General features: G+C 39.0%; 48 protein-coding genes, 1 tRNA gene, 2 pseudogenes and 1 other annotated feature (2 of these 52 running past the window's edge). Of the genes and pseudogenes, 16 read left to right on the top strand and 35 right to left on the bottom strand.

Features of this window, described 5'->3' with window-relative positions; translation table 11 throughout:
- The 5 genes from ACI3ES_RS02275 to ACI3ES_RS02255 form a co-directional block, all read right to left on the bottom strand.
- Positions 1 to 475 carry the beginning of an ABC transporter substrate-binding protein/permease gene (locus tag ACI3ES_RS02275; protein WP_114666387.1) on the bottom strand. It extends 977 nt beyond the left edge of the window, so only the first 475 of its 1452 coding nucleotides appear in the window; its start codon is at positions 473 to 475; its stop codon lies off the left edge, out of view.
- A 54-nt stretch (positions 476 to 529) separates the two neighbouring features.
- Positions 530 to 1276: an amino acid ABC transporter ATP-binding protein gene (locus tag ACI3ES_RS02270; RefSeq protein ID WP_114666386.1), complete on the bottom strand. Its 747-nt coding sequence runs from the start codon at positions 1274 to 1276 to the stop codon at positions 530 to 532.
- Positions 1273 to 2715, bottom strand: coding sequence for an ABC transporter substrate-binding protein/permease (locus ACI3ES_RS02265; RefSeq protein ID WP_114666385.1), 1443 nt, complete (start codon positions 2713 to 2715; stop codon positions 1273 to 1275). Before ACI3ES_RS02265 ends, ACI3ES_RS02270 begins: the two co-directional genes overlap by 4 nt.
- Before the next feature lie 73 nt (positions 2716 to 2788).
- Entirely contained in the window at positions 2789 to 3775 is a 987-nt protein-coding gene (locus tag ACI3ES_RS02260; protein ID WP_114666690.1) for a GMP reductase, read from the bottom strand.
- A 183-nt stretch (positions 3776 to 3958) separates the two neighbouring features.
- Entirely contained in the window at positions 3959 to 5014 is a 1056-nt protein-coding gene (locus tag ACI3ES_RS02255; protein WP_114666384.1) for a BMP family protein, read from the bottom strand.
- Between the two features lie 173 nt (positions 5015 to 5187).
- Between ACI3ES_RS02255 and ACI3ES_RS02250 the strand changes: the two genes are divergently transcribed.
- A complete protein-coding gene (locus tag ACI3ES_RS02250; protein WP_114666383.1) occupies positions 5188 to 6192 on the top strand; it encodes a sugar transferase in 1005 nt (334 codons plus the stop codon).
- A 10-nt stretch (positions 6193 to 6202) separates the two neighbouring features.
- Here ACI3ES_RS02250 and ACI3ES_RS02245 read toward each other — a convergent pair whose 3' ends face one another.
- The 4 genes from ACI3ES_RS02245 to ACI3ES_RS02230 all read right to left on the bottom strand — a co-directional run bounded on the left by ACI3ES_RS02245 (position 6203) and on the right by ACI3ES_RS02230 (position 12991).
- Complete coding sequence (locus ACI3ES_RS02245; RefSeq protein WP_010278635.1) at positions 6203 to 7540, bottom strand: PTS sugar transporter subunit IIC; 1338 nt, start codon at positions 7538 to 7540, stop codon at positions 6203 to 6205.
- A 234-nt stretch (positions 7541 to 7774) separates the two neighbouring features.
- Entirely contained in the window at positions 7775 to 8218 is a 444-nt protein-coding gene (locus ACI3ES_RS02240; protein ID WP_142511287.1) for a chemotaxis protein, read from the bottom strand.
- Between the two features lie 7 nt (positions 8219 to 8225).
- Entirely contained in the window at positions 8226 to 10889 is a 2664-nt protein-coding gene (locus ACI3ES_RS02235; protein ID WP_114666381.1) for a cation-translocating P-type ATPase, read from the bottom strand.
- 254 nt (positions 10890 to 11143) lie between these two features.
- The gene (locus ACI3ES_RS02230) at positions 11144 to 12991 is read right to left on the bottom strand and encodes a DUF2207 family protein (protein ID WP_407632014.1); all 1848 of its coding nucleotides are present in this window, start codon (positions 12989 to 12991) and stop codon (positions 11144 to 11146) included.
- 146 nt (positions 12992 to 13137) lie between these two features.
- Between ACI3ES_RS02230 and ACI3ES_RS02225 the strand changes: the two genes are divergently transcribed.
- The 6 genes from ACI3ES_RS02225 (at position 13138) to ACI3ES_RS02200 (ending at position 19115) form a co-directional block, all read left to right on the top strand.
- Positions 13138 to 13794 carry a YoaK family protein gene (locus ACI3ES_RS02225; RefSeq protein ID WP_004915779.1) on the top strand — a complete coding sequence of 219 codons (657 nt, stop codon included), beginning with the start codon at positions 13138 to 13140 and terminating at the stop codon, positions 13792 to 13794.
- A gap of 432 nt (positions 13795 to 14226) precedes the next feature.
- Positions 14227 to 15072: a MetQ/NlpA family ABC transporter substrate-binding protein gene (locus ACI3ES_RS02220; RefSeq protein WP_114666379.1), complete on the top strand. Its 846-nt coding sequence runs from the start codon at positions 14227 to 14229 to the stop codon at positions 15070 to 15072.
- A gap of 45 nt (positions 15073 to 15117) precedes the next feature.
- A complete protein-coding gene (locus ACI3ES_RS02215; protein WP_142511288.1) occupies positions 15118 to 15957 on the top strand; it encodes a MetQ/NlpA family ABC transporter substrate-binding protein in 840 nt (279 codons plus the stop codon).
- 49 nt (positions 15958 to 16006) lie between these two features.
- Positions 16007 to 17338, top strand: a complete 1332-nt coding sequence (locus tag ACI3ES_RS02210) for a M20/M25/M40 family metallo-hydrolase (protein WP_317212047.1) — start codon at positions 16007 to 16009, stop codon at positions 17336 to 17338.
- Positions 17335 to 18423 carry a methionine ABC transporter ATP-binding protein gene (locus ACI3ES_RS02205; RefSeq protein WP_142511289.1) on the top strand — a complete coding sequence of 363 codons (1089 nt, stop codon included), beginning with the start codon at positions 17335 to 17337 and terminating at the stop codon, positions 18421 to 18423. The genes ACI3ES_RS02210 and ACI3ES_RS02205 overlap by 4 nt, the downstream gene beginning before the upstream one ends.
- Positions 18420 to 19115, top strand: coding sequence for a methionine ABC transporter permease (locus ACI3ES_RS02200; protein ID WP_010278514.1), 696 nt, complete (start codon positions 18420 to 18422; stop codon positions 19113 to 19115). Before ACI3ES_RS02205 ends, ACI3ES_RS02200 begins: the two co-directional genes overlap by 4 nt.
- Before the next feature lie 34 nt (positions 19116 to 19149).
- Here the strand turns inward: ACI3ES_RS02200 and ACI3ES_RS02195 are convergent, their stop codons facing one another.
- The 3 genes from ACI3ES_RS02195 to ACI3ES_RS02185 all read right to left on the bottom strand — a co-directional run bounded on the left by ACI3ES_RS02195 (position 19150) and on the right by ACI3ES_RS02185 (position 21640).
- On the bottom strand, positions 19150 to 19848 hold the full coding sequence (locus ACI3ES_RS02195) for a GntR family transcriptional regulator (protein ID WP_114666375.1): 699 nt from the start codon (positions 19846 to 19848) through the stop codon (positions 19150 to 19152).
- Positions 19848 to 20990: an N-acetylglucosamine-6-phosphate deacetylase gene (gene nagA / locus ACI3ES_RS02190; protein WP_114666374.1), complete on the bottom strand. Its 1143-nt coding sequence runs from the start codon at positions 20988 to 20990 to the stop codon at positions 19848 to 19850. Before nagA ends, ACI3ES_RS02195 begins: the two co-directional genes overlap by 1 nt.
- 149 nt (positions 20991 to 21139) lie before the next feature.
- A complete protein-coding gene (locus ACI3ES_RS02185) occupies positions 21140 to 21640 on the bottom strand; it encodes a phosphatidylglycerophosphatase A (protein ID WP_407632013.1) in 501 nt (166 codons plus the stop codon).
- A gap of 313 nt (positions 21641 to 21953) precedes the next feature.
- Between ACI3ES_RS02185 and ACI3ES_RS02180 the strand changes: the two genes are divergently transcribed.
- From ACI3ES_RS02180 to ACI3ES_RS02165, 4 genes are all read left to right on the top strand, one after another.
- Positions 21954 to 22025: transfer RNA gene (locus ACI3ES_RS02180), tRNA-Gln, on the top strand.
- 160 nt (positions 22026 to 22185) lie between these two features.
- Complete coding sequence (locus tag ACI3ES_RS02175) at positions 22186 to 22932, top strand: NrtR DNA-binding winged helix domain-containing protein (RefSeq protein ID WP_114666373.1); 747 nt, start codon at positions 22186 to 22188, stop codon at positions 22930 to 22932.
- A 74-nt stretch (positions 22933 to 23006) separates the two neighbouring features.
- Complete coding sequence (locus ACI3ES_RS02170) at positions 23007 to 24167, top strand: MFS transporter (RefSeq protein ID WP_114666372.1); 1161 nt, start codon at positions 23007 to 23009, stop codon at positions 24165 to 24167.
- A gap of 15 nt (positions 24168 to 24182) precedes the next feature.
- Complete coding sequence (locus tag ACI3ES_RS02165; RefSeq protein WP_114666371.1) at positions 24183 to 24731, top strand: folate family ECF transporter S component; 549 nt, start codon at positions 24183 to 24185, stop codon at positions 24729 to 24731.
- A 146-nt stretch (positions 24732 to 24877) separates the two neighbouring features.
- Here the strand turns inward: ACI3ES_RS02165 and alr are convergent, their stop codons facing one another.
- Genes alr through ACI3ES_RS02150 form a run of 3 tightly spaced genes read right to left on the bottom strand, consistent with a single transcriptional unit; the run spans position 24878 to position 29487 of the window.
- On the bottom strand, positions 24878 to 25999 hold the full coding sequence (alr, locus tag ACI3ES_RS02160) for an alanine racemase (RefSeq protein WP_142511291.1): 1122 nt from the start codon (positions 25997 to 25999) through the stop codon (positions 24878 to 24880).
- Positions 26000 to 26014: 15 nt separating this feature from the next.
- Complete coding sequence (locus tag ACI3ES_RS02155; protein WP_114666369.1) at positions 26015 to 27352, bottom strand: NAD(P)/FAD-dependent oxidoreductase; 1338 nt, start codon at positions 27350 to 27352, stop codon at positions 26015 to 26017.
- Positions 27353 to 27393: 41 nt separating this feature from the next.
- Positions 27394 to 29487, bottom strand: coding sequence for a DNA topoisomerase (locus ACI3ES_RS02150; RefSeq protein ID WP_114666368.1), 2094 nt, complete (start codon positions 29485 to 29487; stop codon positions 27394 to 27396).
- Positions 29488 to 29686: 199 nt separating this feature from the next.
- Here ACI3ES_RS02150 and ACI3ES_RS02145 point away from each other — a divergent pair, with 199 nt between their 5' ends.
- Complete coding sequence (locus ACI3ES_RS02145; protein ID WP_114666367.1) at positions 29687 to 29995, top strand: PTS sugar transporter subunit IIB; 309 nt, start codon at positions 29687 to 29689, stop codon at positions 29993 to 29995.
- A gap of 38 nt (positions 29996 to 30033) precedes the next feature.
- Here ACI3ES_RS02145 and ACI3ES_RS02140 read toward each other — a convergent pair whose 3' ends face one another.
- The 7 genes from ACI3ES_RS02140 to ACI3ES_RS02110 all read right to left on the bottom strand — a co-directional run bounded on the left by ACI3ES_RS02140 (position 30034) and on the right by ACI3ES_RS02110 (position 43292).
- On the bottom strand, positions 30034 to 31422 hold the full coding sequence (locus ACI3ES_RS02140; protein WP_114666366.1) for a DUF2130 domain-containing protein: 1389 nt from the start codon (positions 31420 to 31422) through the stop codon (positions 30034 to 30036).
- A gap of 155 nt (positions 31423 to 31577) precedes the next feature.
- Positions 31578 to 32840, bottom strand: coding sequence for a hypothetical protein (locus tag ACI3ES_RS02135; RefSeq protein ID WP_114666365.1), 1263 nt, complete (start codon positions 32838 to 32840; stop codon positions 31578 to 31580).
- 214 nt (positions 32841 to 33054) lie between these two features.
- Positions 33055 to 33330, bottom strand: coding sequence for a hypothetical protein (locus ACI3ES_RS02130; RefSeq protein WP_114666364.1), 276 nt, complete (start codon positions 33328 to 33330; stop codon positions 33055 to 33057).
- A gap of 218 nt (positions 33331 to 33548) precedes the next feature.
- Positions 33549 to 35987 carry a hypothetical protein gene (locus tag ACI3ES_RS02125; protein ID WP_114666363.1) on the bottom strand — a complete coding sequence of 813 codons (2439 nt, stop codon included), beginning with the start codon at positions 35985 to 35987 and terminating at the stop codon, positions 33549 to 33551.
- Between the two features lie 307 nt (positions 35988 to 36294).
- Entirely contained in the window at positions 36295 to 41706 is a 5412-nt protein-coding gene (locus tag ACI3ES_RS02120; protein ID WP_407632012.1) for a S8 family serine peptidase, read from the bottom strand.
- Between the two features lie 282 nt (positions 41707 to 41988).
- Positions 41989 to 42708, bottom strand: coding sequence for a YebC/PmpR family DNA-binding transcriptional regulator (locus tag ACI3ES_RS02115; RefSeq protein ID WP_114666361.1), 720 nt, complete (start codon positions 42706 to 42708; stop codon positions 41989 to 41991).
- A gap of 50 nt (positions 42709 to 42758) precedes the next feature.
- Positions 42759 to 43292, bottom strand: coding sequence for an rRNA large subunit pseudouridine synthase E (locus ACI3ES_RS02110; RefSeq protein WP_114666360.1), 534 nt, complete (start codon positions 43290 to 43292; stop codon positions 42759 to 42761).
- A gap of 194 nt (positions 43293 to 43486) precedes the next feature.
- Between ACI3ES_RS02110 and hemH the strand changes: the two genes are divergently transcribed.
- The 4 genes and pseudogenes from hemH to ACI3ES_RS02090 form a co-directional block, all read left to right on the top strand.
- Positions 43487 to 44431 (top strand): ferrochelatase, encoded by a 945-nt coding sequence (gene hemH, locus ACI3ES_RS02105; protein WP_114666359.1) that lies wholly within the window; start codon positions 43487 to 43489, stop codon positions 44429 to 44431.
- Positions 44424 to 45740 (top strand): Nramp family divalent metal transporter, encoded by a 1317-nt coding sequence (locus tag ACI3ES_RS02100; RefSeq protein ID WP_114666358.1) that lies wholly within the window; start codon positions 44424 to 44426, stop codon positions 45738 to 45740. Before hemH ends, ACI3ES_RS02100 begins: the two co-directional genes overlap by 8 nt.
- A 126-nt stretch (positions 45741 to 45866) precedes the next feature.
- Positions 45867 to 46199 (top strand): LysM domain-containing protein, encoded by a 333-nt coding sequence (locus ACI3ES_RS02095; RefSeq protein WP_242029646.1) that lies wholly within the window; start codon positions 45867 to 45869, stop codon positions 46197 to 46199.
- Positions 46200 to 46262: 63 nt separating this feature from the next.
- Positions 46263 to 46511, top strand: a pseudogene (locus tag ACI3ES_RS02090) (CHAP domain-containing protein); the annotation flags it as partial.
- 167 nt (positions 46512 to 46678) lie between these two features.
- Here ACI3ES_RS02090 and ACI3ES_RS02085 read toward each other — a convergent pair.
- The 13 genes and pseudogenes from ACI3ES_RS02085 to ACI3ES_RS02025 form a co-directional block, all read right to left on the bottom strand.
- Positions 46679 to 46891 (bottom strand): MetQ/NlpA family ABC transporter substrate-binding protein, encoded by a 213-nt coding sequence (locus tag ACI3ES_RS02085; protein ID WP_258551931.1) that lies wholly within the window; start codon positions 46889 to 46891, stop codon positions 46679 to 46681.
- 25 nt (positions 46892 to 46916) lie between these two features.
- Positions 46917 to 47246 carry an AzlD domain-containing protein gene (locus ACI3ES_RS02080; RefSeq protein WP_114666357.1) on the bottom strand — a complete coding sequence of 110 codons (330 nt, stop codon included), beginning with the start codon at positions 47244 to 47246 and terminating at the stop codon, positions 46917 to 46919.
- Positions 47243 to 47941 carry an AzlC family ABC transporter permease gene (locus ACI3ES_RS02075; RefSeq protein WP_142511297.1) on the bottom strand — a complete coding sequence of 233 codons (699 nt, stop codon included), beginning with the start codon at positions 47939 to 47941 and terminating at the stop codon, positions 47243 to 47245. Before ACI3ES_RS02075 ends, ACI3ES_RS02080 begins: the two co-directional genes overlap by 4 nt.
- Before the next feature lie 11 nt (positions 47942 to 47952).
- The gene (locus tag ACI3ES_RS02070) at positions 47953 to 49422 is read right to left on the bottom strand and encodes a glutamate--cysteine ligase (RefSeq protein ID WP_181809819.1); all 1470 of its coding nucleotides are present in this window, start codon (positions 49420 to 49422) and stop codon (positions 47953 to 47955) included.
- A 48-nt stretch (positions 49423 to 49470) separates the two neighbouring features.
- Entirely contained in the window at positions 49471 to 50313 is an 843-nt protein-coding gene (locus ACI3ES_RS02065) for a cysteine ABC transporter substrate-binding protein (RefSeq protein ID WP_142511298.1), read from the bottom strand.
- A gap of 49 nt (positions 50314 to 50362) precedes the next feature.
- Positions 50363 to 51106 (bottom strand): amino acid ABC transporter ATP-binding protein, encoded by a 744-nt coding sequence (locus ACI3ES_RS02060; RefSeq protein WP_142511299.1) that lies wholly within the window; start codon positions 51104 to 51106, stop codon positions 50363 to 50365.
- Positions 51096 to 51776, bottom strand: a complete 681-nt coding sequence (locus ACI3ES_RS02055; RefSeq protein ID WP_317212069.1) for an amino acid ABC transporter permease — start codon at positions 51774 to 51776, stop codon at positions 51096 to 51098. The genes ACI3ES_RS02060 and ACI3ES_RS02055 overlap by 11 nt, the downstream gene beginning before the upstream one ends.
- The gene (locus tag ACI3ES_RS02050; RefSeq protein WP_142511301.1) at positions 51757 to 52413 is read right to left on the bottom strand and encodes an amino acid ABC transporter permease; all 657 of its coding nucleotides are present in this window, start codon (positions 52411 to 52413) and stop codon (positions 51757 to 51759) included. The genes ACI3ES_RS02055 and ACI3ES_RS02050 overlap by 20 nt, the downstream gene beginning before the upstream one ends.
- 132 nt (positions 52414 to 52545) lie before the next feature.
- Positions 52546 to 53235, bottom strand: a complete 690-nt coding sequence (locus ACI3ES_RS02045; protein ID WP_142511302.1) for a 5'-methylthioadenosine/adenosylhomocysteine nucleosidase — start codon at positions 53233 to 53235, stop codon at positions 52546 to 52548.
- Positions 53236 to 53322: 87 nt separating this feature from the next.
- Positions 53323 to 54186, bottom strand: coding sequence for a MetQ/NlpA family ABC transporter substrate-binding protein (locus tag ACI3ES_RS02040; protein ID WP_142511303.1), 864 nt, complete (start codon positions 54184 to 54186; stop codon positions 53323 to 53325).
- Positions 54187 to 54243: 57 nt separating this feature from the next.
- Complete coding sequence (locus ACI3ES_RS02035; protein WP_114667205.1) at positions 54244 to 55020, bottom strand: acetoin reductase; 777 nt, start codon at positions 55018 to 55020, stop codon at positions 54244 to 54246.
- A 225-nt stretch (positions 55021 to 55245) separates the two neighbouring features.
- Positions 55246 to 56537 (bottom strand): annotated as a pseudogene (locus tag ACI3ES_RS02030) (O-acetylhomoserine aminocarboxypropyltransferase/cysteine synthase family protein).
- 239 nt (positions 56538 to 56776) lie between these two features.
- Positions 56777 to 57039, bottom strand: a binding site (T-box leader).
- Between the two features lie 259 nt (positions 57040 to 57298).
- Positions 57299 to 57671, bottom strand: the 3' portion of a protein-coding gene (locus tag ACI3ES_RS02025) for a MetQ/NlpA family ABC transporter substrate-binding protein (protein ID WP_407632011.1). It continues 476 nt past the right edge of the window; 373 of the gene's 849 nt are visible here — the last part of the coding sequence; its start codon lies off the right edge, out of view — the gene reads right to left on this strand; the stop codon is at positions 57299 to 57301.

The raw sequence follows: 57671 nt of genomic DNA, 5'->3' as shown, positions 1-57671 counted from the left end.
CTTGCAAAGATTTACCATATTCTGAAGCGGCCGTACCCGTCTTTAAAGCAACAGTTTTGCCTTTTAAGTCTTTTAATGATTTAATTTTGGTGTCTTTTTTGACAATCCAAGCCACACCCGTTTTATAGTAAGGTGTTGAGTGATCATAAACGGCCTTACGCTCCTCCGTAATTACCATACCCGCAATAATACCGTCAGCTTGTCCATTTGAAACAAGTTGTGCTGCTGAATTAAAGCTCATTGGTTTTAACGTATAAGTGAAATTTTCTCGTTTCGAAATTTCTTTCAAAATATCTTGATCGATACCCACATACTGATTATTTTTATCCTGAAAATCAAACGGCGGATAGGTTGCATCAGTTGAAATGATATAATTCGGTTTATCCGCATGAACTAAATTATCACCCATTGCAAAAACAAACGTGGTAATCGACAACATCGCCAAAAAACTGATTAGTATACCTTTTTTAAACATTTTTTCTCCCCAAAAAAGGTGGCGCTATGGCCACCTGTCATTCATACGCCACGGTTAAACATGCGTGACTTTACTCAAAAATTCTTGTAGACGTTCATTCTTTGGTGCATCAAATACTTGATCTGGTGTTCCTGATTCTTGAATTTTACCTGATTCAAAGAAAACAACACGATCAGCTACTTGCTTGGCAAAGCCCATTTCATGTGTCACGATAATCATTGTCATACCAGACTCGGCCAAATTTTTCATAACATCAAGTACATCGCCAACCATTTCAGGATCCAGCGCAGAAGTTGGTTCATCAAACAACATAATATCAGGCGTCATTGCTAATGCGCGTGCAATCGCGATACGTTGCTTTTGACCACCAGATAAGGAACTAACTGGCATATCCGCTTTATCAGATAAACCAACAGTTTCAAGAAGTTCACGTGCTTTTTTCTCTGCTGCAACTTTGTCTAGTTTTTTGAGTTCAACAGGTGCTAACATGATATTTTCTAGCACGGTGTAATTATTGAACAAGTTGAAGTTTTGAAACACCATACCAATGTTTTCGCGAACCTTGTTGATATCCGTATTTTTATCTGAAATATCATAGCCATCAACAATGATTGTCCCGTTATCAGGTGTTTCTAATTGATTTAACATCCGCAAAAAGGTTGATTTACCTGATCCTGATGGTCCAATCATAACAACCACTTCGTTTTCGGCAATATCCAATGAAATATCGCGCAAAACATGGTTTTCACCATAGGATTTATTAACTTTATCAACATGCACTTTTACTTGTGCTTCACTCATGAACGCGTCCTCTTTTCTACCCAATTACTAAACCAAGTCAGTAACGTGATTACAACCAAATATATCACAGCAATAATAGCCCATACACGAAAGCCCTGTGAGTTACGAGAGACAATTAAGGTCCCTGTTTGTGTTAATTCCAAAATACCAATTGCCGACAAAATTGATGTATCTTTTAAAGTGATGATGAATTGATTAATAAAGCTCGGCACCATAATTTTGAGTCCTTGGGGCATAATCACTTTATACATTGACTTACCATAAGTAAATCCAAGACTTCGTGCCGCTTCCATTTGACCTTTGTCAACTGCTTTAAAACCACCACGTACAAACGCACCAGTATATGCACCCTCATTCAAAATCAGTGTGATGACACCAGCCGTAAATGCTGGGATTTTAGTACCAATAACGCCAGGCAGTCCAATATAAATGAAAAATGCTAATACCATTAACGGCATACCACGGAAGACGTAAATGATTGTGGTTGAGATACCCCTAATCACACTATTTTGGCTAACACCCATGATACCAAGTAAAATGCCCCAAATTGAAGCTAAAATAATACCAAACAATGTTAATAGGATTGTTTGCCACAATCCCTTCATAAAGGCATTTTCATTGGACTTTAAAATACCAAATACCGAGCTATTGTCTGATTTACTACCAGTAAATTCTGAAGCCGGAGCGCCTAAATATTTGTTTACGATCTTTTGATAAGTGCCATCTTTTTTTATTGCAGCGAATCCCTTATTAAAAGAAGCTAACAATTGCGCGTTATCACCTTTTTTAACCGCAAAACCGTACCAACCAGCCTCGTATGGATTAGTTGGGTTCATCACTTTTAACTTGGTACCATTTTTGATAGTATACTGCAAAACTGGTAAGTCGCCAAAAGTAGCTTGTGAGTTGCCATTAATCACATCATTATAAAGTGTATCAGAATCACTAAAATAAGTTACCTTAAAGCCATATTTTTTCTGGATTGATAAAGCATAATCAGCGCCAGCAGTTCCTGTTTTAATCGCAACAGTTTTGCCCTTCAAATCTTGCAATGACTTGATAGCTGAGCCTTTTTTAACCGCCCAAGCAATTCCAGACTTATAGTACGGTGTCCCAAAATCAAAAACTTGTTTACGCTCATCAGTAATTGACATACCTGCAATCACTGCGTCCGCTTGTCCAGATGTTACTGATTGCGTAGCAGCATTGAAGCTCATTGGCTTAAGCGTATAGGTAAAACCTTCGCGTTTGGCAATTGTTTTCAAAATTTCTTGATCAATACCAGTGTATTGATTATTTTTATCTTGAAAATCAAACGGAGGGTACGTCGCATCGGTTGTGATAATGTAGTTAGGCTGTGCGGCGTCAACCTTCGTGATACCCATCATCATTGTGACAGTTGCTAAAAAAGCAACACAAAATATCCATATCTTTTTCATAATACTCCAGTATAGCAAAAAAGCTGACGATCACACAATATCATGTCAGTTTTCTTAACATATTTTTCTATTTTTAATAAGTATCACCATTACTAATCGAATTTTTAACAATGACATAATCAACACGTTTAAGGTCTGCTAGCTCACGACCACCAGAATAAGAAATTGATGATTGCAAATCTTCTTTTATTTCACGTAGTGTGGTATCAATACTACCACGATAAGGTACTAACAATTTTTTACCCTCAACATGCTTGTATTCACCCTTTTGAAACTGTGAAGCAGAACCAAAGTACATCTTAAACTTGTCACCATTGATTTCGACAATCTCACCAGGTGTTTCATCATGGCCCGCAAATAATGAGCCAATCATGCACATTGTCGCACCAAACCGAATTGATTTAGCTATGTCACCATTATGACGAATACCGCCATCAGTGATTATTGGCTTTTTTGCTGCCTTAGCACATAAGCGCAATGCCGCTAATTGCCAACCGCCAGTCCCAAATCCAGTTTTTAATTTCGTAATACAAGCCTTCCCAGGACCCACACCCACTTTAGTAGCATCGGCGCCGGCATTTTCAAGATCCCTAACAGCCTCGGCAGTTGCCAAGTTACCAGCGATAACAAAACTATCTGGTAAAGTTTTTTTAATGTATCTTACCATGTCGATAACTGGTACAGCATGCCCATGCGCAACATCAACAGTGATAAATTCCGGCACTAGTCCTGCTGATTTAAGATCATCAATAAATTGATATTCTTCCGGCTTAATGCCCACAGAAATAGACGCAATCAGCTGCTCAGATTGCATGCTTCTAACAAAATCTAATCGTTTACTTGGTTCAAAACGATGCATCACATAAAAGTAACCATTGGCCGCTAAATGTTTTGCTAACGGTTCATCAATAACCGTCTGCATGTTGGCTGGTACAACTGGTAACTTAAAGGTATATCGTCCCAATTTGACTGACGTATCCGCCTGGGAACGTGATTCAAGTATTCCCAAATTGGGGATTAGTTGAACGTCTTCATAATCAAAAACTGTATTAAAATCCATCATAGTCATCCTTTTCCTAAACTCCAATGACTATTATACAGACTTTTTAAGGGGAATCATGACTAATTTGTAAACAAAAGACGAAATTAAATTCAAAATATATATAATTGTTCGTTTTTATATTGTTTCAAGTATTGTTATACAAAAAAAATCGCATCACTGCGATTAATTTTTAAAACGAGATTATGGATGAACAGGTACTTTGATATCACCAGCGACAATCTTCTTTTGTGCTGACTGAACTGCTGACCAAACACTGCTAGAAGCAGAATCCTTAGATAGACTGACACCTTTTTCTTTCAAACCATATGTGATTGTTTTACCACCAGGGAATTTGTCATTTTTGGCCTTTGTCGCAACATCTTCAACCGCACTATCGACGCGCTTTACTGCTGATACCAAGGTGAAGTTAGATGACTTGCCATCTTTATCCTTGTAATTACCATCAGACTTTTGATCACGATCAACACCAATTACCCAAATTTTCTTATCTGAATCGGCACTTTCTTTTTGGTTTGCTGCCTTAGCTTCTGCAAAGACACCATTTCCAGCACCACCAGCTGCTTGGAAAATAACATCGGCACCATTGGCAGTCATTGATGCAGCAATTGTCTTGCCTTTGGCGGCATCCGTGAATGAATCAGTATACTGCGTTAATACTTTGATGTTAGCGTTTGTTGCCTTAACACCGGCTTTAAAACCGGCCTCAAAAGTGTCGATAACATCACCATGTATGCCACCCACAAAACCAACCGTGCCGCTCTTTGATTGCTTAGCTGCCGCAACACCAGCCAAGTATGATGATTGTTCTGTTTTAAATGTCAATGAAGCAACATTTTTCTTAGCAATCACTGCATCAATAATGGCAAAATTTGTCTTAGGGTTAGCTTTAGCAACGCTAGTTACAGCAGGTGCCGCCGCGAATCCAACACCATAAACTAACTTATAACCACCTTTAACGGCCGTTTGCAAATTAGTCTTTATTTCTGATGTATCTGTACTCTGAAAATAGTTGTAACCGCCTTTCCCTTGCTTCAGGCCATTGGCTTTTCCATAAGACTCCAACCCTTCCCATGCCGATTGGTTAAATGATCGATCATCTATGCCACCACCATCTGTTACCAAAGCCACAGCATAGCCAGAACTTTTCTTTGTTGATTGTTGTGTTGCCGCGTATATGCCACCCGCAATAACGACGATTGCCGCCGCACCGATACCAATTTTTGCTGAACGTTGCATGTTTTTCTTCTCCCAAAAGTTAATATCTACATTATCCGACTTTAAGCAGATTTTTATGTTAAAATTTGGTTAAAAAGACAACTAATTGCCGAATATTGCAATTATCTTTCTAATATAGTTCGGATTTTAATTAATTTTCAAAAAAATGGTTCGGATTTTGGTATAATATCGCTATGACTTACTTCATCACGCACACAATTGAACCATGGATGCCACCAGGTGCTTTAAAAGCAAAATCAGATTATGCTCAAATTGCTCAGAAACAAGGTTGGACAATTTTACCTATTGCCCGCTACAATGATGTTCGTTTTGACAATGAAACGCGACAGAACCATATTAAAACTTGGCTTAACGCTGTCAAAGCAGATGATATTGTAATTCATCAATTCCCTAGCTATATGAGTTGCCATTTTGAGCAACAGTGGGTACAGGAGATTAATAACCGTTCCGCACACAGTATTGTTTTAATTCATGATATTGAACCACTTCGCCTGGTCAAAACCGATGCTTGGGAATTGTCTGTTTTAAAGCAGTACAATACTATTATTGTTCATTCAGAGGCCATGGCTAACGCCCTTAGAGGTATGGGCATCAACTCAAACTTCATTATTCAACCTTTATTTGATTATCTTGGGGAAGTCGACAAATTAGCTTCATATAGCCACCTCATTAACTTTGCTGGTACTTTTCAAAAGTCACCTTGGCTAAAAGATTACGACGGGCCACAAATCAACTTATTTGGCTCTGTTCCCAAAAAATGGCGTGATTTTGTTTTCCCTAATCAGGTTAGTTACCATGGTAATTTTGACCCTGATGATATTTTAAACCAACTTACCTCTGGATTTGGTTTGATATGGGATAATGATTTTGAAGACAAAACATATCAAAGCTACACTAAATACAACGCACCACACAAAGCGAGTCTTTATCTTAGAGCAGGATTACCTTTAATTGCTTGGCAAAAAAGTGCCCTTGCCACTATTATCAAAAAATATAACATCGGTTTGTCCATCAACAGTCTCAATGAGCTCAATCATATCAGCGACATATCCCCCAACCAATATCAAACATGGCAAGCAAATATTCAACCCATAGCGTCGCAACTCGCTCAAGGTTCATTTACCCAAAAAATATTGATTACGATTCAAAATAAAAGCTTTAATCAAAAATTTGATTAAAGCTTTTATACTATCCAACAACAGCGTCGCTATCAGCTTGCTTTTCTTCATCCAAAAGCGCTTTATCAAACACTTTGAAGAACGGAATCCAAATTAATAGATCCAAGAGAATCAAAACGATTTGTAACACCGCCCCAGAAATACTTGAGGTTGCCAAGAAACCAGAAATCACTGGTGGCATCGTCCAGGGTACAGGTGTACCTGTTGTACGTGCAACTAATCCTGATGACATCGCAAAATATGAAATCAAGACATTCATCACTGGCACAATCAGGAACGGTACGATTAAGTAAACATTCAATACAACTGGCAAACCAAACATTGTCGGCTCATTAATGTTAAAGATACCAGGCACTAATGTTAGTGGTCGCATTGCTTTATTTTGCTTTGATTTTGCAAAAATAGCGAGTGCAATAATCAAACCTAACGTCGCACCACCACCACCAATATAGACAAAGTTATCCATAAATGGCTGTGTAATAACTTCTGGTAATGCTTTACCTGCTTTCGCTGCGTCAACGTTTTCTTGCATCAATTGCAAGAAGATAGGTGACATAATAGCACCAACTAAGTTACCACCGTGAATTCCAATGAACCAGAATAGCGACACAAGCACCGCTACCACAATTGCACCAATTAATGAACCACCAAACGCTTTTAGTGGATCACCCAAAATCATTTGTAAAATATTGTGAATAGATACCAAGCCAGTTGCTTGGAATAGCGCATAAAGCAAGGCCCAGAGCAAAATAATCACAAATCCAGGAATTAATGCCGCAAATGAATGTCCAACGGCTGGTGGTACTGAATCAGGCATTTTGATGGTAATGTTATGATTTAAGAACCAAGCATAAATGGCTGCTGACACCAGTCCAATAATAATCGCTGCAAACATACCGTTAGCGTTTGTTGCTGAATATGCAATTCCTTGGTCGGCAATTGCGACTTTAGCACCCCACGCTTGGTTGCCGTTAGCACCATTTAAATATGGTGTCGAAACGAAATAACCACCAAGTGCTAAGACACCTGCTGAAATACCATCAGCCTTTGGTGATAGCAACTTGGCATAATTGGAAGCGATACCAACGACTGAAACGATACCGACTAAGTAAAACGTACCGTAAATGATTTTCACCAACCAATTTAAGACACCATTAGCAGTAATCCATGTCACCCACATATCATTAGGGGTTGGAAAATTACGAATAATCATCGCCAAAGATCCGACCAAAATCAGAGGCATCGCCAAGGCGATACCATCACGAATAGCATTCAGTGCCTTAATAGATGATAGTTTCGCGCCAATCGGCACCAAATTTTTCTGTAACCAATCTGTTATTCTCTGCATGAAAGTCTCCTCCACTTCATGTTGGATGCAATGAAAAAATATGTGAAGCGTCATTTTTTACTTCATGAGTGGCATCCATTTAAGTTGTGCTTCGTCTTTATCTTATCATGTAAACGCTTTCATGTCACGGTTTAAATCACTTTTGTGATGAAATTCTTTGAAAAAATAACTAGACCAAAAAGAGGATAAGCACCATTCAATGTGGTGTTTATCCTCTTTTTGGTCTAGACCGATTTACATTTGTGAAGTCATTATTTTTGATACATTTGTCTGTACTTTGTTCAAATATTGAGCTTGATCAGCCTCAGATTGTTCATATTTATCATCATCGATTGTTTGATCGGCTACATTTAGTGAATCGCTCATCAACGCTGTTGCTTGAGCGTACAATTCATAATTCTTTGCTAATGACTTATGCACACCCAAAATACGAATTGGTGCTTGTGCAGCATTTAAACGAGCAGCATTCTCTTGATAACTCGTCACTGCGTCTTCAAACTCGGCTTTAATTTCAGCGAATTCTGCTGCAGGAATGTCAGTTACCTTGTTCTCTTGTTTTGCATCATCTAATTTAGTAAAAAATGGTGCCACGCGATCAGCTGTTTCCTGAGTTGCTGTTAAAACTTGTTGCAAAGTCTGCACATAAACTTGTGCTTGTTTGGGATTAAATTTTGCCAATGTTCTATTATCCTTTTTTGAAAATTGTTCGTTGAACCAATTTTACCAGTTCCACAATCACAATGATACTAATTCCCGCAACTAACACAATTGCCCATTGATAAGTATCCAAATGCGAGACGTGGAACAATGGGTTCAAAGGCGGAATCACCACAACAGCTGCCATGACTACAAGTGATCCTAATAATGCCCAGTTGAACATCTTGTTTCTAAAGGCCTGTGGCCCAAACATAGAACCGTACACCGACTTAACGTTAATCGCGTTAAACATTTGCATCAATCCGAGTGTCATAAATGCCATAGTCAAAGCATCTTGGTGCGCCAAATGGCTCTCCGCATGAACGGGTGCTGCCAAAGCAAAACCATACACACTCAACACAATAACAGCTTGCAAAATACCTTGCCAAATAATAGCGGGACCAACGCCACCAGACAAGAAACTAGCACCACGACCACGAGGACTGCGTTTCATCACACCCTTTTCTGCTGGTTCAATACCTAAGGCAATCGCTGGCAAAGTATCGGTTACCAAGTTAATCCACAGAATCATAATTGGCGCTAAAATATTCCAACCCAAAAGTGTCATCACAAAGATTGAAATCACTTCCGCTAAGTTAGAAGCTAACAAGTACTGTAATGCTTTTTGAATATTAGCAAAGACCTTACGACCTTCCTCAACAGCATGCACAATCGTTGCAAAGTTATCATCAGCCAAAACCATGTCAGAAGCACCTTTAGAAACTTCTGTTCCAGTAATACCCATTGCAATACCGATATCAGCAGCTTTCAAAGCCGGCGCATCGTTAACACCATCCCCAGTCATCGCGACAACTTTGCCTTTTTTCTGCCAAGCATTGACAATTTTAACTTTGTGTTCTGGCGCAACACGAGCATAGACATTATAGCGAGTGACATTTTCCGCGAATTCGGCTTCACTCATCGCGTCAATATCAGAACCAGAAATAACGGCAGTATCAATGTCTTTCTCATCCAAAATACCTAAACGAATCGCAATCGCAGCGGCTGTATCACGATGGTCACCCGTGATCATCATTGGCCGAATACCAGCAGCTTTTGCTTCGGCAACAGCCTGTGCAACTTCTGGTCTTTCTGGGTCAATCATGCCCACAAAACCAGTAAATACCAAATCATTTTCAACAACTTGTGTCGTCATCTCAGTAGGCATTTCATCAACTAATTTGTAAGCAAATCCTAACACACGCAACGCTTGCGTTGCCAGCTCAGAATTAATTCCCAGCAGTTTAGCACGAATATCATCGCTCAATTCAACAATTTGACCGGACATTTCAATCTGTGTAGCACGCTTTAATAATTCATCGGGTGCACCCTTCACCGTAATAATATAACCATTGGGTGCCGGATGAACCGTTGACATCAACTTACGTTCTGAATCAAAGGGTAATTCTGCAACTCGTGGCATCTCGTTAAATAACTTGTCAATATCACGATCATGCTTTTCATTGAAAGCAATTAATGCCGTTTCGGTTGGATCACCAACCAAACCATTTTCTGTACGCTTTGTATCGTTGTTCAATGCCAAAATATCAGCTAATCTGGCATACGTATCAGTCAATTCTCCTGCGTTATCAGCGTCTGAAATTTCAGCATCAACCACGAGCTTTTCGACTGTCATTTTGTTCTGCGTTAACGTTCCTGTTTTATCAGAACCGATAATATCAGTTGAGCCTAATGTTTCAACGGCTGGCAACTTACGAACGAGAGCATGACGCGAAGCCATACGTGTGGTACCTAGTGCTAATGTGATTGTCACAATCGCTGGCAAACCTTCTGGAATAGCTGCAACAGCCAGAGAGATAGAGGTCAACAGCATATCAATAATGGTCTCTCTACCACGCAACAAACCAACAACAAACGTTACCACAGCAATTCCTAAAATCAAATAAGTCAAAACTTGACCTAACTTGACCAAATTTGCCTGCAATGGTGTCTTGGTTTCATCGGCTGCCTCTAACATGCCGGCAATGTGCCCAATTTCCGTTTGCATTCCCGTACCTGTTACGACACCAACACCACGGCCATAAGTCACGTTAGTATTCATAAATCCAAGGTTGGTACGATCACCCAGCGGCAAATCACTGTCTACAAGTGTATCAGCAATTTTATCAACCGGTACTGACTCACCAGTCAATGAGGCTTCTTCAACTTGAAGAGAAGCTGATTCAATTAAACGTAAATCAGCTGGCACAATGTCTCCAGCCTCCAGACGGACAACATCACCCACAACCAAATCCGTTGATTTCACAGACATTTCCTTGCCATCACGAATGACGTTTGCATTAGGGGTAGACATTTCTTTCAACGCATTGATGGCATCTTCGGCCTTGGCTTCTTGGAAAACACCAAAAACAGCGTTGATAATGACAATGGCCAAAATGAAGATGGCGTCAACCAGTTCACCTGTAAACGCCGCCACGATTGCGGCAGCTAACAAGATAGCAATCATCAAATCCTTAAACTGGTTGATGAATTTCTGAACTAAACTAGTTGATTTTGCTTCGTTCAACTGGTTAGGACCATTTTTTTCAAAGCGCTCCTTTGCCTCTTGACCTGTCAAACCGATTTTTGCATCAGTTTTTAATGCTACCAAAACATCCGTACTGTCTTGGTTATATAACGGCTTATCTGCCATCGAAATTCTCCTTATACGCTTGAGGTTAAGCTAAGACTAACAAAATGAAAAGACCCATGCAAACGCAAATAAACGTTTACATGAGTCTCACTGTTTAATGCTGAACCGGCGCATAGCGCGATATAAAACATTGCTGTTTTGCTTTGACGATTCAGCCACGAACATTTCGTCAGTTACTCCCTCAGAAATTAACTTATACATATAGTATAACAAATTTTTTTGAAAAATGTTGTTTAATTTATGACCATTCGATGTTAAAATGCACCACCGCCGCCGCCACCAGCGCCACCGGATGACCCGCCAGAAAAGCTGCCACCGCCACCACTCACGTTACTACTTGATTGGAAGGCACCATCTTGATTAATACTAGTGACAAAACCATCACTCCAGTCGCTACCATACAAATAATATGGTACAAACAACAATGTATTATCAGTATTCCAATCCATGTCTTTAGCCCAAATTTTCATTTGATTAGCGACATTCTTGGCTTCCCCAAAGATGACTGCATAAGCTAAAATTTTATCCCACAATTGGACGTCTAGCACCTGCTTGTCTTGTAAGTGTGCAATATCATGTAACATTTTTTTAAATCCTTGCCACTGCCATTGTTCCTGCATACCGTCTGGTACAGTGAAGAAAATCGTTTTTTGAGTAGCAGTCAATAATAACGTTACAAGCGCTACGACGCTCTCAATGACAATAATGGCCCAGATACTCGACACTTGTGTTTGGTCAGCAATAATTCCTAACACAACTGCTGAAATCACTGATAATACAATTAAACCACCCAACGCCATTGTTTTGGCATCAGTCGCTTTTTGCGTAGCAATTTTGTCAACAATGCGTGTCTGTTGCTCTGCTTTGGCTAATGCTTGCTTGAAAGCGCCAATTCGTTTTCTAATACTTTTTGAAACGGGTGATTGTTTCTTTTTAAAATCGCCATGACGGACTAAATCACGATTTTTGCCAAAAATCATTCTCACAAAAGATAATTCAAATGGTTGCAAGCCATTTTCATCAGTCACTTGATAGGTAATCTCATCTGGTCGCTTCATGTCTTGATAAGTCATTGTTATTTTATGACGGGCCACTAAATCAAGCAACGTTGCCACGACAATTTTGGCGTCATCGGACTTTTCTGCTAATCGCTCAGCAATTAATGCCGGTCCAAGATCGTTTGGTAAATCAAAAATATGGACTGGTTCACCAGTAGTACCGCTTTTTTGTTTTGCCAAATTCTGTTGATAACGCACTTTTTTGTTTTGCCAAAATACGATAAACAGTACTATCACAAACAGAATTGGTGAAACCAAGAAAGCAATAATCATCATCCAAAAAACAAATCGGTTATGTTTAACCACGATCGCTGCTTCTTGCTGGTTAATCAGTTTCGCACGTTTGCCAGAGCGACGTAATTGATTAAGCGGTGTCTGATTGCTGTCAAAATACATGTGAATTTCTAATGATTCATCTGCCGAAACAGTATCACTCATCGCAATCACTTCACCTTGTGCTTTATCTAGCTTAACATCTCCTTTTGCCCGACTATGCACCCAAGCTTTTAGTTGTTTAGGTGATTTTTTAGGCAATTTAATAACCAACTTTGCCTTGTCTAAATCAACATCCCAGTCAGAAATCGGTCGCCAATTAATCTCATCAACATCGTCCCAATTTGTGACCAACCCCTTTAAAACATACTGATAAGTGACAACTAACTTATCATTCTCTCGAACTGGATAATACACTTTTTCTTTAACTGCGTTTGACGTTTTTGTTTCAACGTAACCGGTTTGCGCCGCACCTTGTCTTGGCTGAATGACTGTCGGAGCTTGGCCATTTACTGAAACTTGGATTGATTTTAAGCCACCCCACGTCAGTGCTGACGCTTTTTTACCTGCTGCCAAACCTTCTCGCATAACCACGCCATGCATATCATCATCAAACGAATAGCTCACCTGCTTAGTCACATTAGCGTCACCATTAGGCTGAATTGCAACTGTTTGCTGCCAATTAGTTATCTCATAGTCATCATCCGCTGAAACCTGTTGTATGCCAAACATAGCAAACAACAAAGTCAGTATTAAAAATCGCCACTTCATCTCATTCTCCCCTAATTCTTTGTTCCCATTATATCAAAAAAGGCATTCACCATTAGGAGAATTAGATAATTAAAGGTTTTATTGCCTAAAATAATGTCAAAGTGCTAAAGTGGAAAGATACGCAACGATTATTTAGGGAGACAATAATGCTTACAACACAACACCCCATTCACGAACGATTGCCAATTGGCTTACTACTAGCGATGAATTCTGGATTTGTTGACGCTTACACATTTCAATATCATGAGTCACGTTTTGCTAGTCTACAAACAGGTAACCTCATTCAGGCTGGATTCAATTTAGCCCATGGACGCTTTGGCGCCAGCATGATTTTTATTTGGCCAATTCTTTTTTTCACTATTGGTGCCGCCTGCAATACAATTCTGAAAAAGCGATGGCCTGAAGGACGTTTGTCCCTTCAACAGCACAGTATTTTACTTGAATTTATTGGTATTACGGCCATCGTTGCCATGCACCAGTACTTGAGCAGTACATTTTTCATTGCTTTTTTGTCTTTCTTTCTAGCCATTCAACTTGATTCCTTTCCTAAATTACAAGGTCTTCCGTTCACAAGCGTCATGTCAACAGGCAATTTACGCAGTATCGGCACTAACGTTACCAACTTTTTCTACACTGGGGACAAACAATTTTTGAGCAATACTTTTCATTTTCTTTGGCTCGTTCTAGCGTTTCTATTTGGCGCTTTCATTTCAGGGCTATTGGCTCAGGCACTAGGCACCTACGCCCTATTTGGTGCCAGCTTAATTGTATTGATTGTCTTTGGCTTACTATTCAAAAAATAAAAACTATTGACATTAGAATGAATGGGATGTAATATTATCTATAACGATTTTTAGAATGAAACGAATTGAACAGGAAAGTAACAGTTTATCAAAGCCAAGAAAGCTAACGGGAGATGTGAGTTAGCGTGCGTGCGATTGTGAAAATGACCTGTGATTGGTGCAGACGAATCGGTTTACCGTTTAGTTTGTAACGATTTGGCCCCCGTTAACGGGCACACCATTCGGCTAGGATCATTTCCCGATGCCCGATGGTTAGTGAGCAACTATTTGGTAACAAATAGTCCAAACTCAGAATGGTATCGCGCTTACGGTAAGCCGCTTCTGTATTTATAAAGTACAGAAGCGGCTTTTTTGATTGAAAAAATAGCTTGTTCATCGCCATTCTAAAAATCAGGAATTATCATTTAGAGAAAACAGGGAGAAATACGTATCATGAGTAAAACAACTAAATGGCTTGTTGGTGGTGTGGCTGTTGTCGCTATCGCCGGCATTGCTTACGCCAGCTTTGGTCAAAAAACCAAAACAACTTCAAAAACCGTCACCATCGGTATTATGTCAGGTTCAAAACAAGATGCCAAAATCTGGAATACAGTTAAAAAAACTGCCAAAGATCAGTATGGTATCACGTTAAAGTTCAAAGAATTTACTGACTACTCACAGCCTAACAAAGCGCTTGCGTCTGGGGACATTGATTTAAATGCCTTTCAACACTACGCTTTCCTAGCACAGTCAAACAAATCAACAGGTGACAAAATCGTGTCAATTGGTGATACTGTCATTTCACCAATCCGTTTGTATTCAAAGACATATACAAAAGTCTCACAGTACAAGTCAGGTGACACCATTTCTGTTCCTAACGATCCCAGCAATGAAAGTCGCGCGCTTTATGTTTTAAAAGCAGCAGGATTAATTGATCTCAAATCTGGTTTAACCCTAGCAACTGTTAAGGATATTACCAAGAATCCAAAAAATCTCAAAATTAAAGAATTAGCCGCCGACCAAACAGCTCGCTCACTCTCAGATGTGCAAGGTGCAGTGGTCAATGGTACTTATGCCGATTCTGCTGGTTTAGATTATAAAAAAGCTATCTTTGTTGAACCCTTGAACAAAAATTCTCATCAATGGGTCAACATTATTGCCGCTAACAAAAAAGACAAGAACAACGCCACTTACAAAAAAGTAGTTAAAGCCTACCAAACAGAAGCCACTAAAAAAGCCATTAACAAGCAATATGATGGTGTTGAACTAGCTGCTTGGGACGCTGATTTTAGTAAATAAGAATGTGATTCGAGGTTAACTCATCACTATTATGAGGAAAATATTATGAGTAAAAAAACAAATTGGATTATCGGCGGTATCGCTGTTGTCATTGTTGCTGGTGCTATTTATACATTTGGCCATGGTAGTAAAAGTCAATCAAAGACTGTTACGATTGGTGTTATGGCTGGATCAAAGGAAGAAGATCAAATCTGGGATGCCGCCATCAAGACCGCAAAAGACAAATATGGCATCACTTTAAAAACAAAAAAATTCACCGACTATTCACAGCCTAACAAAGCATTGGCCGACGGTGATATTGATTTGAATGCCTTCCAAAACTATCCATTTTTAGCCAACTGGAATAAAACATACAAAACAAATATTGTTTCAATTGGTGACACTTGGACAACACCTTTGCGCTTATATTCTAAATCATATAAGAAAACATCTGAATTTAAAACAGGTGATCAAATCGTTGTGCCTAATGATGTCACTAATGAAAACCGTGGCATTCATTTATTAGCTGAAGCTGGTTTAATTAAAATCAAAGATACTAATACGGCAACGCCAAAGGATATTACATCAAATCCTAAAAAACTACAAATCACACCAATTGACGCGTCACAGACAGCCAAGTCGTTAGACGATCCCAAAATCGCCGGTGCAGTCATTAACACTAACTATGCTATTTCTGCCAAATTAGACATTGATTCAGCAATTTATGTTGAAGGGCTTAACAAAGACAGTGAACAGTACTTCAACTTTATCGCCGCTAACAAGAAAGATAAGAACAACGAGACCTATAAAAAAGTCGTGAAATCATTACAAACTGCCGAAACTAAGCGTTTGGTTAAAAAGTTCTATGGTACAGCTGAAATCACTGTTTGGGATTATAAAAAGTAATACATGCGCTTTTGCGCGTACATAGTTGTTGCGGGAGGACTAATAATACATGAGTATCAGAACACAATATTTAGTGCTATTGCGTGATTTGGTTGCATTGCCTAGTGTTTCAGCAAAACATGAATCACTACCAGAAACTGCTAAATTAATTGCGGATGCACTACGCGGTTTAGGAGCGGAAGTTTTATATGATGATACCTACTTTGCACCCTTTATCATTGGCAAATTAACTAGTGCTGTTTCCAATGCGCCAACAGTTATCATTTATAATCATTACGATGTTCAACCAGCAGAACCACTTGACTTGTGGGACAGCAATCCTTGGCAGCTGACAGAAAAAGATGGTAAGTTATATGGCCGTGGCGTCGATGATGACAAAGGTAACTTGACAGCAAGACTTACTGCCGTGGCAGAGTATTTATCTGAACATAACAATCAGCTACCGATTAATATTACCTTTATTATAGAAGGTTCTGAAGAAACGTCCTCTCAACATCTCGACGATTATTTGGCTAAGTATCAGCAACATCTATCCGGTGACCTTGTTATCTGGGAATCGGGTGGTAAAAATGCCAATGAGGAAGTAGAGATATTTGGTGGTAACAAAGGGATTGTGACTTTTGATGTCAGCGCGAAAACAGCTAGTCATGATTTGCATTCGTCACTAGCCGCTGTTGTAGATTCTGCTGCTTGGCGTTTGACACAAGCGCTTGCCACATTGTACGATGACAATGGTCACATTAACGTGTCAGGATTTTATGATGATGTTACACCCCCTAATCATCGTGAGATACAGTTGGTATCAGCATTGCCGCTAACACATGCAGCATTAGTTGCGCAACATCAAATCACTGTACCACTTTTGACTGACAAAACTGGGGATGATTTGAAGTCAACTTTGTATTTTTCACCTACACTCAACATTGAGGGTATTGACAGTGGCTACGTTGGTGAAGGTGTAAAAACTGTCTTACCGGCCAAAGCATCAGCCAAACTTGAAGCACGTTTGGTTCCGGGAATGGATCCTGACAAAACGCTCCTTCAAATTAAACAACACTTCCAAAGCCGTGGTTTTTCTGATATTCTGGTGACTAAGACATTGGGGCAGCCTGGTTATCGTAGTGACATGTCAGACCCAGAAATTTTACGTGTTATTGATGTCACAGCGCATTACTACAAAGCGCAACCTGTTGTTATCCCAACATCCCCCGGCACTGGTCCTATGTATTATATTCATGAGGCATTGGGTGCCCCAATTGCCAGTTTAGGAATTGGTTATGCCAATACAAACGACCACGCACCAAATGAAAATATTCGCCTAGATGACTACAATCAACACATTGACGTCATTAAAGCACTAATTAGGAGTTATGAAAAATGACAGAAGAACCAATTATTAAACTAGACAATATCAATGTCACTTTCCATCAAAAAAAGCGGACAATCACTGCTGTTAATAATGTGACTGTTCACGTTAATCGTGGGGATGTATACGGTATTGTTGGTTATTCCGGCGCTGGTAAATCAACCCTTGTTCGCGTTATTAATTTGTTGCAAGAGCCAACTAGTGGTTCTGTGATTGTGAATAACGAAACATTTTTCCAAGCAACAGATGAAAATGCTAAAAAAACAATCATTGGTGGTAACGACTTACGTGATAGGCGCCGCAAAATCGGCATGATTTTTCAACACTTTAATCTACTCAACGAACGGACAGTCACTGAAAACGTCGCGTTTGCCCTACAACATAGTTCATTAAAAGAAGACGAAAAAAAGGCAAAAGTAGCAGAATTGCTTGAGCTAGTTGATTTATCAGATCGCGCTGACCAATTTCCTGCTCAATTATCAGGTGGGCAAAAGCAACGTGTTGCCATTGCCCGCGCCTTGGCAAATGACCCAGAAATTCTAATTTCTGATGAAGCTACTTCAGCTTTGGATCCTAAAACAACCAATCAAATTTTGGCGTTGCTCAAAAAACTCAATCAAGAATTTGGTTTGACGATTGTTTTAATTACGCACGAAATGCAGGCTGTTAAAGAAATTGCTAACAAAGTTTCGGTCATGCAAGATGGTGAAATTATTGAAAGTGGTTCGCTATTAGAAATATTTGCGCAACCAAAAGAACAGCTCACACGTGAATTTATTGAGACGGCTACCAATATTGATAAAGCAATTGAAACAATTAGTCATGAAGCGCTTGTTCACAATTTAAAAGATAACGAAGTCTTTGCTCGCCTTTCTTATGTTGGGGACACAACCGATGAACCGCTGATTGCAGGGCTATTCCGTGATTTTAATGTTACCGCTAATATTTTGTACGGCAACATTGAGATTTTGCAAGAAACTCCTGTTGGCTCATTGTTGGTTATCTTATCAGGAGAAACATCACAACTGCAAGCTGCACTCGGTACACTGCGTGACCACCATGTGACAGTTGAACTTATTAAAGGAGGCCAATCATTATGAATCAATGGTTTGCACACACTTTCCCTAATGTAATATATCAAGGCTGGGGTGGCGACACTGGTTGGTGGACCGCAATTGTACAAACGCTGTACATGACATTTTGGTCTGCTATTTTTGGTGGCCTTTTGGGTCTAATTTTCGGTATTGGTCTTATTATTACCGCGCCAAATGGTATTGCCCCAAGTAAGACATGGTTTTGGATTTTTGATAAAATTGTGTCCTTCTTCCGTGCCTTACCATTCATCATTTTGTTGGCGGCTATTGCACCTGTCACCAAAATTATTGTTGGTACACAAATTGGCACAACCGCAGCGCTTGTGCCATTATCTCTTGGCGTCTTTCCATTCTATGCACGACAAGTTCAAGTTGCTTTATCAGAAGTTAGCGGTGGTATCGTCGAAGCTGCACAATCAGTTGGTGCATCTTTTTGGGATATTGTGTTTGGCGTTTACTTACGCGAAGGCCGTTCCGAACTGGTTCGTGTTTCAACCGTCACTTTAATTAGTTTAATTGGCTTAACGGCCATGGCTGGTGCCATTGGTGCTGGTGGTTTAGGAAATATGGCTATTTCGTATGGTTATAATCGTTTTGCCACTGATACAACGCTAGTCGCAACATTGTTAGTTTTGATTCTAGTCTTAGTAGTACAAGTCATTGGTGATATTCTTGTTAAACGACTCAATCATAAATAATAAAAAGCTGATATCAATCAAGATATCAGCTTTTTTAACGTGTAATTGTCATTTCAAAGCGTTCACCAACATAAAATGAACGTGAATACTCAAACGGCATATCATTTTGATCATATGAAACTTGACGTACTGACAGAATTGGATCACCACGCTTAATATGGAGTAATTCTGACAAGCGTTCGTTGGCTAAACTCGCCGTGATTGTTTGCTCAGCGCGACCCGGATTAATGCCTGCCTGCTCCAGCGTTGCATACAACGATTGCGTTAATTGACTACGTGTAAATGCTTCAACTAATTTAACCGGCAAGGTTGTCTGTTCCAACAAAATAGGTTCATCATCACCTAAACGCAGACGTTCCATAACCAATACTTCATCAGTCTCCGATAGTTGTAAGTGCTCCATTTCCGAAGCAGATGGTGTTGTTGTTTTATAACTGACAGTCACCGTGCGTGCTCGTCTTCCTGTTGCAGCCATTAACTCCGTGAAACTTGTGACACCGAGCGCACGTTCAGAGACTTTCTTTTCAGCAACATAGGTTCCCGAACCCACCTTACGTTCTAAAATGCCTTCGTCCACCAACGTCTGAATTGCTTGACGCAAAGTCATCCGCGACACATCAAATTCCAGTGCCAAATCACGCTCAGCGGGCAAACGTTTTTGAGCTTCCCACTCACCAGCTTCTATTCGTGACAATATTTGATTGTGAATTTCGATGTAACGCGGTTTAGCCATTAATTCTCCCTTGCGAAGCGACGACCAAGTGAGTATGTCGCTTGTAATTCCATGTCTTGATTAAAAATATTAAAATCAGCATCTTTACTTGCTGACAAATCACCTTTTTGTGTCAAACCAAACTCACGCGCTTGATTGACCGAACTCATTTGTACAGCATCGCTAATATCAGCACTTGTAAAGCGTTGAATATTAGCAAAAGCATCATCATAGGCTAAAACAGAACCGGCTAAATGTCCATTTTCTAAGCGTGCTTGTTTGTCTTTAACAATTACTTTTTGTCCGCCCAATTCTGATTCGCCATTGCCTAATCCTTCGGCGCGCATTGAGTCAGTCACCAAATCAAGACGTTGTGCCCCTTTGACTTTGAAAGCCAATTGCAGCATATCAGGAACAACATGGAAACCATCAGCGATTAATTCACCTGTGATTGATTCTTCAAGCATACCATGACCTGTAACACCTGGTTCACGATGGTGTAATGGCCGTTGTGCATTATACAAATGTGTTATGTGAGTAGCACGGGAATGCCGCAATTGTTCACGAGTTGCATTAGAATGGCCAATTGATGGCACAATATGATGTTGCAACATGAATGCCTCAAAATCAGGCAACCCACCATTTTCAGGCGCATAAGTTACCAAGCGTATGCGTTCGCCAGAAAGTGCATACCACTTTTTGAGTAATTCAGTGTTTGGATCAATAATATATTTTTCAGGCTGTGCACCCATAAAAACTTTGTTAATAAAAGGGCCTTCCAAGTGAATTCCTTGAATCACTGGATTTGTCTTAGCAACTTGATCGATTGTCTTCAACGCACGTTCAATATTTTCAGGTGATTGCGTCATTGTCGTTGGAAATAGTGACGTAATGCCTTCCGTCACCATTTTATTGACCATCTCGTTAAGCTTGTCGGGATCACCGTCCATCGTGTCTAAACCGTAACCACCATGCTTATGAACATCAATGAATCCTGGCACAACCAGTTGACCAGTTGCCTCGTCAATGACCTCATCGTCAGCTCGCGCTGTGAAATCAACCATGTAGCCAACTTCCTCAATTGTGTCAGTGAAGCGCATGTATGCGTCTGGCATATGCTTATAGCCTGTATACAAGTCAATATTCTTAATTAATTTTGCCATATCATCACGTGGTACGGCGTGTTAGACGCCGCAGCACTTTCCTCCTCTAGCCTTTATAATTTAAGTATAATTGGTCTAGACCTATTTTGCAAATATTTTATATAATTGACAATGAAAAAAACGCCTCAGCGTTAGTTTCTGATTCGTGATTAGTTTTCAACCATTCCTGCCGCGAATTTATGAGCTACCTTAGAAGCCGCGGCTGCTGCTAAAGCACCCACAATATCATCTGCAAATGTCGTCACTGCTTCGCTTGTTTTTCCCTTGCGATCAAGCTCGCCAACCAGTCCAACTTTTAGTTTGTCGATGTAACCATAGTTCGTCACACCAATCGTATCAAATGACATAGCAATTGCGGTTCCGATTGTCTCATCAACGCCAAACAAGCCATCATCATGTTCGACTAAATCTTGCAGCGGTGCTTCTAGTAAATGTTCTTCAGCCAAGCGATCTAATTCAAGTCCAACCCATACTTGGTGCTGAACAACGCGCTTATGTAAAATACTTTCCACCGCAGCTTCCACTTGTGCAAGTGTCAGACCTGCCACGTATGATTGTTCATTATCATAAGCAATTTGGGCGATATCTGTCACCGTAATATGGTGCTGTGCTAATTTTTTAATTGTGTTGTCGTAAGTTGCATACTGCATGTGTTTGCCCCCTTCTGTGTTTTTCTAGTATACCGAAATTTAATTTTGAAAGCTATCATGAAGACAAATACTGTCACAACAACATTTTGATATTATCAAATCACGCCGATTAATGTCACAAATGAAACGATTATTTTTTCATTATTCTAACTGAAAGATTAATTTACTGTGATTGGCTCCTATGATATTTTCAAAACCAGGACACGAAACTTTCACTTTTTGAATCGCAACTGAATGCTTGAACAAAATAGCAATTGTTTCAAAAATACTGCTTGCAAAAGAGAGACATTTTCTGTAAAATATATAGAGTAATTGCCCCTTGGCCAAGCGGTAAGGCGGTGGCTTCTGGTGCCACTACGCGCTGGTTCGAATCCAGCAGGGGCAATTTTAAAAAGGTAATCAACTTTGAGTTGGTTGCCTTTTTCATTGACACAATGTGCGTGGTGGCACCATTGTTGCCATGAGTGTTCCATTAAATCAAGACGCTGGTTACGCCCATTTCACTTGAAATTAAGATATAATATGCCCTAGGAGGTTTTCCATTCATGCCAGAAATTATTTCTCGACCCATTGTCACGGTAACAAATGTTATTTGGAGTTATGATTTTACAACCGAAGAAGTTGTGGTACTCTTGGCTAAAAAAGCAGACGAACCTTTTAAAGGTTATTGGAGCTTACCTGAAACATTTTTAAGATCCACAGAGGATGCTGATTCAGCAGCTCTAAGACTTATCTCAGACAAAATTGGTGTCCAACTGGATAGTTTTCATACTGAACAACTCGCAACTTTTTCATCAGTGGTTCGCACTAAATCAGACCGTCAGCTTGCGTTAGCATACATGAGTTTTTTGCCAAAAATGCCAGAGCTGACGCCAGGTGTTGGTGCTGTAAATGTTGCTTGGGTCCCAGTCAAAGCTCTACAAAATAACTTTTATTTAGTTCATCCCGAGTTCTCTATTAAATTACCGAATACCACACCAAATGATTTTTATCAAAATCTGACCGTTCAAAGTAACCAGTCACAATTAGCTTTTGATCATGAATTGATTATTCAAACTGCCATCACTCGTGTTCGAAACAAACTTGATTACGCGCCGTCGATTCTAAGAATCCTTGGCAACCACTTTACACTCAAAAATGCGCGTAAAATCTATGCTAATTTTCTTGGTATCTCCGAATCAGCAATTGATAATTCCAATTTTCGAAAAACTCATGATCATCTTTTTTTTGAAACTGGTGCTGTTACCACAGTGGGAAAAGGACGCCCAGCAAAGCTCTATCAATTAAAGTAAAATTGACTTTTAATTAATATCATGATATTCTTAACTCCAATAAAAGTATTTAATACTTAAAAGGGAGTTTTTTTATGTGGTCATCTTTTACACGAAAAACGTTATTAATTATCGGTACCGCTTGGCTATTTGATGCACTGGATGTGGCTTTGCTGTCATTTATCATGCCAATGGTAAAAGCACAATGGCATCTAGAAGCCACTCAAACTGGCCTATTGTCTTCTGTGACAGCTATTGGTATGGCTTTTGGTGCCATATTGTTCGGTAAAGCTGCCGACCACTTTGGTCGAAAAAACGTCTTAACAGCCAGTCTTATCTTATTTTCTCTGGGTAATTTAGCATTAGCATTTTCCCCCAATTATCATTGGTTTTTAGTTATTCGTTTCATAGTTGGTCTCGGTCTGGGCGGCGAATTACCTGTGGCCGCAACTTATTTGGCTGACCATTTTAAAGGAACCGTACAATCGCGCTTATTAATTCTAGCAGATAGTTTTTGGGCAGTGGGTTGGCTCATTGCATCCGTATTAGCATTCTTTTTTGCTAATAGCCTTGGCTGGCGTGGCCTATTAATACTAACCGCAGTTCCTGTCTTGTTTGCCCTAATTTTGCGCAGCAGACTCACTGATGCACCAACACTGTCAAAGAAATCACCCACTTTAATCACAAGTTTAAAAGTTAATTTGAACTATCAAACTATTCTATTATGGTTGACTTGGCTAATGGTGATGTTTAGTTACTATGGTATGTTTATGTGGCTGCCAACAATTTTAGCCAGCCGCGGTAACACTTTGGTGACTGGTTTTGGCTATACTGTTCTCATTACACTTGCACAATTACCTGGTTATTTTGTTGCAGCGTGGTTAATGGGAAAAATACAAGTACGTTGGGTCTTCATCATTTACATGTTAGGGACGGCATTGAGCGCTTTTGCCTTTGGGCAAGCTGCTGGCATGACTGCAACCCTACTATTCGGCAGCTTGCTCTCATTTTTTAATCTTGGTGCTTACGGCACAATTATTGCAATGACTCCGGTTCAATACTTATCGGAATATCGTGGTACTATGACCGGTATTGCCCAAGGAATCGGCCGTTTAGGTGCCGTGGTTGGACCTTTATTTGTTGGCTGGTTGTTAGATTATCATGTTTCTGTTAACCATATTTTTACTATTTTCATGATTTCTCTCTTTATTGGCGCACTGGCTGCAGTTTTTTTGCCTGATCGCATGAAAGCATAAAAGGATATTATGAGCATGTTGAAAGATTATTATACATTTAAAAGCCCAAAATTGACGATACAAGTGCTGACAATTGCAGCATTGATGTTAGCACTTGATATCATATTATGGAAAATTAGTATCGGCCCTAGCTATTTTCAAGTAGCTTTAGGATTTATTTCAATGGGTCTAATGGGCTATTTTCTTGGTCCGTGGTTGGCCGGCACAGTTGAATTGATGTCCGACTTTTTAAGTAGCACCGTTTTTGGTGGTTCATCTGCTTTTGCTTGGCAATTCTTAATAGGCGCTTTCCTAGGTGGCGTGGTGTATGGCGTGTTGCTTCATGGGTACAAATGGTCATGGATTAACATCGTCGTCGCCCACTTAATAATTCTTGGCCCCATCAGTCTTTTACTCGATACTACAATTGTTTCTTTTGTTTACCATATAGACTGGCGTGTCGTGTTCATCACACGCGCTGTTCGTAACTTCTTTACATTTTTCATTGAAACATTTGTATTAATCAGTATACTAAAAGGAATTGAAGCCAATAGATTTTTGAGAGAAATCAAGCATAATTTGTAATACCATAGTCAATAATTTTTGCTATCAGCCTAAACATGCGGATTAATTTATAAAACGTCACATTCTCAATTAGTTGATATTATTGTTGATCTTGATAGTTGGTGCCGTACTTTTTACCCATGACTATTGTCTACTGCTTACCATGATTATGGCACGATGATACGCTGCAAACGTGGCGCAAAATTATTCATCAGTGCAACAATACTAACACTTGAATACTGAGCCAAATCAGGCAAAGTCACTGATTGAGCCCCAACACTGCCAATTAACGTCACTTGAACACCAATATTAACTGGCTTATCGACAAAAATCATCGTCTGGTCCATCGCCACACCACCAGCGATATGTCCGACTTGTCCATCAGCTATTAAAACGCGCATACCATCAGCATTAAATGGATAACCGTCTGAATGCCCAATCGGAATCGTTAACAACCACCCGTCGTGTTTCGCGCGATAATCTGCACCATATCCCACCGCTTCCCCAGCTTTAATCGGTTTGCTAAAAATAACTTCAGCGGTTAGTGCAAGTACAGGTTCCAGTTCAAACGGCATCGGCATGGTTGGTTCAGATGAATCAATGCCAAATAAGCCAACACCTAAACGCACAATATCAGTATCAACTTTATCAGCGTACCAAGTGGCCATACCAGTATTAGCGAAGTGTTGTTCCTTGGGTTGTGCAGGTAAATTCTGAGTTAAACGTTGCCATTCTGATATTTGAAAATCAACATACGTCTCATTCGGTGTATCTGCCGTAGCAAAATGTGTCCAGAGGCTTTGAAATTCTAATTGTTTCGAAACAACTGCTTCTTGAATCGCTAATACCAATTGATCACGTTCTTTGAAACCAATACGATTAAGTCCTGTATCAACCGGCAACGATACTTTCAGGTGTAATGATGTGTCAGCTAAAACTTTGGCCGCTTGTTGAATAGTCGCTAGTGAACTAAATGCCAACGTAATATCTCTTTGTGCGGCTATACGGACAAACTGCGGATCCGTGAGGCCTAACACATCAATGGGCTGTTGATAGCCCAAATCGCGTAATGCTAAGGCTTCATCCAGCATCGCCACGCCAAAACGAGTTGCGCCAGATTGGATACTCAACATCGCCATTTCTGGTAAACCATGAGAAAACGCATTGGCTTTCAAGACAGCCATCACTTGTTGTGCATGAGCATGATTTTTGATGACTGCCACATTGTGCGCAACAGCTGAGCGAGATAAGCTCACTTGTGCATGACGATGCAATGCTACGTAATTCATATTGTCACACTTTCGTTAATAAAACGCGCCAAACTCGGAACCTAGTGATGGATAAGCATAAATATTTGCTTGTGTATCTGCTAAGGTTCTTTTGTCGTTGATAGCGGTCACAAAATAGTTGATTAATTCTTCTGCTTCCATGGCAATGACACTGGCGCCAACAACCCGCCCATTTTGATCCAGCACTGTACGAATTCTGGCGTTGTCATGATAGCGATAGAAAGTAATGACTTGACTCATATCAACATCAGTGACACGATAACCTAATTGCTCTGCTGCCGCAACCGGTATACCTGTTTGCGCAATACGTGGTGATCCAAACACTACTGCAGGCATAGTTGGAAATGCAATTGGGTCGGTTATTTTTTGAACTATAAGTTGTGCAACATAGCGTCCTTCATAATTACCTGTGGGCACTAACTTTGGCGCTGGACTACCACCCACATCGCCAATTGCGTATACATGCGGATTGCTTGTCCGTAAATAGTCATCAACTGGAATATCGGCTTCATTATAGGTAATGCCGGCCGTTTCAAGTCCTAATTTATCAGCATTCCCGACACGTCCAGCTGTTACAAAAACACGATCTGTTTGGAATTGTGTCCCATCATCAAGCGACACTAATAACTTTTTAGTGTCAGTTTGTTCAATTTTAACTACTGTCGCATCAAAATACCAATCAAAACCTGCTTCTTGTGTTTCAGTAATCCATTGTTTTACCAGTGTTTGGTCGAAGTCACGCAACGCACTATGGCCATGCGTGACAACGCGGGTATGTGCACCTGCGGCATTTGTGATTGTGGCAAATTCGACACCAACATACCCCGCCCCAATAAAAGTTACATCATCTGGTAAATCAGGCAAATTCAAAAAGTCTTCACTGTCTTGTGTCAATTCAGAACCTGGAAAATCAAGCTTTTTAGGGCGTTGACCAACCGCAATGACCCAATCGGTAGCCGTAACCGTGTCAGCGGTATCTGTTATTATCACTGTGTCAGCGTTTATAAACTCACTATGACCATATAACCGCGTTACGCCTGCTTCATCCAATCCACGAACTTTGCGTGGTTCGACGGCATCAACATAACCTTGCTTGTAGGTCATCAAGTCTGACCAATTAATTTTTGAGTATCCTTGTAATCCACGTCCTTGCATGGCGGATTGACGCCTAATACCTTCAACGGCAGAAAGCAATATTTTTTTAGGATCACAGCCATAGTTTGGACACGTACCACCCCATAAATATTGCTCGATAATAACGACTGATTTTCCTAGTGCTTTAGCGGCAAATGCTGCTGCTAGACCAGCTGGTCCGGAACCAATCACGCCGACGTCATATTGATATTGTGCCATTTTTGCCTCACTTAATTTTTTATTATTATACAATACAGTCGTTATTTTTTTGGTTTTGGATTAAGCTTAAAACCATAAAATGTATTACCTTTAAATGTTTGCTTGGCTAATTTGCCAACTGCTGTGTACGGCTTACCACGTTTAGATTTAGCAGGAAAACTCACTTCTGCCCCAGATAACAACTTTTGCAGTTCATCATCAGTAAATACATGGCCACTCCATTCTTGAGCAAATGTAACTTCTTGCCCCTGCCAAGTGCCAGTCATTTTTTCTGACACTTTTCTTGGCTTTCGAACTTTTGGTTTGGGTTTTCCTAATAAAGTTTCTAAAGACTGCGCATTATTGACCATAATTGGCAGATCATGTTCAACCACTTTAGTGGCTGAATCAAGCACCTGCGTCATCGTCATCTCAAACTGGCCCACTTGATCCATCATTTCAAATAATCGCTTGGTAATTTTGGGCGAGGCAATCCAAGTATCTTTAACCATAATAGCGGAGACGTTACCTGTCTCTGTTAAGTCTAACTTCCCTCTTTTTTCAGATAGCATGGCTTTAGTACCACGCGCCATTTCAGAAAGTGTCGCGACACGTGTCGCACCAGTACCGACGTTATGCTTTTCTAAGAATGCCATAATCCACTTCGTTGTTGGTGCTTGTGGTTTTGGATTAGCGCCTTCGTGCAAATAAGGCATCGCGTCAGGTCCCAATTTCCCTTTAGTAGCGTTGTTCTCATCCTCTTCCCCATCATCAACTTTAATGGCTTTTTGAGCATCATAGACTAGTTTAAAGTTGAGTTTAATTGGCACATTGAATGCCGTTTTAAAGTCGGGATAATCTTGTAAATTAGCTGTGACGTGATCATAGACATAATCTTCTGCTAACATTGCCAAGTAGTTCTTAGCCAATACATCATAAATGGCTGGTCCACTAGCACCGTACTTTGACAATGACTCGGTTGTGTTAGGGACATTTTCACCTGGCCGATTGGCACCGTGCGCTCCTTGTGCTTTGACATGAGTTGGGCGAGGTGTCCGATGTGTTAACAGTGAGGGATCAATACCGACAACTGCCGCAATACGGTCTACTAAAGGCAACAAATCATTAAATTGATCTGGCGTCACTGTTTTATCTTCAGTTCTTGGGTACGAGACGACTTGCGCCTCATACATTTTTTGATAAGTACTCAAAACTTCTTTAGAAGAGAAGCCACGCGGGGCTAAAATTGACGCTAAGCCGGCTAAATCAAGTAGCTTTCCGGGCGCTTGCGTACGGGTTTGGTGTTTTTCATTAACAACGACGCTGTTATGATATTGCTCAATATCTTCCTCTGCTTGTGCTTTCGTCGAAAAGCGCCATGGCACCACATCGCCTTGTGGTGTCACGCGTCCAAAAATATGTCCTGCCGGATCTTTGAACTTCACCTCAAAAAATGGCATTTTAACATAGTTTTTAATAGCTTCAAGTTGCTGATAAATACGCCAAACAATGACTGATTTCAGGCGTCCTTCACGGGCAACAACTTGAAAACCGGCCTTTTTGGCAGAAGTGGTAGCAATACGGGTAAGTTGCATGGACGCAAAGTCCCAGCGATTGCGACTTTCACCTTTGATGTATTCACCATCAGCCATTTTGTCAGACACATCACGTAACTGACGCATTGCTTTTTGAATGCCGGTCGTTGACTCATCCATAAAATTTGCCCGAAGCACTTGTCCGCGCCAACTGATTGCGTCTAAAGCTTCCCAAGCAAGTAATTCGCCCTCTCCTGACGGATCAGTATCAGTGGCAATTATAATCGCGTCAAAGCCTGCTTTAGATTCTTTTTTTAGATCGTCAATGAGCTTTTTCGTCGACTCTATTTTGCCTGTTCGCAAATTGCGCTGTTTGATGTACGTACGTGCCCACGAAAAATCTTCTAATCGCCAAGGTAAATGTTTAATGAGCCATGATTTGTATTGTTTTTTGAGGTCTTCTGCCACCATTTGTTCTGGATCTTTGAGTGTCATCACATGACCACGTAAATTAGTAATGGTATAGGTGAAGTTGTCAAACGATCCTGATTTGCCGCCCAGTGCTTTGCCAAAATTAGCGGCTGCGGATGGTTTTTCAGTTAGGATGAGATAATTAGGCATAGTAATGTGTGCGCTATCCTTCTAAGGTTAATTGACTCTATTTTAACAGATTGTGCAAGTCACTGCCCTCTGCCTGAACTAACGCCTAATCTATTGTACGATTTTAATTTAGATAACGCTTATGCGTATGAAACAAAAAATAACACTTACTTTTAGTAAGTGTTATACTAAAGACAAATCAAGAAAGTAGGTCAATAAAATGTCAGAAATTCTATTAGTTGATGCCGCGGGCATGTCAATTTCAATGTTGTCGAATAAAATGGATCAATATAGCACAGCTCACAATTTAGGCTACCATGTTGAAGGTATCGCTGATGCCGCTGCTGAAGAGCATATTGCTCACGTCAAGCCCGCCATTATCATGATTGCACCTCAAGTAAGCTACTTGTTTGATAAATATAATGATAAATTCGGCGCCGACATTCCGGTTGTTAACATTGAAATGATGGCTTATGGCACGATGAATGCTGAAAAAATTATAGGTGCAGCGATTGAGCAAATCGGCTAACAACCTCCGGAAGTGGCACGTCTAAAATAGTTTTCCCCTCACTCCCCCAAACCATCAAACTTCGCTTTCATCGTTGGATTACCTCTCGTCAGTTTCTTGACGCTGACATCTTCCAACTTATTATTTGCCAAACGCAGTTGGTTTTCGGAGGTTGTGAGTGAGCGCTTGACGGCTTCCATGCGGGCGATGGCTTTGTCGATTTCGTCAATGGCACTTTTGAAGTTTTTTGAGGCGCTTTGGTAATTTTTGCCAAAGGCATTCTTGAAATTCGTTAAATCGCTTTCAAAATGAGTGATATCAATATTTTGTTCACGAACTTGTTCGAGTTCTTGCTTATATGCCACGGAGTTCAATGCGGCGTTGCGCAACACGCCAATAAACTGGATAAAGAATTGCGGACGAATCACGTACATTTTGTCGTAGTCATTAACCTGCACAATACCAGTGTTATACAAGTCACTATCGGCTTCCAGCATTGATACTAGCACGGCGTATTCTGTGTTTTTCTCGCGGCGATCTTTGTCTAATTCTTTGAAAAAATCAGTATTTTTGTGCTTGGAAGCTGTTGTGTCGGCTTCATTTTTCATATCAAACATAATGCTGACAAATTCTGTCCCATCTTGATAATCACGGAAAATGAAATCACCCTTTGAATTGGTCTCAGACAATGCGTTGTCTTTTTCAAAATAGGCGTTTGGGAACGCGTAAGGTCGTATTTTATTAAATTCAGTCATCGCGTATTGTTCCAAACTCTCACCAATCTCCTTAGTCGATTGGCGTGCCTTGAAATCTTTATAAAACTCAACCTGTTCGTTAGCAGACTTCAACTGGGCTTCATATTGATCTTTCACATTAGCAATTTGGAGTTCTTTTTCTTTGTCCTTAAGCTGTAATTGTGATGTCAATTCGGACACTTTTTGGTCGCGCTGTGACAGTTCACTTTGAGCCGTTGCGTCTTTTTTAAGTAATTGTGTTTCCAATTCAGCTTGGTGTTGTTGCTTAATCGTTTCAATTTGCGACTCAAGCGCTGTGATTTTGGCCTGTTTATCAGTCAACGTATCTTTCAAATCCAAATCTTTTTGTGTCAGCTGTGCCTTGAGTTCAACGTTATTTTGCTCAGTGATACTTTTTAATTGTGTCTCAAGAGCGACAATTTTGTTTTCTTTATCATTGATATTTTCTTGTAGCGTCGCTTTTTGTTGTTGGAGCTGGTTTTCCAGTTCAGCTTTTGCTTGTGCTTGCCGTTGAGCTTCCCATTCCGTCTTGGCTTGCACCAATTTGTCATCTAAAATTTCAGCAATCGTCCCGTTAATGACACTCGTGTCAATGTTTTGTTCGTCAGTCAAATCAACGATATCACCTGCTTTGGCATCTTCATCCAAAACCAATTCCGTTTGTGACGCAATGTGAAATTTTACCTTTGCCATGTGAGATTATCCTTTTTAATTCATGAATTGTAGTCAATATAATCATTCTCATTATAGCAAAAATCAGGTTTTGCTATTATGTTTTATCATATCAATTTAATAAAACTTGTGTATCGTTTTAGTCAATAGAAAAAGGCACACCAGAACGGTGTGCCTTATTTGTTACGATTAGTGCTGTCAATGACTTCTGATGTGTTAAAGAATGGGTTGAGCACTGAGTTGGTGCCATTCAAATCATCTGTCATGCGAATACCGTCAACATTAATACGCGCTTGGCGATAATACTTTGTCGTCATCTCGCCCCACGACGTGTGAGACGCATCGACGTTCTCATAGATTTCAAAGCCTTTCTGTCGCAGGTAGGCAAACTTCTCGTTATTATCTTGATACCCCTGCCAATCACCAATGTCTGCACCAAATGGAAAAATCAAAATGTTCGTCTTGCCGACAACAGGTTGCACTTCCTTTTCCCAACGGTCTGTATCAAGCTTGACATCCGCCACAGAAGAAGTCTTCATATTTAAATGTCCCCATGAATGTGAGGCAAAATTCCAGCCGTCTGCTTTCAAGGCTGCGACGACTTTAAGCGCTTTTTTCGTTTCGCGTTTGGTCTTAGCAGTGTCGCCGTATTGTGATACGGATGTCCGGTAGCCAAGGACACCATTATAACCGGTCACCGCCAACGTTCCTTTATCCCCACGGTATGAAAAATCAGGGTGAGCTTTGATAAATTCATCAACGATTGGCACCAAATCATAATTACCAACCGAGGTCTTACCATTAGCGTCAATATATTCATTCTTGATGCCGTTCTTGGTAGCCACCAGCTTCGAGGCAAATCCAGAATTGATCATGTATTCATAATAATTGACATCATCTTGCGACAAAACCAATGGCGTCTTACCCTTTGGCAAACTAACCCCATCAAAGACTAACTCGCCTTTGTCGTTTTTCTTCACCAATCGCTCAGAATTAACCAATACGTAGCCTTTGGCATAGAGTTGCGTCAACATCTTATTAAATTCGCCAATAGTGACCATGTAATCCTTGTAACCTTGCCCCTTTTGTGACGTAAAGGCGCGCGTTGGATCAACAATTAAGCTGTGGAAAAATAAATGACTGTACTTGTCCGGATCGTTCCATGCTACAAGGTTGGACTGACTGGCTTCAATTTCTTTTTTGAGCGATTTAGCCTTGGTTGAGTTGTCATTGGTAATTGATTTAAGGCTTTTGGCGTAGTTATATTGTTGATAGTCTAGCTTAGCTTGGGCAACCGAATTTGCTTTGTGAGACTTTCCGGTCAACACAGCCTTAGGTGCAGAAGTAGCGCTTTTTTTCGTCTGGCTCATCTTACCAACCGACCAACAAGCCACTATGCCCAAAAGCATCACTAAGACCATATAAGCAACTTTTTTCATCTATTATCAACCTCTACATCGCAATTATTATTGACATATGAACTCTTTAGTTCACACATTATCAATATCAATCTAATTTTAACATAATTGTAGTATAACTGTTATATTTGAAGTTATTGCGGGTAGAATGTGAACTATATTCGAATTTTTGTGATATCGAGCACTTTTTAATTAGCGTGATTTGAGTTGGCCGCTTTAATCATGAACCAATGATTCAGTTACCGAAAAACTTCAAATTATAAAGTATGCCAAAAAACCAATCGCTTTTGTGCAACTGCTTCAACAATACTTTGCCATCATCGGACAACTTACTATCCAGAGAAAGCTTTTGAAATGACTTAGCCAAATGTGTGAGTTCTTTGTCCTGCCACACTTTTGGACGGCCTAAATTAACAATACTATTTTGAATCACTTGCTTTTCAATGTCATTCAAATCCGGATGGTTTTCTATAAATTTTTTTAGATAATTGCGTTTATCTGTTTTAAACATTTTCCCCTCAATTCGTTCATATACAAAAGTTGTTAATATATCCCTTAATGATATCATTAAATTGATATGAGATATCGACAATCATTTGATAGCACTCTGTTGTTGGTGTTCATATCATTAATATAAAACAAACACCTACAAGACAAAGAGCGAATTGCCTTGTAGGTGTTTGTTTACTTTATGATACTGACTCAATTTATTTGTTAAATTACATATGATTACTCAACGAAGTGATCAGCTGCAACCGGAGTCTTCTTACCGTTGTTTAACGCCCCTAATTCGTTATCACCATCTTTGACTAACTTAATGAAAGATACGTCTTCTTGATCGTAGTGTTTATCGTGGTAATCCTGTACCCATGCATTTTGTGATTTATCAAATCCTGTGCCAGTATAGCTGAAATTTTGATACATAGTTTTTTGTTCAGTAGTTGGACTTGTATGTTGATTATTCTGGTAAAATCCTAATCCAATATTATAGGTTGGTGATCGAACGAAACCGGCATCTTCGCCTGTAAAACTATAATCGCGATCTCCTCCTATGATTCGATTTTTCTGCCCAAGCCCGCTAAAGCCCAACACCTGAATACCATTCACTTCACGAGTTACAGTATTTGCGAGTATACTGTTGATACCACCTTTATTTCGACTTGACGCACTAGTGTTTACAACCCCTATATCGTCGATTGACATAACATTTTCATACGCTTTGTCCCAATCAGGATTATTATTAGGAATATCATGATTCCATACCCAGCAAGCTCCAAAAAAGATATTGTTTTCACCACCAGACATCTTTTTAACCGCCGGAAGATCATTTTTTTCAACCATGTGTTTAGCAGCATACGCAGCAGGTCCAGATACTAGTTTACTATAAACCCACTTATTATTGCGGTATGAGTAAAGCATTTTGCCATCGTTTGATGTTTTTTCTTCTGCTTTTAGTTTGCCTGGTAAGGGGCTACCGTTAACGTCATATACTGGGGCTTCTCCAATTTTGTCATAGTCTATTTCATTTTGGATTTTCATAGCCTCGTCGTATTTCGCCTTGAGTTTTATACATTCGGGATCATCATTTCTGAATGGATCCGAAGCATGATCTTGCATGTACTTATCATAAGCCTGACTGGCAACATACGTTTTATTTCTAGCATCGGATAAAATCTGGTCATAGTGCGAATCAAAACGAATGTCCTTCTTAACAGGCTTATTCTCAACCTCTAGCGCATATGCATAATCCACAGCATTTACATTGGCTCCCAATATATTATCTTCACTCGAATTAATAAACACACTACTATTGTTATATTTATAAACCCATTGATTCTTGTCGTACTCGTCTAAATCATACGAATCATTATGACCATTATCTGATTGGACATCATATCCTAAGCGCATTAGATCATCTCGGGCATTTGACCTCAACCCATTAAACAGCGTATATGATATCGGACATCTTTCCTTAAATTCAGAATCAATTGTTGTGCCATTAGTTTTTGCTGCCGTCACACTTGCCTTATAATCATCACTTGCCGTAATCTGATCAAGTTGACCCTTAACTCGGAAGTAATCAAAGAATATGGCGGTCATCATATCACTCGCCCATACAGTATAGTGACTCATAACATATTCAGCAAATGCTTCACGTGTTGCAAACGTTTGCGTATTGAAAAATTCCCTTAACGATTCATAATTACTCATTACTCGGAAAATATTGTTTTCTTTAAAATCTGAACTAACGATAGCAGCTCCAAACTTACAAAAATCGTTGAAAACTTGTAGATTCTCTGAGTCTGGTACCTCTACAGCATCTTGTTGCTTATCATCGAATCCCCATTTAGAGGTATGGTAGAGCTTAGCATATTCATTCACATACTTTTGGACATCATCTTTGTCCTTACTGGCAAGGTTAATGTGATGACCTGATTGATATTGAGAAATTTTCCCAGCAACGGTGCCAAATGGTGTTCTCGTATCTTTAAGCTTGTCCTTAAAAGATTCAATTCTATTTTCAATTGAGGCTTGATTAATCTTATCCGATAAAGCGCTACCAACATTGTCTAAGTGTATACCCAAATCGTCAAGTTTCTTACCTATCTCATTGAGTTTGTCATCTGTTTTATCTCTTGCGGCTGGTGTAAACCAGTCAATCAAACAACTCAATAATGAACCAATTGGTCCAGCAAAACCAAGTGCCCTCATAATCGTTGGCTTGTTGACTGATTCAATGAACTTTTCACCAATGATTGTAGCGAGATAACCGACTGAGTCGGCAGCTAACTTTGCATCAGAGGCAGGTTTGTTTTCACCATACATCGCTTTTTGTTGTTGATAATAGTTTGTTGCCTTGAATTTTTGTTGGAAATTCTTATCATCAAAAGCAATGATGTCCGATTTCTTTACGTCACTATCTGCTTTATTCGAGTCAGTAGTACCTGAATCATCTTGTTTTGTCGCTGTAACGGTATTAGTCTTTTTGTCGGCAGACTTTTTCTCGTCCGTTTTCTGCGCCGGCTTAGTTTCTGCCGCTTTCTTAACTTGTTGTGCCACTGCCTTTTGAACCACCTCAGCGTGCACAACTTCAATGCCACGCGTGGCACTGACAAAAATTGGGCTTAGAGCAACGCTAATTAATAGCGCTGATTTAAGTTTGGACATGTTTGTTTCTCCCTAATCACATTTTTGTTCATCTCATGAACTCTTTGAACATTTATATGGTTTATACGCTAAATATGTCTACCCCATAAACGAATTGTGAATTGAATTTCGACCAAATGGTCATAATTTGGTGAAAAACACTTGTACAGTATACAAATTTTCATGATTTCAGGACAATTTTGGTGTTTTTGTAAACAAAATGTGAAGTTGGAATTTTGATCAATTGTAAGCGGTATCACACAAAAACCGATTGAATATTGTTAGAATTCAACCGGTTTACTACAATAAATTTATGTCTCAAGTTAATTTACTTACCAACTTGATGAACCACAACTTCATACGTATCACCCACATTACCAGTATCTGTTAACTGATATGGCATAATGTTGTATGTTGCAGTCTCGTGCTTATTTAACTTGTAAGTCTTACTGAACTTCTCTGGGGCAAAGCCAAGATATAGCGTGCCATACTTGCTAGCACCGTCCCAGTTAGTTTGACCAACAAAGACATTTTCACCGTTGACATTCACAGCAACACCTGTATTATAGGCAGATACCTGCCCGCTCAACGTAAAGCTAGTGTTTGTCGTGTAGACATCAAAATGGTGGCTATTAGGTCGTTGCACCCAATGCGTGTCAGTGTCAAGATGAATTGCTGGTTGACTCAGGTTAGTTTTCAACACATGTTCTTGTGTCTTGGCAGTTGTTTCACCTTGAACTGTTTGATCATATTTCACGACAAACGCTTTTTCAACAACAGGTCCAACGTGATGCGCTACAAACTTAAAGCTACCATCTGGGTTAATGGTGACTTGATTTGATTTGTCGTCTGGGTTAGCACTATTCAAGACAAAACGCAGATTTTTGATAGAAGGAATTGCATAACCCGTGATTGTATAATCTTGTGTGAATGGATTATAGCACGTTAGAGCACCATTTTCATCAAGCAAGTTGCTTGATGTAACTGCGATATCAGAACCAATCATCATAATTGGCCATTTATCATTAAGCCCCAAAGACTCAGCATTGTGTTCTGGTTTTAATGGTAGAATTGCGTCATTTTCCTCGCCATTGTCTTTAACAGATGATAAGCTTTCGCCTTCTGGTAAACGATAGACCGGCATGCTAAATGTCTTACTAAAATCAGACAATTGCCAACGATAGTGATACAAAGGATCGTTGGGCGAAACATCTTTTTGTAAACAGGCATCATTGAAAAACCAGTTTTCACCACCTGCTGGTGTTACAATACGCGGCAATATATCACTATACTCGGCTTCATAACCAGTAAACTGAACACTCTGAAGACCGTTACTAGCACAATCCTTTGATCCTCCACCTTCATAGTTGCTAGCTTTTTTTAATAGATTAAGACTGTTATTTTGTAAGTTAGCTAATGTTTGTGCGTCCCAAAGGCCGATCTGACCACTATAGGCCCCATCAGCAGGTAATTTAGTGGCCTCAACATTCTTTTCTAGACCATGCTGTCCAGTATAGACTTGCATATTTAAGTGATTATCAGTCCAAGTTGGGTGTGCAACACAAATCGTGCCAGATTCCTTATCAATCACTTGATTATTATAAATCAACACCTTATCTGGCATATGAGCACCAGTGAAAGCACCTTTGATATTTAGGCTACTTGTACTATACGGCACGACAAGAATTTCATGATTTCCTCGCTTAATCCATTTACCATGAGATTCGTTTGCTAAAGCTGTTTGATCTATTTCAGTATCAATTCCTTCGCCAACAGGAATCTCTGGTACCACAGGCTTAGTCAACTCTTTACCAGATTCGTCAGTAAACTTAAGATATCCAAGTTTACCCACTTTAATTCTTGTTGACCAGTTACCCTTTTTAGCCGTCACGGCAACATGGTCAATTTGTTTGTCTTGACTATCAAATGACGTGACATTAAATTGTTTATTTTGATTCCAAGAACCATTAATTTGAATTGACCAATACTTTGAATCTACTGCTTTTAAATCAAAGGCGTTGATACTTTTATGCTCACTTGGCGCACTATTGGGATCAACGTGTTCTCCAGTTTCAACATGAACACGATTTGCATCCATTGACAAGTTACTATTCTCACCATCAACTTTAGTTATTTTAATCATATTTTGATAATCAACAGTAAATTTGCTTGCCAATTGATCTACTTGAGTATTAGTTTCTTTGGTACCCTCAACGGGTAGCTTAAATTGACTTTCATACCAATCGCCATTTCCAGCACGGTCACGCAAAGTAATTTCAACCTTGTTATCTTGCTTTTTCAAGTTTTCAACCTGGTCTTTGTTCAAAAGAATATCAAAATAATTGTGTAACCAGTCAGAAGCTTTCTCCTTCTCAGGTGTGTCAAACTGATTAGAACTTAGGATCGAATTCAAACGTAAATCAACTCTGCCACCCACGTAATCATTAGAAAGGTCAAACAAACCAGAACCTTTTTCATCAATGTCGGCAGTTAAATGAACCCCGTCTTTTTTATACTTCAAATGTGCATTTTTAACTTTCGGCATGATATTATCGACGGTTAACTTACGGAATACCGTCTCAGTTTTAGCACCATCTAACATTTTGGCTTTAGTGCGGATGTAATAGACCCCATCAGCTACCTTTTCAGATTTACCTGTTTTAGTATTTGGTACAGTGCCATTCCATTCTGTACTAATTAGTCCCGGCTTAGACTGCTGATAAGTTGCTAAATGCGTCAGGACGGTCTTTTTATCCGCTCCCAACACGTCAACATCAATTTGTTTCGTCCAACGTAACATGTATTCTAAATCAACGGCTGACTGATGCGCACTACTCTTTTGAAATGAGATAGCCGCGTGATCATTATCACTTGTATATTGTGTAACGTATTCATTAGAAGCAATACCCGTATTTCCTGTGACTAATGGTCGCAAATAATGAGAATCACCTAAATAACCCCAGCCTTTAATTGATCCTTTTTCTTGTGCTGGCTTATCAATGACTTGTCCTGCGTCCCAATCACCATAGTAGCCAAAGTAAGGAATATTGGCTGCAGGTTCGCTGTCTTTGGTAGATTTAACTTGAACATAGCCTTCTACCCAGCTCTGCTTAGTTTGAGTTTTTGGCACAGTGACTGTCACGGCAACCGTCTTTGTCTGACCAGCTGGCACAGAAACTTGATTTTTACTGGTTGTCAATTTAGCGTTAGCAATGTTATGCTCACTCACTAAATCGAGATAGGGTTGTTCATCACGATAATAGTAAGTCCCAACACCATTCAAACTGGTTGTATCTAATGCTATACCGTCGGAGTTATAGGTTGTTCGAATACCCACTTCGTTTGGTGACTTGGAATCAGTGGTACGAATTTCAGTTGCCACACCACCAAGTCCTTTAATCGAATAGGTAGCTGCTTTATTACCGACGTTTTTGATATTCAAGCTAAATGTCTTCGTCTGTCCGCTGAAGCTCTTCAAATCAACTGCACCATCTTGATCTTTGGCATCAGTAACAACTGTATGTGATTTAATAGCATTGTCAACTTGAACTAAACCAGCACCTTGTTGACGTGGTGAATAATAAGCTTGACCATCTTTACTGTATACTGGTTGTGCTGTATTTTGTAGCAATGTCTTCATATTCCTGATGAACTTATTGCTACCTTGACCAAGATTGATATGTTGTTTTTTAGCTTGTTGCTTCAACAATGCCACTGTTCCAGCAACAAATGGTGATGCCATACTTGTGCCACTCATTTGTGCATAATCTTTATTAGACAATGACCAAATATTACCGCCAACACCGGTAACATCAGGCTTCAAGTTCAAGTCTGGCGTACATCCCCAAGATGTGAACGTACTCATCTTGCCTGTGTTTTGATTGTCTGAAGTTGTCGTCGTTGGTGCACTTAGCGACGCGTTTGCTACTTCTTTTCTTTTATTAGCGTCTTCATTTGTTGCATCTTCTGGTAGTACCTCTTTTTCATAATAATCAGGCGCTAATTCTCTTACCTTAGCAAGCAATTGTTTCCCACTTTGATAGGATATCAACATTGCAGGTGCATTTTCATCATCTACCGGTGCAAAATCGCAGCCTGGCAATGGTCGATCTTTATAATCAATTAAAATCACCATATCGACATTGTTATTTTTTGCAGCCTTCTGCATATCTTTAATTGTCGTACCGGCATTAGGATCCGGATTGTATTGAATGATTTTGATTTTATGAGCGTCCGAAGAACGATCGAAACCTTTTGAAAACCAATCAGCTTTTTTGGTCTCGTCAAAGTTTCTCTCGCCATCAACCCATGGCACATCATTATCCTTAATCGTATGTTTTTTCGTCCAAAAGCTATCTGGAATCCCTGGTGACACACGCACCGGCACTTTATCACTAAATGTCTTGCCTGTGCTATCTGAGAAGTTTGTCGTCAACGCATGTGTTTGTGTGCCCTCCATTGATGCTACTGATATAGCCCCGTCAGCAAGTGACATGGAACTAATTGAAATATCTTCTTCAGGATTATGGGCAACAGTATGTAAATCAGATTGTTCAGCTGATGCTCGACCATCATTTGACGCTGCCACAACGGGAACAACACCCAACTTTGCCGCTCGATTTAAAGCAGCCGTTTCTGGCATCAGACTAGAATAGTTAGTCAATGATGATCCCAGTGACAAGTTCAACACGTCAGCGCCAAGCTTCACTGAATCTTCAATGGCGTCCACAATCGAGTCGGTTGACGCCCCATCGTGATGATTACTGAACACTTTCATATCCAGCAATTGCGCTTCAGGTGCCACCCCTTTGACTTTACCGTTAGCCGCCAAGATACCAGCCACGTGCTGTCCGTGTTCGTGAGTAATACCGCTGTCTTTTAACTCATCTTGAGAATCAATGTTATCCGCATAATTGTGGGCGAATGGCACTTTGTTGGACTGGTAAACACCATACGAACTGAATTTTTGGAACAGTTTTGAACTATCTTTGCTTAACTTAGCCTGTTTACTACCTGTGGTGGTTAATTTCAAATCAGGGTGTGTGTAATCGATGCCCGAATCAATGTCAGCAATCAACATGCCACTGCCGTCGCCGCCATGCGCCGAACGCCAGTCGTCAGTGACTTGGGCAAGGTCATTATCATTAGAATTTGCCGGCTGATAAACACTTTGAATGTGGACTTCTTTCACGCCAGCAATCGCTGACAATTGCTTCACTTGTGTTGGCTTAGCCATAATCGACAAAGTATTGACCAAATACCCGCTTTGTTTTAGAACTTTTTTACCGGTGATTTGCTCGGCACGATTTTTGATTGGCGTTTGCTGGTCAATTACGTTTTGCTCGGCTTGATTGATACGATTTAGCGTTGCTGACGTACCGTCAGGGTTTGGGGTGCTTGATTTTTGCGCTGCTGCCTCATCTGACAAACTCAAAGTCATTTTGACATAAGTATTAGACTTTTCTGCTAACGTCATTTCCTTAGGCTTTTTGCCTTGCGCAGTGAGTTGCGTGTCATAAGGCGTCTCAATCCCTTTTGTTTTCAAATCATCAGCTTTTTGTGCTTTAGTTTTGACAACCGTTGTCGGGAAGTTCTGGACGACCGTCTGCAATTTTTGCTGTTTTGCGGTCTTGTAGGGCGCTAGGCGATGCTGCTGATAGGTGTTGACACCAACCGTTGTACCAGCAATAGCCATCAAGGCAAAGCCCGAGAACATTAGATAAGTTCGTCGTTTTCTCATATTATTCTCTCTTATTCAAATTTTTTGTTCATGAACATTGCACCATTATAGTATAAAATTTACCCCATAAACCATTTTTTCACAGTTTGTTTACAAACTTCTTTTTTTGGACACAATTCCTCATAAAAGCTATTTTAAAGCCTTTACAGCAACTTTCAGGTGTTTAATTAACCTATTTCGCGTCCATTATTAACCACATTTTGAAAATGGTAATTTTATTATTTTTAGCACATATTTGCACAAAAAAAGCCAATAACATGTTATTGGCTTAGTGAAAGATATTTATGATAAGGTCACGTTGTGGTGAACTTGTTGCACGTCTTCATCTGACTCTAAGGCGTCAACTAATTTTTCGAATGCTTCCAAATCGTCACCTTCAAGTGTCATTTCTGATTGTGGCAACATCGTAATTTCAGTGGTTGAAAATTCAGATACACCACTGTCGCGCAATGCCGCAATTGCTTGATGCAGTGCAGTTGGTTCTGTATAAACAACGACTTGATCATCTTGTTGTTCCGCATCACGAACGTCTACTTCAGCGTCTAATAATGTCTCTAAGGCACCATCAGCATCATCTCCTTCAAAGACAATCACACCAGTCTCATCAAAAAGATAGCTAACTGAACCTGAAGCGCCATAAGTACCACCATTTTTGTTAAAGGCCGTGCGAACGTTGGTTGCTGTACGATTAACGTTAGAAGTTAAGGTATCCACAATAATTAATGACCCATTGGGACCAAATCCTTCATAGCGTCCTTCAATGAAAGTCTCATCGCCCGAACCCTTGGCTTTTTCCAAAGCACGTTCGATAACATGCTTTGGCACCTGCGCTTGCTTGGCACGTTCGATAACAAACTTCAAAGTTGAGTTAGCTTCGGGGTCAGGACTACCACCTTGCTTGGCAGCAGCATAAATTTCAATCCCATATTTACTGTTAACTTTGGCGGCAGCACCATCAGTCTGCGCCTTTTTCATTTTAATGTTTTCCCATTTACGTCCCATGAGGTCACCTCTTTTAATTTATATCTTTTACTATTATACCGGTTCGTCGCCTATTTCACCACACGATACTGGCCCGGCTTCAAATCAGCAATGTGATAGTCACCAATATGCGTGCGAATCAACCGTAACGTCGGAATTCCCACAGCTGCTGTCATACGACGCACTTGACGATTGCGCCCCTCTTTGATTTTGAGTTGAATAAAACTCGTCGGTTGATTTTGCCGGACGCGGATCGGCTTTTCACGCTCCCATAGCCATTTTGGATAAGGAATTCGTTTCACTTTGGCCGGTAAGGTCATGCCATCTTTGAGCATGACACCTTGCGCTAATTCACGCAGTTGGGCTTTTGTTGGAATACCGTCTACTTGAACGACATAAGTTTTGTAGGCTTTATTCTCGGGGTCAGTTAGTTCATGGTTCAACTTGCCATTGTCGGTTAGCAACAACAGCCCTTCACTATCCATGTCTAAACGCCCTGCCGCATAAACACGCGGAATGTCAATATAGTCAGCTAAAGTGGGTCTCCCTTGATCATCTGTGAATTTTGTCAATACATTATAAGGTTTATTAAATAGTACAATCATGCTGTTGTAGTAGTGTCCTTTTCATTGTAAAAAAAGAAGCAAATCAATGCGGTGATTTGCTTTAATAGCATTATTATTGTATCACATCCACCAATAGTCACTGTAACAAACTGAGAGATTATCCCATTTCTTGTACTATTTTTATCAAACGATAAGGACTTGCTTCAATTTATACTAGTTAGTGAGGAAAAATTATGAAAAATAGTCTATTAATTGTTAATCTCGGCACGCCAGCCGAGCCTACCACACAAGCAGTCAAACAGTATCTCAAAGTCTTCTTGTCCGACCATAATGTCATTCAAATGCCAAAATGGTTATGGCACCCAATTCTCAATCACATTATTTTGCCAACTCGTTCATGGCGTTCAGCGACGTTTTATCAACATGTTTGGCAACCATTGGGTTCACCTTTGATGCAATATACAGAATTGCAAGTACAACAAATTCAAGCGCTTTTGCCTGACTGGCAGGTTAGCTATGCCATGACTTACGGTCAACCAAGTATTGCTGGTGAACTACACAAATTACAAAACGCCGGTGTTGACAACATCGTTGTCCTCCCACTTTTTCCACAATACAGTACTACAACCACAAAATCCATTGTTGAACAAGTCGAAGCCACAGGAATTCCCACACAAATCATTACTGACTTTTACCAACACGAACGTTATCAACAACTTCTCGTTAAGACGGTGGCTAATCAGTGGAATCCTGATAAATATGATCAGTTGCTGGTCAGTTACCACGGCATTCCCAGCTCATATGTCCGCAAAGGCGATCCATACTTACAACAATGTACGGACACAACCGCAAATTTGATGTCATTGGTACCGTCACTCAACCGCGACAATGTCACCCAAGTATTCCAGTCAAAGTTTGGTCCCATGCCTTGGTTAAAACCTTATCTACGGCCAACCTTGCAACAATTACCTGTACTCGGTAAACGACGTATCTTGATTGTAACACCATCATTTGTCGCTGATTGTCTCGAAACCCTTGAAGAAATTAATGTCCAAGGCTATCAAACTTTTGGCAGTGCTGGCGGCGAATTGTATGATGTCGTGCCACCTTTTAACGATTCCCCTGACTTTTCTAGCTTTTTAGCACAGTTAGCCACTGACGAGGTGGCTCATGACTGAGAAAAGTCTCTCTGAAATTAACAATTCTGTTACCGTGCCAAGCGTTTATGAAAGTGCATTTTGGCGAAAATTCTTAGCTTATAGTGGCCCCGGCGCTCTAATTGCTGTGGGTTATATGGATCCGGGCAATTGGCTCACGTCGATAATGGGTGGTATTCATTATCATTATTTACTATTGTCAGTCATTTTGATGTCAATTTTAGTGGCGATGCTAATGCAATATTTAGCCGCCAAACTTGGTGTTGTGACACAACTTGATTTGGCACAAATTATTCGTCAGCACGTTAATCGTCCCGTTGCAATCTTATTGTGGTTATTATCTGAACTCGCCATGATGGCAACCGATATCACCTCGGTAGTCGGTTCTGCGATTGCATTAACGTTACTGTTTAAAATACCATTATTTATCGGCATTTTAATTACTAGTTTGGACGTTTTATTGCTACTCGCTTTGCTACGATTTGGTATTCAACGCGTTGAAGCGATTGTTTTTATTTTAATTTTTGCTGTTGGTTTAGTATTTGCTTACGAAGTTGCATTATCACAACCGCAACTAGGTGATTTATTACGTGGCTATTGCCCACAAATTAGCTTAATCCACCATTCGCAATTAATCCTATCACTTGGTATTATCGGTGCCACAATTATGCCTCATAATTTATTTTTACATTCCTCTTTGTCGCAAACCCGTCGTTTTGACCACGACGATCCGGCGCAAGTTGCTGAAGCTGTGAGATTTTCCAAATGGGACTCCAACGTTCATTTACTTGTCGCTTTGATTATCAACTCTTTGTTACTGATTCTTGGCGCTGCCCTGTTCTACGGTACGCAAGCCAATTTATCTGCTTTCAGTGACTTGTACCATGCGTTGCAAAATCCCCATTTAGCGGGTAAAATTGCGTCACCATTTTTGAGCACTTTGTTTGCTATCGCCTTATTCGCCTCAGGTCAAAACGCCACCATCACTGGTACATTAAGTGGGCAAATTGTCATGGAAGGTTTCACAAACTTGAAACTACCACTCTGGTTAAGACGTGTTATCACGCGTCTCTTGGCAATTATCCCTGTTATTTTACTGGTGATCTTATTTGGCGCAAAAGAAGGTGTGCTCGACCAACTGATTGTTTACTCACAAATTTTTCTCAGTATAGCGTTGCCATTTTCGATGTTTCCACTCGTGTATTTCACCAGCAAAACACGCTACATGACGACAAGATTTGTTAACCAAAAGTGGGTGACTGTACTGGGTTATTTGATTGCGAGTGTTTTGACTATTTTGAATGTGCAGTTGATTTTGAGTGTGTTTTAAGAATGCCATTTTTTCTAAACATAGAAAAATCACAAACAAATCACAATTCAACCACAATCTCACAATATCTAGGTTATATCATGATTATAGAATATATTTTGATTATTAACTACGAAGGAGCATTGTATGAATTCATCACTTGTAAAAACTATTTTCTTAACTGCCGCAACTATGAGCGTAGCATTTGCCATGTCAAACACGGAGGTCAGTGCAGATACTCATCGTGTCGTTAGAGGTGAAACCGTTTATGATATTGCGCTAGCCAATAATACCTCAGTTTCAGAAATTGTCCGAATTAATGGTCTCCCCTCAAATGGGCATTGGATATATGTTGGAAACGAATTGAAAGTTAATGAACAAGCAGAAACCAATACATCGGATACAGAAAACAATCACGACGCTGCATTCGTAGCTATTGACAAGCGTAACGAAAATATTAATAACGCAAAAAATAGCTAACCATTTGGGCAATGCACTTGGTATGTCAAAGCGAGTTTAGGCTGGGTTGGTAATTATTGGGGTAACGCACAGGACTGGGCCAAGTCAGCAAAAACAGCAGGGTATCAAGTTAACGGAGAAGCCAAACAGGGTAGCGTCGCTGTATTTTCAGCAGGATTACACGGTGCAGATGCAACCTATGGGCACGTTGCTGTCGTGGAAAACGTTAATTCAGATGGCACAATCTTAATTTCTGAAGGAAACGCTGGTCGCGGTCTTTATAGCACCAGAACAGTACCTACTGCAAGTGTCCAATTCATTCATCAAAATTAATTGCCATATCTTATCAACATACAATAGCCATAACACTAATATCAGTGTTATGGCTATTGTTTTACTCAACATAAACTCATGCAATGCTTGGATGGTTCATTTCTAACGACTTATCAAGCCATTTTTTATGATAAATCGCTTGCATAGGCATAGCAATGAAAAATCAGTTATTGTACCTTTGGTGCGCCCTTCCAAACAGCAATTTCTCCGGTGCCACTTTTGTTATCAATATAGTCCGCCACATTATCGGATTGATACGCTTTAACAAATTTTTTGATTGCAGCACTATTTTTCTTGCTTTTTGTTGTTGCAATAATATTAATGCCGCCATGTGTACTCTTATTAACTGGCTGTACATATATCGCTGATTGAGTAGAGATACTACTTAATTCTTATATTTTTTTACTATGATAACAATGTTGTGAATAGCACATAGGAAATTACGCCAACAAAAATTGTCAACAATAAGTCCTTTGATAGAATGGCAACTACAAGGGTAGGTAACGACGCTGTGAAGTTAGCATAATTAACTTCAGGCAAAACACCTGAACTCTGATCAAAGAGATTTTGAAACCATAATGTTGACAAAATAGTAATTGGTAAAATAGTTAAAAATTTTTCAACTTTTTTAGACAAATGACGTTGGTTTAATAAAACAAATGGTAATGTACGGGATGACAGGGTTATTGCACCACACAATAGAATAACCACTATATTAAAATTACTGTACTTCATTTTTCAAATTGTGCTCCTAGATAACTTATGACAATTGGGACAACTAAAATCAAAATATTCTTTGGTATAAAAATTAGTCCAAAATAAAAACATAACAATGTAGCTACAATAATAGAAACTTGATATATCCGACGATGATTCTTATCTGAAACAACCTGTAACCACAATAATCCAATGAACATTGCTGTAATCGAAAAGTTTAATCCTAACTTCTCTGCATTTTCTAGCAATCCACCTGCTATACCACCTATCAAGGTGGCAATTAGCCAAGTAACATAAGCACTTACATTAATTTTGTTTAACCATTCAGCCGTTATTGGTTTATTTCCTATGAACGTCTGGTTGAGTGATATTGCAAATGTTTCATCTGTCAATAAGGATCCCACAGTAATTTTTTTTAGTAAAGTTTCATCTTTGAGCAAATTAGCAGTGGTTAAACTCATCAAAATAATGCGAGAATTAATCAAGAAAACTGAAATCAATATAGTAAGTATTGGTGTCCCAGTAGTTAGCATGGTGATCAGCGCAAACTGGACAGATCCAGCATAGACAAAGGCTGAAATCATCATAATCACGGTTAAATTTAATCCAGCCGTTCTCGCCATTATACCAAACGCTGCTCCGATACCTAGATAACCAAACATTATTGGTAGGAACGTCTTAATTGTAGAAATATCAATTATTCGGTTATTCATAGCATTACCTGTCAATGATTAATATCTTTGTTTTGATCAAAATAATTAGATAGTTCCACATTGTGATCAATTAGTTGACTTCTATCACCAAATTTTAAATATAATTGATAATGATTAATTTTTTCCGTTTCAATACCTAACTTTAGTGCCTGCGCGTAAGTTCGATTTAGAGAATCCTTTTTTGAGATAAAATAATCGAACTCTTTTTTCAACTGTTCTGCACGATTTTTGCCTATATACAAAGCAAACTCTGACAGTGACCCATGACTAATCTTTTTTTGTAACCTGCCACCCACAGTTAACCTTGGTGAGGATAAAGTTTCAGTCAGATAGTCAATAGCTTCTTTAAAACGCGATTTTAAAAAATCTGGTACGTCAATTAACAAGGTACTCAAACGAGTTATCAAGTCCTCATATACCGCAAGTATTTCGTCGTTTTTTATTAACTCACTCGGATGAACAAGCGCAATATCATCATTCCATGCCTCTGATTTGTGAAGTTCTTCCCTTGTCCAGTCTTTAGAGTTAACAACAGAATCAATGACCATTAGATGGAGAAAATCAAGCGCGCGTTGCGATATACCATCAATTGAAAACGGGTCGGTATCAAAAATTCTGAATTCTAAATAATCTGTCCCGTTGTCGACCAACGATTTAACCGCTCCCTTGCCTTTCAACCTCACTGGCCCATAAAATTCACTTTGCTCATAAAAATGATGATTTTCAACCAAGTAATCAATTTGTTTAATATAACTTTCAAAATCTAAATACTGAATTTGATCATGTGATTGATTAGTAAAACCCAAACTGCTAGAACGCCAAGAACGAACAGGCTCAATATCAGGATGATTTGTAACCAATTTATCATCTTGATTTTCAGTCAGAGGACTAGCACCAAATAAAAAAGTAAACAGCCAACGATAGGCAGCAATGTGCTTGGCAATCTGGAAATAAAGACGATTTTTAGCGTCCACGAATGACACTAATTTGTTTTGTCCACTGTACAAATAAATCAATTCATCTGGTAGCGACATACTGACATGCACCCCAGTCATGATATGCTGATACGGCCCGTATTTTTGGGTTAAATAATCACGATATTTTTGGTACCAAGGACGCTCAAAATGTGTCAATAAGTAATCAACATCTTCATTTTCCAAGTGAGGGGGCATTGAAAGTGGCCATACTACCTCGTCTTTTTTTAACGTGCTCGCTAATATCATCTGAAGCTCATGTAACTGTGCAAGTGCTTCTGCTGAAGAAGAATGTGGAGCTGTTACTAACTCTTCTTGACTCTCCGAAAAATCAGTTTGAAAATATGGATTAAATCTTCTTGATTCAAATTCGTTGGAATGTGAATATCTTGATAATGACTGAGTTGATAACTGCACACGATGTTCTTCAATTTCAACACCAAAAGTGGCATCTGACAAAAAAGAAAGCAGCCGCTTTCTTTTTAAACGATCAATATTTTGTGCCATTATGGATACCTCCGTTTGTTTTCTTCTACCCATGACCTCCAAAAATCATCACTTCCCAATAGTAATATCAGTTGATTTAACATCATCACCAAAATATGGTGCTAATGTTTTTTTATAATCTTTCTTGAAAAAGTTCGATTTGTTTAACTTCTTAATTTCTTTGTTAGTCCACTTTAAGACACTTTTATTTCCTTTTTGAACGCCTGGTGAAATGTATGATTGTTCACCTAGTTGCTTGATACCTACCTTATAGTCAGGATGATCCTTAACCCAAGCAAACAAATAAGAATTATCATCCGTTATTGCATCCGCACGACCGTCTTTTAATGCAGCAAATTGTTGTGTCTTTGAATCAAATTTCAATAACTTTGCAGACGTATATTCCTTTGTAAAGTATGTTTCTGCCGTTGTACCCTTATTAACAATTAAATTCTTACCCTTCAACTGATTGACTTTAGTAATCAAACTAGTCTTTTTCGAAGCAACACCAATTGATACCTTCATATAAGGTTTAGCAAAACTAATGACCTCTTTACGCTCAGGTGTCACTGTGAAATTAGCAAGAGCTAAATCGACCTTTCCTGAGTTTAAAGCGTCAACTCGTGCATTAGCATTCACTTGAACATATTTTACTTTCACACCAAGATCCTTAGCTATTTTTTTAGCTAATTCAATATCATAACCTTGACGCTTTCCATTCTTATCGACCCAGCCATAAGGCTTTAAATCTCCAAAGACAGCAATTTTAATTTTGCCTGATTTTTTAATTTGCTTGATTGTACGACCCTGTTGTTTGGTTGCTGCGTTAACAATCTTATGCTCAAAATTGAAACCTATGATGCCAAGCGCTAATGTGATCACAATCGCGATTTTTTTTAATCTTTTATTCATACTACTTTCTTCCTATTCACTTTTAAATTTTTGCAAACACTACATCTATTTAAAAAGACATACTTTCCAAAAATTGCTGTGCTCTCAAAGTTTTTGGTTGATCAAAAAACTCTTGACCATCACCAATTTCAACTATTTTTCCTTCTTCTAAAAAAACAACCTGGTCTGCAATTTGTTGTGCAAAATTCATTTCGTGTGTCACAACAACCATAGTGAGTTTACCATCAGCTAATTTTTTTAAAATTTCCAGCACTCCTCTGACCATTTCTGGATCTAATGAAGCGGTAATCTCATCAAACAAAATTAACGACGGTCTCAAAATTAAAGCCCTGACAATTGCGACTCTTTGTTTTTGTCCACCAGAGAGATTTCGAGGATACACATTTTCATATTCTGCCAGGCCAACTTCCTTTAATAGTGCACGTGCGGCTGTTAAAACTTCACTTACTTTTCTCTTTTGTACTTTTACTGGTCCAAGTGTGACATTTTTAATTACGGACATATTTGGAAATAAATCATAACTTTGAAAAACCATGCCAATTTTTCCTCGAATGTCTCGCCAACCATTTTTGGTATGTGCATCAATAACCTGATTAAAAACTTCAATCGCACCTGCTTGAAATGGTTCCAATCCGTTCAGTGTTCTGATAAGTGTAGACTTTCCAGAACCAGATGGACCTAACAACACTGTTACTTTGTTTTTAGGAATTGAAAAGTTAATATTATGTAATACCTGTTTTTTACCATAAAATTTGCTTAATTTGCTAATTTTCACTAAATCATCATTGACCATTAATTTGTTTTCCTTCCACATAGTCAGTTAAATAACCTAATACTGCATTTACTAACCAATATAATAATGCGATAATGCCATAAATTAAGATTGGGATTACGGTGTTTTGGGAATTTGCTTCAATAATTTGTTGCCCCACCGTGATTACGTCTGTAACTGAAATCAAAAGTAGAATAGACGTTGTTTTAATAATGCGCGTACTTAAGTTAATAAAAGGAGATAATGCAATCAAAAGGCCCTGAGGAATTAAAACATACCGAAAAATTTGAAAAGTTGATAAACCAAGGGCCAAGGCACTTTCTTTCTGTTGTCTCGGAACAGATTGAATGGATCCACGTATAATATCTGAAAACTCCGCAGCAAACCACAGCGCAAATACCAAAATGCTGACCTGAACGGCTGGCAAATTTACTCCTAAATCACGAGGTAAAATATAATAAAATAAAAACAATAATGGAATAGTCGGTATAATTCTGAAGATTTCCAAATAGATTTTAAAAACTAATTTTACCCACTTGCCAGACAATGTCCATAATGACCCTAATACAATACCAATCAGTGTTCCTAGAACAATTGAAGTAAAGGATATCACTATTGTCGTCTCTAACCCAACTAGTATTCTTGTGACATTATTTCCGGAAAGTAATATTTTAAACGCTGATTGCCACATGTCTTATTTTCCTTTCCGCTAATGTTAACAAGACTGATAATGGCACCAAAATAGCTGCATAGGCAACAATCATCATTGTTAAATATTCGTCCGTGCGATAATTTTGACCAATTAAATCCAATGTTGTGTTCGTAATTTCAGGTACTGCAATCACTGTAAAAATTGATGTTTCTTTAATTAAAAAAATGATATTAGCCGCTACACCCGGCAGAGAAAACAATAATCCCTGTGGTATTAATACGTACTTGGCTAACTGAAACTTGGATAATCCAATTGCATGACCAGATTCTATTTGTATTTTATCAATTGCTAAAATGCCACCGGTGAATACTTTAGCCATATAAGCACCACCTAGAAATGTTAGGCCTATAATCGCCGTCAGTTCAGCCGGTACTTTTAAACCCAAGGGAGGTAGCCCATAGTAGATAAAGAATAATTGTATTAACAGTGGCGTGTTTAATGCAATACTCCGATATCCATTAGCAAAATGCCTTCCCGGTAATTTAAAGTAATCTACCATTGTGACAATTAACCCAACAACAATTGCACCAATGATTCCAAAGAGAGATAATCTCAATGTCATCAAAAATGCATCTACAAACTGCGGAATCGCTTGTTGTATATAAGTCCACTCCATCTAAATATAAACATCCTTTCTCCAACTAATGACACAATTTACGTCCACTCCATCGAAATATTTATTAACAAATTGTATGGCTCCTTACCAAAGAGATTTTATATCTATGAATACACAATTGTATTCAAAAACTCAAGATAGTGATTCAAAATAATTAATCAAAATATTACCTACTTCGTCACCAATTTCATCGATCACTTCATCAAATGTAACTCCAGCACCATCCGTTGCTTCATCAGATATTACCCTTAGAACCGTGTAAGGCACCTTAAAATGATGAGCAACTTGTGCCACTGCAGCACCTTCCATATCAGAGGCCAATCCGTCCGGAAAATTCTTAACAATATTTTCTCTAATTTTCTTTTCCCCCAAAAATAAGTCTGTTGTTACAATTAGTCCTTGAATTTTTTTTAATCCTTGGTCTACTATACTTTTATATATACCTTGAGACAGCGCTTCATTAGTAACAAAACGGGCGGGCTGTTTGGGAATTTGTCCAATGCTATACCCAAATACAGTTGCATCAGCATCACCATAGACAAGTTCTTTGCCAATGACAACATCATGAACATGCAGATATTTATTCAATGATCCAGCAGAGCCAGCATTGATGATACTGTCAATTTTGAAATTAGACAGCAACAGAGTAGTCGAGATAGCTGCGGCCACTTTACCGATTCCAGCCTCGACGACGACAATATTTTCACGACCAATATATCCAATATGAAATGTTTTATGAGCAATCACAATAGTTTGGCGCTCTGCTAGACGATTAATCAATGTTTTGCCCTCTTCAAACATTGGACTTACAACACCATACATGTATTTCTCCTTTTGATATTTCAGTAAATTATCATATAATATTTCAAAAGAATATTAATCACAATATTGCTATGTTTGGAATCTGCATTATTTAGTCAAATAAGTAACCGGTTTTTGTACTTCAAGCTTTGTACCATCAAACTTATCTCGAATATACTTTTGAACTTTTTTACTATGATATAAACTAATTAATTTCTTAAAATTTTTATTTGACTGATTTTTTTTGGCCGTTGCCAAAATATTAATATTATCTTTCGTAGATTGGTCAATCTTTTCATGATATAACGAATCTTTCAAAACATTGAGCTTACCTTCTAAAGCAACTGTGTTTCCGATAAGTGCAGCAGCAATCGTATTATCTTTAATTACACGAGGGCCAGTTGTATCGTCAATTTCCTTAAACTTAAAGTCATGAGGATTACTTTTAATTTCATTTATTCCTGAAAGACTACCAAAACTACTCTTTAACGTTATAAGGCCTGCTTTCTCTAATAATCGCAATCCACGAGCAGTATTAGCCGCATTATTAGCAATGGCAATTGTTGCCCCATCGGGGATTTCACTGATTTTTTTATATTGACTTGAATAAATACCCATTGGTTCGAGATAGGTTGTCCCTATAACACCTAATTTGTTTTTAGTACTACTTTTATTATAGGCAGCCAAATATGCGTATGATTGGAAGGCGTTTACATCAATTTTTCCTTGAGCAGTTGATGTATTTAGTGATACACCGTCTGTAAAATTTTTTACCTTGATTTTTATACCCTTTTGTTTTGTCTCTGGCAGTTTTGCAATATAATTCCAAATTTGAGCATCAGATCCGATCGATCCAATTGTTATTTCATTTTTATCGTTTCCACTACTTGTCTGATTTCGCACAAGAAAAATGGCAATAAATGCAAAAATTATGACGATAATGAGACTTATCCATTTTTTTGTTTTACTCATTTACTCTCCTCTACAACTGAAAATAATCTCAAATTATTCTTCATCAACAATTTAATTTCAATGAAATCGCATACCACCATCTATCAATATTGATTGTCCAGTGATATATTTTGCTTTGTTCGAAACTAAAAATGATACTAAATCAGCAATCTCGTCAAGTTTAGCCGGTCGACCCAATGCAATTTCATCAATGACACTTTTTCTTTGATCAGTTGGTGTCGTATTTTTGATTTGGGCAGTTCTTTGATCGATATAATCCCTTAATGGCGTCAATACAATACCTGGATCATATGCATTTACCGTAATACCATATTGAGCTAATTCTTTAGCTGCTGATTGTCCTAATCCTCTAATAGCAAATTTTGAGGCTGAATAAGCACCTTGCAAAGCTGAACCTTCCACCGCTGCCAAAGAGGCTGCATTAACTATTCTGCCACCATCGCCCTGCTTGATAAATTGTTTTGCTGCGGCCTGTATTCCCCAAAAAGTACCTTTAAGATTAACATCGAATAATCTTTCCACTTTATCAGGATCACTATCAACAAGATTATTAATATAGGCGATTCCTGCATTGTTAATAAAAACATCTAATCTTCCAAAATCCGCCACCACATTATCAACAAGATTAAAGACTGCTTCACGTTCAGCTACATCTAAAACATAATGTCGAGATACTTGTGGAAAAATAGCATTAAGCCGCTCTGAAACATATTTAGCTGTTACACCATCAATATCGGCTACCGCGACAAAATAATTTTCAGCTGCTAGATGCTCTGCAATCGCTTTTCCAATTCCCCTTCCCGCTCCAGTAATAATTGCCACTTTTTGCGTCATAATTCACCTCATTCTGTTTTTATGTCTCGATATACAATCCGAAATGTATAAAAATCCTTAACCAAATTAATTTCATTACTGATGCGCCCTAAACTAATAACTAATTTCAAGACACACTGGAACTGCATTTAAACAAAAACATGCTTATTCTTTTGAATATACTCACCCGTCAATACTCACTAAGCAGTTTTTAGTTCAGTATTTATATATCGGACTTCGAGTTTTTTAGTCAACCTGACTCAGTGCCTCATCAAGTGCATTAATCAAATCATCTACGTTTTCAATTCCAATAGAAATTCGAATCAAGTCTGGTGTGATGCCTGCAGCAGCCAATTGTTCATCACTTAATTGGGCATGCGTCGTCGACTTTGGATGAATAATCAACGATTTAGCATCACCAACATTTGCTAAAAGTGAAAAAATGTCTAAATTATTAATTAGCGTTTCAGCTCCAGATTCACCAGCCTTTAACCCAAAAGTAAAAATTGATCCTGATCCTTTTTTAAAGTACTTATCAGATAGTGCCTTATAAGGAGAATCGTCTAATTCAGGATAACTAACCCAAGCAACTTTTCATGGTTTTTCAAAAAATTAACTATCTTGCGAGTATTTTCGATGTGGCGTTCAATACGCAACGACAGCGTCTCTAGGCCTTGTAAAAAGTAAAACGCAGATTGAGGGGATAGTGTCGCTCCAGTATCACGTAAATGTTCAGCACGAATTTTAGTAACAAACGCTCCGCCTTTCAAATCTGCCCACACAATTCCATTATAAGAAGGCGTTGGATTGGTAAAATCAGGATAACGGTCAGTTGCAGCATAGTCAAAATCACCCTTTTCTATGACGACACTACCTAATGTTGTGCCATGCCCGCCAATAAACTTAGTAGCAGAATGAACAACAACATCAATACCATAATCAAAAGGTCTAACTAAAAATGGTGTAGCAAATGTTGAATCGACAATAGAAATAATATGGTGTTTTTTAGCAATATTAGCAACCGCTTCGAAATCAATAATGTTGATTTTGGGATTACCTAAACTCTCGAAAAATATGGCCTTAGTATTGGTCTTGATAGCTGTTTCAAAATTTTTAGGATCATCAGGATCGACAAAAGTAACATCAATATCTAATTTTTTCAAAGTCTCAGAGAAAAGTTCTACTGTGCCACCATACAAAGTTGACGCCGCCACAATATGATCACCGGCACCGGCTACATTAAGAATAGCGGCCGTAATAGCAGCTGCTCCCGACGCTAAAGAAATTGCTGCAGTCCCACCTTCCAATGCTGCAATACGTGCTTCAAAGGCTGTATTTGTAGGATTAGTCAACCGACCATAAATATTACCAGCATCTGTCAAAGCAAATCGTCCGGCTGCTTCCTTAGTATTTTTAAAAACGTATGAACTTGTTTGATAAATGGGCACTGCACGTGCTCCAGTAGCAGGATCTGGTTTTTCTTGACCGGCATGAAGTTGTAAGGTTTCAAATGCATATTTTTTATTTAATTCAGTCATGTTTATTTCCTCATATTTTTAATTTTCAACAATAGTGTCGTACCTGATTAAACAATACACATTCGTGTTTTCACCAATCCACAGCCCAGTAGCTGGCTAAGTGCACGAGTGATACTATAAAAGCGTGTTGGCGTTATTTTTTGCATACCACTTCTCCTGAATTTTATGCATTAGATTGAAATAATAATATCGAACCAATAATTATTTACAAAAAAAATCCTGCAATCTAAATAATTAGATTACAGGACGACTAAATAATCGTGTTACCACCTGACATTCATGCACCTGTTAAAAAGCACACCTTAATCTGATCATCAAATTACTTGAGAATCAGTTTCGCGATATCGGGCTCTCCCGAGTAAGACTAATAGATTTTTTGATACAATCACTCATCTTACCATTAACTCCAAGACCATTATTCGTATATTAGCGTTGCTTACTTCCACCAAACGTAAACTCTCTGTGAACGCGCCTATACTACTCATCTTTTCTTCGTTAGATACAATTTACTCTAATCAAATTAGTTTGTCAACATTTTTATGTTATCATTATAACTTTAATTTAATTTAAATCTTATAAATAGACAATATATTAGTATTCCAAATATAAATCACTATTAATTAACAGACTATTTATGCAATGCTGGTTACTAAATAATTAGGTTGTCTCTTTTTAAAAACATTATTATAGATGACAGTGTCATTTGATTATCTAGAGCATAAGTTTAAACATTTCTTTAACATCTTGTCTTCACCATTATTTCACTGTACCTTTGGTGCGCCCTTCCAAACAGCAATTTCTCCGGTGCCATTTTTGTTATCAATATAGTCCGCCACATTATCGGATTGATACGCTTTAACAAATTTTTTGATTGCAACACTATTTTTCTTGCTTTTTGTTGTTGCAATAATATTAATGCCGCCATGTGTACTCTTATTAACTGGCTGTACATATATCGCTGACTTAATGGATCGACCAGATCCGACGATAAAGCTAGGATCAATTGAGGCAACATCTACTTCCGGCAAAGTTCTAACCAATTGATCAGTTGCTAATTCTTTAAATTTCAGATTCTTCTTATTCTCAACGATATCTTTAACCGTGGGATCTTTTACATTACTGGCTATTTTAATC

This window comes from Leuconostoc falkenbergense (genome assembly GCF_045801155.1).
Lineage (GTDB): Bacteria > Bacillota > Bacilli > Lactobacillales > Lactobacillaceae > Leuconostoc > Leuconostoc falkenbergense.
This window is presented reverse-complemented; position numbering and strand designations above follow the sequence as displayed.

What these genes read in the sequence shown, in the direction of transcription:
- ACI3ES_RS02270 (WP_114666386.1), bottom strand. Translation starts at nt 1,276, where the DNA reads ATGAGTGAAGCACAAGTAAAAGTGCATGTTGATAAAGTTAATAAATCC.
- ACI3ES_RS02265 (WP_114666385.1), bottom strand. Translation starts at nt 2,715, where the DNA reads ATGAAAAAGATATGGATATTTTGTGTTGCTTTTTTAGCAACTGTCACA.
- ACI3ES_RS02260 (WP_114666690.1), bottom strand. Translation starts at nt 3,775, where the DNA reads ATGGATTTTAATACAGTTTTTGATTATGAAGACGTTCAACTAATCCCC.
- ACI3ES_RS02255 (WP_114666384.1), bottom strand. Translation starts at nt 5,014, where the DNA reads ATGCAACGTTCAGCAAAAATTGGTATCGGTGCGGCGGCAATCGTCGTT.
- ACI3ES_RS02250 (WP_114666383.1), top strand. Translation starts at nt 5,188, where the DNA reads ATGACTTACTTCATCACGCACACAATTGAACCATGGATGCCACCAGGT.
- ACI3ES_RS02245 (WP_010278635.1), bottom strand. Translation starts at nt 7,540, where the DNA reads ATGCAGAGAATAACAGATTGGTTACAGAAAAATTTGGTGCCGATTGGC.
- ACI3ES_RS02235 (WP_114666381.1), bottom strand. Translation starts at nt 10,889, where the DNA reads ATGGCAGATAAGCCGTTATATAACCAAGACAGTACGGATGTTTTGGTA.
- ACI3ES_RS02230 (WP_407632014.1), bottom strand. Translation starts at nt 12,991, where the DNA reads ATGAAGTGGCGATTTTTAATACTGACTTTGTTGTTTGCTATGTTTGGC.
- ACI3ES_RS02225 (WP_004915779.1), top strand. Translation starts at nt 13,138, where the DNA reads ATGCTTACAACACAACACCCCATTCACGAACGATTGCCAATTGGCTTA.
- ACI3ES_RS02220 (WP_114666379.1), top strand. Translation starts at nt 14,227, where the DNA reads ATGAGTAAAACAACTAAATGGCTTGTTGGTGGTGTGGCTGTTGTCGCT.
- ACI3ES_RS02215 (WP_142511288.1), top strand. Translation starts at nt 15,118, where the DNA reads ATGAGTAAAAAAACAAATTGGATTATCGGCGGTATCGCTGTTGTCATT.
- ACI3ES_RS02210 (WP_317212047.1), top strand. Translation starts at nt 16,007, where the DNA reads ATGAGTATCAGAACACAATATTTAGTGCTATTGCGTGATTTGGTTGCA.
- ACI3ES_RS02205 (WP_142511289.1), top strand. Translation starts at nt 17,335, where the DNA reads ATGACAGAAGAACCAATTATTAAACTAGACAATATCAATGTCACTTTC.
- ACI3ES_RS02200 (WP_010278514.1), top strand. Translation starts at nt 18,420, where the DNA reads ATGAATCAATGGTTTGCACACACTTTCCCTAATGTAATATATCAAGGC.
- ACI3ES_RS02195 (WP_114666375.1), bottom strand. Translation starts at nt 19,848, where the DNA reads ATGGCTAAACCGCGTTACATCGAAATTCACAATCAAATATTGTCACGA.
- nagA (WP_114666374.1), bottom strand. Translation starts at nt 20,990, where the DNA reads ATGGCAAAATTAATTAAGAATATTGACTTGTATACAGGCTATAAGCAT.
- ACI3ES_RS02185 (WP_407632013.1), bottom strand. Translation starts at nt 21,640, where the DNA reads ATGCAGTATGCAACTTACGACAACACAATTAAAAAATTAGCACAGCAC.
- ACI3ES_RS02175 (WP_114666373.1), top strand. Translation starts at nt 22,186, where the DNA reads ATGCCAGAAATTATTTCTCGACCCATTGTCACGGTAACAAATGTTATT.
- ACI3ES_RS02170 (WP_114666372.1), top strand. Translation starts at nt 23,007, where the DNA reads ATGTGGTCATCTTTTACACGAAAAACGTTATTAATTATCGGTACCGCT.
- ACI3ES_RS02165 (WP_114666371.1), top strand. Translation starts at nt 24,183, where the DNA reads ATGTTGAAAGATTATTATACATTTAAAAGCCCAAAATTGACGATACAA.
- alr (WP_142511291.1), bottom strand. Translation starts at nt 25,999, where the DNA reads ATGAATTACGTAGCATTGCATCGTCATGCACAAGTGAGCTTATCTCGC.
- ACI3ES_RS02155 (WP_114666369.1), bottom strand. Translation starts at nt 27,352, where the DNA reads ATGGCACAATATCAATATGACGTCGGCGTGATTGGTTCCGGACCAGCT.
- ACI3ES_RS02150 (WP_114666368.1), bottom strand. Translation starts at nt 29,487, where the DNA reads ATGCCTAATTATCTCATCCTAACTGAAAAACCATCCGCAGCCGCTAAT.
- ACI3ES_RS02145 (WP_114666367.1), top strand. Translation starts at nt 29,687, where the DNA reads ATGTCAGAAATTCTATTAGTTGATGCCGCGGGCATGTCAATTTCAATG.
- ACI3ES_RS02140 (WP_114666366.1), bottom strand. Translation starts at nt 31,422, where the DNA reads ATGGCAAAGGTAAAATTTCACATTGCGTCACAAACGGAATTGGTTTTG.
- ACI3ES_RS02135 (WP_114666365.1), bottom strand. Translation starts at nt 32,840, where the DNA reads ATGAAAAAAGTTGCTTATATGGTCTTAGTGATGCTTTTGGGCATAGTG.
- ACI3ES_RS02130 (WP_114666364.1), bottom strand. Translation starts at nt 33,330, where the DNA reads ATGTTTAAAACAGATAAACGCAATTATCTAAAAAAATTTATAGAAAAC.
- ACI3ES_RS02125 (WP_114666363.1), bottom strand. Translation starts at nt 35,987, where the DNA reads ATGTCCAAACTTAAATCAGCGCTATTAATTAGCGTTGCTCTAAGCCCA.
- ACI3ES_RS02120 (WP_407632012.1), bottom strand. Translation starts at nt 41,706, where the DNA reads ATGAGAAAACGACGAACTTATCTAATGTTCTCGGGCTTTGCCTTGATG.
- ACI3ES_RS02115 (WP_114666361.1), bottom strand. Translation starts at nt 42,708, where the DNA reads ATGGGACGTAAATGGGAAAACATTAAAATGAAAAAGGCGCAGACTGAT.
- ACI3ES_RS02110 (WP_114666360.1), bottom strand. Translation starts at nt 43,292, where the DNA reads ATGATTGTACTATTTAATAAACCTTATAATGTATTGACAAAATTCACA.
- hemH (WP_114666359.1), top strand. Translation starts at nt 43,487, where the DNA reads ATGAAAAATAGTCTATTAATTGTTAATCTCGGCACGCCAGCCGAGCCT.
- ACI3ES_RS02100 (WP_114666358.1), top strand. Translation starts at nt 44,424, where the DNA reads ATGACTGAGAAAAGTCTCTCTGAAATTAACAATTCTGTTACCGTGCCA.
- ACI3ES_RS02095 (WP_242029646.1), top strand. Translation starts at nt 45,867, where the DNA reads ATGAATTCATCACTTGTAAAAACTATTTTCTTAACTGCCGCAACTATG.
- ACI3ES_RS02080 (WP_114666357.1), bottom strand. Translation starts at nt 47,246, where the DNA reads ATGAAGTACAGTAATTTTAATATAGTGGTTATTCTATTGTGTGGTGCA.
- ACI3ES_RS02075 (WP_142511297.1), bottom strand. Translation starts at nt 47,941, where the DNA reads ATGAATAACCGAATAATTGATATTTCTACAATTAAGACGTTCCTACCA.
- ACI3ES_RS02070 (WP_181809819.1), bottom strand. Translation starts at nt 49,422, where the DNA reads ATGGCACAAAATATTGATCGTTTAAAAAGAAAGCGGCTGCTTTCTTTT.
- ACI3ES_RS02065 (WP_142511298.1), bottom strand. Translation starts at nt 50,313, where the DNA reads ATGAATAAAAGATTAAAAAAAATCGCGATTGTGATCACATTAGCGCTT.
- ACI3ES_RS02060 (WP_142511299.1), bottom strand. Translation starts at nt 51,106, where the DNA reads ATGGTCAATGATGATTTAGTGAAAATTAGCAAATTAAGCAAATTTTAT.
- ACI3ES_RS02055 (WP_317212069.1), bottom strand. Translation starts at nt 51,776, where the DNA reads ATGTGGCAATCAGCGTTTAAAATATTACTTTCCGGAAATAATGTCACA.
- ACI3ES_RS02050 (WP_142511301.1), bottom strand. Translation starts at nt 52,413, where the DNA reads ATGGAGTGGACTTATATACAACAAGCGATTCCGCAGTTTGTAGATGCA.
- ACI3ES_RS02045 (WP_142511302.1), bottom strand. Translation starts at nt 53,235, where the DNA reads ATGTATGGTGTTGTAAGTCCAATGTTTGAAGAGGGCAAAACATTGATT.
- ACI3ES_RS02040 (WP_142511303.1), bottom strand. Translation starts at nt 54,186, where the DNA reads ATGAGTAAAACAAAAAAATGGATAAGTCTCATTATCGTCATAATTTTT.
- ACI3ES_RS02035 (WP_114667205.1), bottom strand. Translation starts at nt 55,020, where the DNA reads ATGACGCAAAAAGTGGCAATTATTACTGGAGCGGGAAGGGGAATTGGA.